Genomic DNA, 57671 nt, shown 5'->3' with positions numbered 1-57671 from the left:
CAGCCGGCAGTGCCGAGCTCAGTCTCGCCAACCTGTTGTTAGCCGCGCGCTTCACCAATGGTGCAGCCGGCGGGCAGGCGCTCTCCACAGGACGGGTTGGCATCGATGCGCAGGGGTTGCTGGTCAGTGCGCCGTTTGCCGATGTGGATATCGGCTTCGACCTGGCGTTCAAGGCCAACCCCGCAGACTTTGATCAGACCGGGCGTAATAACCTGCTGCGTTTTGGCTGGCAGGGCGGACTGGTCAATCCGGTCTGGCGACTGCAAGCCGGTGGATTTGGCTACGGTATCTACATGAATGGCGCCGACAGCTACCAGGACTTTGATGGCAGCCAGAGCGGCCAACGCTCCCAGGGCATCAGCCTCTATACCGAATGGGATTTTGACAGCGACTTTTCCCTCTCGCTGGGCGAGGCTGGCGGCAATGGCACCATTGCCCGCTTCAGCAACTGGCAGCGACTGGGGGCCGCCCCGGGCCCCATGTTCAGGCTACCCATCATCTTTGATGTATTTCAGGGCGGCGTGGGGCCAGCGGGACTCTGTGCCGGCAGCGCTACCTCAGGGGTGGTAGATCAGACCGCCTGCACTGCAGCCGGCGGCGAGTGGTACGGCAACACCCTGCCCGGCGCGAATGAAGCGGCATTTGGCGTGCTCATGCGTGATGGCCGCCTGCTGGCCTACAACACTCTGGTCGAGGTGGAGGATCCGCTGGCCGGCGGCACCGTCACGCCGGTGGACTGGGGTGCGGCCTTCACTTTCGGCAAGCTGGATGCGGATATTTTTCTTTACCCCTATGGCCGCGCAGATGGCACCACCGTTGCCACCACCGACACCGGCATCCGTGCTGACATCAACCTGATCGCCCAATCCCCGGATGCCTGGCGACGGGCCAACAGCAGCAGTGCCGCCGTGCGCGCCACCTCCGGCAATGGCTGGCAGACCAACACCCATTTCATGATGGTAGATAGCGCGGCCAACGCCGGTGTCGGCTTTATCAATGGCGACATCATTTACCAGGCACGAGACCTGTTCATCCGCGTCACCGATGGTGATACCCGCTATCCGGATTTGCCCGGTGGCCTGTGGCTACAAACGGACAACAAAGCCCAGTATCACTTCCGCTCCATTTTCGGCGGCGGCTATATGGACAACCTCAGCTATGACGCCCTGACCAAGGTGTCGCTGATTGATGTGAACCTGAACACCAGCCAGTTCCTGTTTGTACTCAATCCGCTGCCTGTGGATAGCAGTACCGGTGCCGCGCCGATCGGCTTTAACGGCCTTCTGGATCTGGATAACAGCTATATCACCGTAGGCGAGATCTCCAGCCCGCAATCCCAGTTTTACGTAAAGGATATTTCCGGGCGGGTGGCATGGCGCAACGGCAGTCTTTCCATGGTGTCCGGACAGAATACCAGTGATGGCTTGCCGCAACTGGCCATCAGCAACGACCTGGATATCGGTACGTCCGCCCATTTTGGCGGCACACCCGGCGCCCCTTTAGTCGGCACCCTCGGCTTCGGTTCAGAAGATTTCGGGCGCATGGCCATTCCGGCCGGCACCTGGCATAGCGATGTGATTCTGAAAATTCCCTGAGCTTTTTACCCGTAACGGATAACAACAATGAAAACGGTTTCTCCATTACTGCGTTGTTCACTGATCCTGCTGGCCATGATGGTCCTGCAGGGCTGTGCCATGTTCTCGCTCAACCCAGCGCAGAACCCGCCTCCCGACCAGTATGTTGCCGCAGAAGGCGCTACCCCGGTGGTGCTGGAAAGCGCAGATCAGCTCTCCCTGTTTGGCCAATGGTGGCTTCCCGAGGGCCCGAATGAACCCCGTGGCGTGGTGCTGTTATTGCACGGCACTATTGCCCACTCCGGATTCTATTCGCCCATGGCCACTTTTTTTTCTTCCCGGGGCTTTGCCGTGTTCGGCATCGACCTGCGCGGCTGGGGTCAGTCCCAGGGCTTCGGCCGCAACGGCGTCATCGGTAACTATGACGAGTATCTGCTGGACTTGCGCAGTGCCTATCAGGAGGTAGAAGCCCGCTATCCGGACTTGCCGCTTTATCTGCAGGGCGAATCCATGGGCGGGGCCATTGCCCTGCTTTCGCAGATAGAAGATACGGTGGAAGTGGATGGCCTGATCCTTAATGCACCCGCAGTCCGCCCGGGACTCAGCTTCGGTCCGGTCAGCTCACCGCACTGGCTCTCGAATATGGGGCTATGGACACTGTCACAACCAGGCAAGGTGTTCCCCAACATGCCAGCCCTGTATCACGGCAAGCTCATGGAACACATCGGCATCGGCCTGTTGTTGAAGGAAGAGGAATACCAGCAAGCCTTTCACAACGACCCTTTCGCCACCCACAAGGCACTGCCCTTCAGTTACTTTACCGGACTGCAGAATGCTACCAGCCGGATAGAAGACGGACTGAGTCTGGTCACGGTGCCGGTACTGATACAGCAAGGTACCCGGGATGTACTGGTACCGGTCAAATCCAGCGAATACACCCTTGAACATATCGGCAGCGAAGACAAAACCCTGAAGGTGTATGAAAAGATCACCCATGCCACCCTGCATGACCGGCGCCGGGAAGAGATCTGGGGCGACATCATCAGCTGGCTGGAAGCCCGTCTGCCAGAAGACGACGCAGCAGCGCCGGCGCTGACCCTGCATCAGGATCCATCCGCGAGCCAAACCACTCCCTAGAAAACATTCCGGAAGTGCATGCACCTACTGTAGGAGCTCCCTTCCAGGGGACGAACCGAACGCAGCGAGGCGACCGAAGGGAGGTCATTTTTCTGGCGTTTCTGGAATCCTTACCTCGCTTGGGCTCGGATCGCTTGCAGGCAAGCTCCTACGGGTTATAACAAGGCCCCGTGCCAACTGCATCTCAGTTCCTCGCTGTCGCTCGGTTCGCACCTCAAGTGGTGCTCCTACAGCGACTTCGTAGAAATGCAGAAGCTCGGGAACTTATCCAGGGTTTGCTATCGAATCGAGCGTAGCTTGTAGCTTGTAGCTTGTAGCTTGTAGCTTGTAGCTGTGAGCTGTCAGTAATGCGGCGGTGGGGCGTCTTCGATCTGGGCGGATTCAAAGGCCTCGGAGAGATCCACCAGACGATCCACCATCTTGCGGCAGGCCTTTTCCAGTTCATCAATCTTCTGCTGCTGATCGGCAACCACCTTGTTGAGGGCCTCGATCAGATCTTCCTGATAGGCCAGCTTGGTTTCGATATCAATCAGACGGTCATCGCTCATGGCATATCTCTCTATTCACCTCACGCAGGAGCGTTGCTGGCCGCGCGATTCAAACCCGGGATCAAAAGCATTATCACCACAGAGGGCACAGAGATCACTGAGGAACAGGAGATTATACCTCTGTGTGCTCTGTGCCCTCTGTGGTAAATCTGCCTCTAATGACGCCGCCTCCGAGCGCCGCGAAGGAACGCGGGCACGACCTCTGAAATCGGTAGGCCGTGACCGCGCCTTGTAGCTTGTAGCTCGTGGCTTGTAGCTGCTCTTCCCCATTGTACTGGCCTGAACCGCAGATTTCCGCTATGGTTTCATCCGTCTTGGGGGAGTAGTCGCTCGACCCGCTTTCTGACAAGCCTCAAGGTGGCCGTCAACATAGTTGCGCCTCATGCGCATGGCGTCCACATCCGCTCTGCCCTCTATGGGTTGCCCGGATTGACGAGACCTGAGACACGACTTGCATTCCGCTGGGGCGGGATTGGCAGGTAGTGTCTCTGTGTCGAAGTAATCCCGCCCCTCTGGAAATCAATATGGAAGCCACCCTCAGTTCCTTCTTGCTGGTCGCCCTGGGCGAAATCGGTGACAAGACCCAACTGTTGTCCCTGGCCCTGATTCTCAAATTCCGCAAGCCCTGGCCTATCCTGGCCGGCGTGGTGATTGCCACCCTGCTCAATCATGGCGTGTCAGTGTGGTTCGGTGACTGGCTGGCCGATGCCGTACCCATGGACTGGATGCGCTGGATTCTGGGCATCAGCTTTATCGCCCTGGGCCTGTGGATGCTGATTCCCGATGGCGACGAAGAGATCAGCAACGAGCCCAAATACGGCCCCTTCCTGACCGCCCTGGTGCTGTTTTTCATCGCCGAGATCGGCGACAAGACCCAGCTGGCCACCATTGCCCTAGCAGTGCAGTTCAAGGACCAGTTCTGGCCGGTACTGAGCGGCTCCACCCTGGGCATGATCGCCGCCAACCTGCCGGTGATCTGGCTCGGCCACCAGTTCGCCAGCGAAAAGCTGGAAACCTGGGCCCACCGCATCAGCGCCCTGCTGTTTGTGGGCTTTGGGGTTTGGGCATTGGTTTAATACCGCTTCACGCATCAGGCACCACGCTACACGCACAAAGCCTGCTACAATCTGGCTAATTTTTTGCGTGCATGCGTGTTGCGTGCTGCCTGTTGCGAGTCCTGTTATGGCCCTCACCGCCACCATTTTCAAAGCCGAGCTGACCATCTCCGATATGGATCGGGATTACTACGCCACCCACAACCTGACCGTGGCGCTGCATCCCTCCGAGACCGAATCGCGCATGATGCTTCGCTTGCTGGCTTTTGCCCTCAATGCCCACGAGGATCTGGCCTTTTCCAAGGGCATTTCCAATCCGGAGGAACCGGATCTGTGGCAGCACAATCCCAACGGCACCGTGGCGCACTGGATCGAGTTGGGCATGCCGGACGAGAAGCGCCTGCGCAAGGCCTGCGGCATGGCAGAAAAGGTGACGGTATACTGCTATGGCCCCCGTGCGCCCCAGGTCTGGTGGGACGGTATCAAAAACAAGGTGCAGCGTTTTGATAATCTGTCCGTCATACATATTGATCACGACAGCGAAGTGGCGCTGGAGGGATGTGTGAACCGGACCATGCAGCTGCAGGCCATGATTCAGGATGGCCAGACCTGGTTTGGCACCACTGACAACAATATCGAGATTGGGCTGGACCGCTGGTATCCGGCAGGGAAGTAACCGGCGGCGACATCACGTTTCGGGGGAAACATGAAAAACGCCATTATCCTGATCACTTTCACTGCTCTTGTTTTCCTGGCTGGCTGGTGGATAAGTGATGAGCCTCTGGATCCCGCAGCACAGCTCTGGCTGGAAACTGATGATCAAGAGAATGCCGCCTACCAACATCTAGTTGATCTGATTGGGATAGATCCCCCCTTTGACCCTGACACTGCCCAGCAGAAACTTGATCGGCCTGCGTCATTCCCCCCTTCTAACGCTGACTTGCTCGAAGAGCTCCTTCAGCAAGATCTGCTATGCGAGCACTACACCGCTGCCTGCCTGCTAAATCAGCAGCAATATCACGCCCAGGCTAACGAATTGCTGTCCCGCTTTTCGCCTTATTTGGCACGATATAAAAGCTTTCTTGATTTTGAAGAATTCAGGGACAAAACTCCCTCCGGAATCGACACGCCATTTCCACACTATCGCCGACTAATTGCACTGGCCAGGTTGCAATCCCTGCAATGGGCAATGAACAAAGACGGCCAGGGGCTGGCGTCCGAAATCGAACGCCTGCGCCATCTTCTCGCCCAGCGTCACAGCATTCTCAGCAAGGTGATCGTTACCAGGATACTGTCAGAAAAAATACAGTTGGCTGCGCTTTTAATGCAGCAGGGTCAGCCTGTTTCTCTGAGCCAGTATCGCCTTTCCACAGCGGAAAAAAGTTTCCGCTCCGCGCTGGCCTACGAGTTCCGCTTTTCCACCAGTGTCCTTCAGCAGGATTGGCGGAGTAATGAATTCTTTGGCGAACACTGGCTGGAAAATCTTTACTACATTATCGGACTGAGAGAGAACATCACCACCAACCGGGCTTTCCTTTTCTATCAGCACTATGCCGACCTGTCGGAAAACCCGCCTTTTGTCATCGCCAACGATGTTTATCAGCTTCCCGCACCATCCCTGTCGCAAGCCATCCGCAATCCTGCCGGCAACCAGCTTCTGGAAAGCTCGCTTCCCCATTATACCGAATACCTGAACCGGCTTTCCCATCTCGACGCGCAAATGCAGCTGTTGAGCTGGTTCCGTCACCACGATCCGTCTCTGCCAAACCCGTGGTCACCGGAAGGCGGGATGATGCTGGAGAAGAGCAGCGATGAGATATGCTTCCCTTCGGATTTCAACAGCGAAAACATGCGATCCTGTCTGCCATTGCTGGATGCGGATCAGCACCTTGAAAAACAGGGCTAGTGCCTCCATCACTCCATCAGTTTCTACTGGAGCCTGACCATGGCCATTGAGCTGACCTGCCCCTCCTGCGGGGCCATCAATCGCGTACCTGAAGAGCGGCTGGACAGCCGCCCGGTTTGCGGCAAGTGCAAAACCCTGCTGTTGAATGGCCAGCCGCTGGCCGCCAGCGACGCCTCGTTCCAGCGGCTTGTAGACCGCAACGGCCTGCCTTTGGTGTTGGACTTCTGGGCCAGCTGGTGCGGCCCCTGTCAGCAATTTTCGCCGACCTTTCAGGCCACCGCCGCCGACTTCTCCACCCGCGCCAGGTTCATCAAGGTGGATACCGAGGCCTGCCCGCAAACCGCAGGGCGCTTTCAGATCCGGTCGATTCCTACGTTGATGATTGTGAAAAATGGCAAGGAAGTCGTACGTTTATCGGGAGCGTTACCGAAAGCACAATTTGTTCAATGGCTTGAGCAGCATCTGGGCAACTAATCCTGCCCCTTGACCCTGACGCCGGCCATGCAGGGTCTGCTGCCTTGTCAATTCGGCCGTGGTTATCGAAGATGCACGCTCAACTGATTGTCGCGAGCGTGCCAACCCCATGTCAGAACTGATCCTTCATCATTACCTTTTTTCCCCCTTCTCCGAGAAAGTCCGTGCCATGCTCGGCTATGCGGGTCTCAGCTGGCAGTCTGTGGAAGTCAGGGAAATGCCACCCCGCCCGCTGCTGGCACCACTGGCGGGAGGTTACCGCAAGATTCCGGTTGCCCAGATCGGTGCCGATATCTTTTGCGACACCCGCGCAATCGGTCGCGAGATTGCCCGCCTCAGTAACAAACCTGAACTGGCCATGGAGAATTGCCCGGAAGAGGTACAGGAATTTATCCGCGAAGTGGATCTGGATATCTTCCTGGCCTGCATCATTACGGCAGGCAACCTGACACTGCTTCGCAAGGTGCTGAAAGAATCCGGCGCGGTTGAGCTTGGCAAGTTGCTGTGGGACCGTGTGCGCATGGGCAGCAAGGCCAAAGTAAAAGCCAATAGCCCCGGGCAAATGAAGCGTATGGTACGCGCGCATCTGGACCGCCTGGAAAGCATGCTGGCCAACCAGCCTTTCCTTTTCGGTGACACCCCCAACGCCGGGGATTTTTCCGCTTACCACAGCCTCTGGTTCCAGCGCGACCTGGCAGAGCAGCGTGTCGTCAAAGGCTACCCGAAGGTGAATGCATGGCTGGATCGACTGCAGGCTTTTGGTCAGGGCAACCGAACAGAGATAAGCCCGGAGCAGGCGCTGGAGATTGCCCGCAGCCACACCCCCCGCGCTGTTCCGGAAAGTGACAACGATGCCGAACTGATCGGGCAGTCCGTCAGTATTGCTCCGACCGACTACGGACGCGAACCCGTCTCAGGCACTCTGGTGGCCAGCAACGCACAGGAACGGATCATCGTTCGCGATGATGCCACGGTTGGCGAGGTTGCCAACCACTTTCCCAGCGAAGGTTTCTCGGTCAGGCAGTAACCGCCGTCACATGTCTCTCTGGTTGACCCGTTTCATCAGCGCTTCTGCACTCTCCTTGCGCTCGGAGTAACGGTCAACCAGATAGTCACTGCGATCACGGGTGAGGTAGGTGAATTTCACCAACTCTTCCATGACATCCACGATACGGTCATAAAAACCGGAAGGCTTCATGCGATCGTTGTCATCGAATTCCAGAAATGCCTTGGCAACGGAAGACTGGTTGGGGATGGTCACCATGCGCATCCACCGCCCCAGCACCCGCAGCTGATTCACCGCATTGAATGATTGGGATCCGCCGCAAACCTGCATCACCGCAAGGGTCTTACCCTGGGTGGGCCGCACCGCACCCAGTGACAAAGGAATCCAGTCGATCTGGGCTTTCATGATGCCGGTCATGGCACCGTGGCGTTCAGGAGAACACCACACCATCCCTTCACTCCAGGTCACCAGATCACGCAATTCCTGCACCTTGGGATGACTGGCATCTTCACTGTCCGGCAGCGGCAAACCATCAGCGTGAAAGATCTTTGCCTCTGCCCCCATGGCCTCCAACAATCGCGCCGCCTCCATCACCACCAAACGACTGAAGGAACGGGTCCGCAGCGATCCATACAACAACAGGATGCGCGGCTTGTGACTGGACTGCTTGTCACGAAACACCTCATCCGGCGTCGGAACCCGGAAACAGTTCTGATCAAGGTTAGGAATATCACTCATTGTATTTTCAATTCTCTACACACAATGGTGGAGATTGCCGAGACAATTTCCACCCTACGACACCGTAGGGCCGAAATGGGCATCAGCCCATCTCCGCCGTTCTGGTTTTCGCTGTTAACTGTTAACTATTCGCTGTTAACTGCTTTGTTCGAACCACTGCGGCGTACGATTAACAATAGCCACCAAAGACAACATCACCGGCACCTCCACCAGCACCCCCACCACTGTGGCCAGCGCCGCACCGGAATTGAGTCCAAACAGGCTAATGGCCACCGCCACCGCCAGTTCAAAGAAGTTGCTGGTACCAATCAGGCAGGCGGGGCCGGCCACATTGTGCTTCAGACGAAGCTGTCTGGCCGCCCAGTAGGCGATAGCAAAAATACCGTAGGTTTGAATCATCAGCGGAATGGCGATCAATACAATCGCCATGGGCTTGGCGATAATGGTTTCTGCCTGAAAGCCAAACAGCAGCACCACGGTGGCCAGCAATCCCATCACACTGACCGGCTTGAGATGATGAACGAAGCCAGCCACCCGCTCTTCACTGCCCAACAACTGGCGAGTGATAAAGCCGGCGATCAACGGCAGCACCACATACAACACCACCGACAACACCAGGGTATCCCAGGGCACCGTGATGTCGCTGACGCCGAGCAACAAGGCAGCAATCGGCGCAAACGCGAACACCATGATGATGTCGTTAACGGACACCTGCACCAGAGTGTAGTTGGCATCCCCTTTGGTAAGCTGACTCCACACGAATACCATGGCAGTACAAGGGGCCACGCCCAGCAGGATCATCCCGGCGATATATTCAGTGGCGGTTTCCGGTTCCACCCAACCGGCAAAAAACACCTTGAAGAACAACCAGCCCAGTGCCGCCATGGTGAACGGTTTGATCAGCCAGTTGATCACCAGAGTCAGCAGCAATCCGCGGGGATTCTGGCCAACCTGTTTGATGGCATGGAAATCGATCTGGATCATCATCGGGTAGACCATGACCCAGATAAACACCGCCACCGCCAGATTCACGTGGGCGTACTCGAAAGCGGCTACCGCATGAAAAAGATCGGGCATCCACAAGCCAAGGCCAACGCCAGCAGCAATGGCCAACCCGACCCAGACACTCAGGTAACGCTCAAACAGACCCATCAGAGATCACCCATCCGTTGGTGGATTTCTTCACCACACTTCACCAGCCCTTTCTGATTCAACTCATCCAGCGAGGTGGCAAACAACGCCCGCAGACGCCCCTCCAGCTGCTGATAGGTCGCCTCGAATGCGGCGGCGATTTCGTCGTCCGTTCCAGTGGCATGGGCTGGGTCCGGCAGACCCCAGTGCAGTTTCGGGGTATCACCCAGCCACACCGGGCAGGCCTCCCCTGCCGCGCTGTCGCAGACGGTAATGATCAGATCGATCTCTTCCCCTTCCAGATCATCCATGGATTTGGAGCCTGGATTCTCAGGCACGATACCGTGCCGGGCCAGCACGGCCAGCGCACCCGGGTTGACCTGCCCGGTGGGATGACTGCCGGCACTCAGGCCACGAAAGCGACCCACTCCCAGATGATTGATCAGCGCTTCACCGATAATGGAGCGGCAGGAATTACCGGTGCACAGCACCAGGATGGTCAGCGGTTGCAATTGCATGTCAGTTCTCACAGCAGGAAGCAGCAGATTCATTCAGTGCCAGCGCTTCGCGAGCCGCTGGCACCAGCTGGGTCAGGGTCTTCTTCGCCCAGCCAGGCAGGTCGGGGCTGATACGGTAATGCATCCAGGTGCCCTGCCGACGGGCGACCACCAGGCCGCACTGACGCAGCTGGGCCAGATGTCTTGAGATGGTGGACTGAGGCGCCTGCAGGCTCTCCACCAGATCACAGACACATACCTCCCCCTGGCCGTGAAGCAGGGAAATCAGGCTCAGGCGGGTGTCATCGCCAAGGCATTTGCACAGTTGAGTCGGGGTCAGCATGATGTCCTGAATTCGTATATTCGGAAATACGGATATTACAGCTGTAAGCCTCCAGCAACAAGCCATGGCGCGGGAAGGTTTTGTGACAGAAAGCGTTTCGAGTTACGAGAAGCGAGTTTCGAGTTTCGAGTTTCGAGTTTCGAGTTTCGAAGATCAAAACTGGTTTTTGCTTTTCGCAACTCGAAACCCGTTACTCGAGAATTTCCCTCGCCAAGGCTCGGTTCGCGTCTCAAGCGACGCTCCTACAGCAGCTGCGGCGCCCCAAACAAAAAACCCGGCCTTTGTCGGGCCGGGTTTTTGCGTGCTGCGTGAAGCATGTTGCGTGCAGCGTCTACTTCTTCAGCTTCGCTTCGATCTCGTCCACGCTGATGTGGCGCACGTCCTTGCCTTCCACCAGGTAGATCACCTGCTCGCCGATATTGCGGGCGTGGTCACCGATGCGCTCCAGGGCGCGCAGGGACCAGATGATGTTGAGTACCCGGGAAATCGCCCGCGGGTCTTCCATCATGAAGGTTACCAGCGAACGCATGGCGCTGCGGTATTCCAGATCCACCTCTTTGTCTTCCGCGGCCACTTCCAGTGCCTTCTTGGCATCGAAGCGGGCAAAGGCATCCAGAGTATCGCGCAGCATGTTGCGAACGTGGTTACCGATATGACGGACCTCCACGTAACCGCGCGGCGACTCACCCTCTTCGGCCAGCTGCAGACCCATGCGGGCAATCTTGGCGGACTCGTCACCAATGCGCTCCAAATCGGAAACCGCCTTGGTCACCGCGATGATCAGTCGCAGATCGGAAGCTGCCGGCTGACGCAGAGCCAGCACCTTGGTGCACTCCTCGTCGATCAGCATTTCCAGCTTGTCGACCTTGTCTTCAGTTTCCAGCACCTTTTCCGCCAGTGCCGAATCCGCCTGCAGCAAAGCCTGCAGGGCATCTACCACCTGCTTCTCTACCAGGCCACCCATTTCCATCAGGTTGTTACGGATGGATTCCAGCGCTTCGTTGAACTGGGATGAGCTGTGCTCACCAAAATGCATACGATCCATGAATTGTCTCCTTGTCCTTAACCGAAGCGGCCGGTGATATAAGCTTCTGTCAGATCGTGCTCGGGTTTGGTGAACACGGTCTCAGTGTCATTCATTTCCACCAGACGCCCCAGATGGAAGTAGGCAGTACGGTTGGAGACACGGGCTGCCTGCTGCATGGAGTGAGTCACGATAGCAATGGTGTAGGACTCACTCAGCTCGGCAATCAGTTCCTCGATCTTGGCGGTGGCGATGGGATCCAGTGCAGAGCAGGGCTCATCCATCAGCACCACTTCCGGGCTGACCGCGATGGTGCGGGCAATACACAGACGCTGCTGCTGACCACCGGACAGACCGGTACCCGGCGAATGCAGACGATCCTTTACTTCATTCCACAGGCCAGCCTTCTGCAGGCTGGTTTCCACGATTTCGTCCAGGTCATATTTCTTGTTGGCCAGACCGTGAATACGCGGGCCATAGGCCACGTTGTCGTAGATGGACTTGGGGAACGGGTTGGGCTTCTGGAACACCATGCCTACCCGGGCACGCAGCTCTACCACATCCAGCTTGGGATCGTAGAGGTCCTGGTCTTCCAGGTGCAGGCTGCCTTTCACCTGACAGATATCGATGGTGTCATTCATGCGGTTGAGGCAACGCAGGAAGGTGGATTTACCACAACCGGATGGACCGATCAGAGCCACCACTTCATTCTTGCCGATATCCAGGCTGACCCCATGGATGGCCTGCTTGTCGCCGTAGAACACATCCACGTCGCGCATGCTCATCTTGGCATTGTCCACATAGGGACTACCAATGGTCTGTTCCGGGTAGCGGGTTGAGTTTTCCATTGCCTGTTCACCTTCACTCTGGCTTGCCGGCGTATCGCTGCGCGGCGTCTTGTCGTCAAACTTTTCTGCAGTATCCATGTTTAGAGCCCCTTTAGCACTCATTGTTACCAGCGCCGCTCAAGACGCTTGCGCAGGAACACCGCCAGTGTATTCATGGCGATCAGGAAAGTGAGCAGCACCATGATGGCCGCTGAGGTCAGCGCCACGAACGACTGCTCCGGGCTGTCCGCCCACAGGTAAATCTGTACCGGCAACACCGTGGAAGGATCCAGCGGCCCGCCGGGCACATCCACGATAAAGGCCACCATGCCAATCATCAGCAGCGGTGCGGTCTCACCCAGTGCCTGGGCCATACCGATGATCGCACCAGTGAGCATGCCCGGCAGGGCCAGCGGCAGTACATGGTGCAGCACCACCTGCATGTTGGACGCACCCAGCCCCATGGCCGCCTGACGAATACTCGGCGGCACCGCCTTGATGGCCGCGCGGCTGGAAATGATGATGGTCGGCAATGTCATCAGAGTAAGAACGATACCGCCCACCAGCGGTACCGAACGGGGCATGCCGAACAGGCCGATGATGACCGCCAGACCAAGCAGACCGAAGATGATGGAAGGCACCGCCGCCAGGTTGTTGATGTTCACTTCGATGAAATCAGTGAAGCGATTCTTCGGTGCAAACTCTTCCAGATAGATTGCCGCGGCCACACCGATCGGGAAGCTCAACAGCAGCGTTACGATCATGGTGAACAGTGAGCCCATCACCGCGCCCCAGATGCCCGCCAGCTCCGGCTCACGGGAATCACCGTGGGTAAACAGGGACTTGTTCCACTGCAGTTCCAGCTTGTCTTCCGCTTCGAAGGTCTGGATCCAGGTTTTCTGGTTTTCGCTGAGGCGCGATTCGAGACGATCATCACTGCTGGATTTCACATAGACATCCACATCATCGTCCGCCAGCAGCCACAGGGTGCGGGTCTGACCCAGCAGCTTGCGATCCGCTCTCAGCATGTCACGCAGCTCATAACCAGCGCCGGTACTGACCAGACCGTACAACTCACGCTTTTCCTGACGCCCGTCGACACCGGGAAACTTTTCCCGCAGGGCATCGCGGATCAAGCCATCGTAGTTGGCAAAGTTCAGTTCTTCATCGTCGTTTACATCCATGATGTCCAGGGTGTATTCGTCGAAGGTCACATCCATCTGCACGTAGGTTTCGAAGAAGGCACTGTGACCCTTGCCGATGATGTCGGTGAACAGCAGCACCAGCGCCAGCAGACCGAATCCGATGGCGGCCATACCGTAAGCCTTGAACATCTTCTCGGCGCGGTAGCGCTTGGCCAGTGACTTGCGAACCTGTTCGGTAGTTTTACTCATCTCGCTCTCCTCCAGGCCCTAGTCGTATTGCTCGCGGTACTTCTTCACGATGTGAAGCGCAACCACGTTAAGCAGCAGGGTAGTAATGAACAGCATCAGGCCCAGCGCAAACGCCGCCAGGGTCTTGGCACTATCGAATTCCTGGTCACCGGTGAGCAGAGTCACGATCTGCACGGTTACCGTAGTCACCGCTTCCAGCGGATTCACCGTCAGGTTGGCGGCAAGGCCGGCGGCCATTACCACGATCATGGTCTCACCGATGGCCCGGGAAGCCGCCAGCAGGATACCGCCCATGATGCCCGGCAGTGCGGCAGGGAAAATGACTTTCTTGATGGTTTCGGAGCGCGTGGCCCCCAGACCAAGAGACGCATCACGCAGCGCCTGCGGCACCGCGGTGATCACGTCATCTGCCAGCGAAGATACAAACGGAATGATCATCACCCCCATCACCAGGCCAGCGGCCAGGGCAGACTCGGACGCCACATCCAGGCCGATGGACTCACCCAGCTGGCGAATCACCGGTGCCACCGTCAGCGCGGCGAAGAAGCCGTACACCACGGTAGGCACACCGGCCAGCACTTCCAGCGCCGGCTTGGCAAAGGAGCGCACCTTGGGCGGCGCATACTCGGCCAGGTAGATGGCGGACATCAGCCCCACCGGTACCGCCACCAACAGGGCGATGGCAGAAATCAGCAGAGTGCCCATGAACAACGGAATGGCGCCGAAGGCTCCCTCGGATGCCACCTGGTCTGCACGCAGTGCCGTTTGCGGACTCCATTGCAGGCCAAACAGGAAATCCGTGGCCGGCACCTTGCCGAAGAAACGCACGGACTCGAACATCACCGACATCAGAATCCCCACCGTGGTGAGAATGGCGATAGTGGCGCTGAGCATGAACAGGGTCTGCAGGACTTTTTCTACCTGCTGGCGCGCGCGCATCTGCGGGGAAATCTTCAGCCAGCCCCAGGCGGCACCCAGCATCGCCACCACGATCACCACGACCGCCAGCGCCATGCGATTCAGCGAGCGCAGACTGTTGAGTTTCTCGGCCGCAGCGGCCACCGCGGGGGACACTTCGCTGGCAGCAATGGCACCGCTGGCCACGTTGCCAATCTGGTTAAGCAACAGATTGGCAGACGAGGCATCCACTGGCTGACTGTCCGCGGGCAGACTGTCCATCACCGTGACACGGATCAGGGTGTCATCGAAGATCAGCCACGCACCCAGCACGACCAGCGCCGGAATCGCACACCAGATAGCGGTGCGCATGGCGTAGTAGAACGGCAATGAATGCAGGTGGCGGATGCCGCCCAGTGGCCGGGCCAGGGCAAACGAACGCCGGTGACCCATGTAATAGGCCCCGGCGATCATTACCACCAGCAGCAACAGCAGATTACCGGTTTGCATGGTGTTCTCCGTTTGGTTTTTTCTCCAGTAAGCGGGGCGATGTTACTGCGTCGCTTACTGCAAAAAAAATGTCATAAATTCAATTGTTGGTTAAAAAGCCCGGGGGCGAAATCGCCACCGGGCTAGGGGGCCTCTGACCAACCCCTTGCATACTCAGCGTGGCCAGAAACGTGCAGCTGTTGTGTCTTGCCTCGACGGTCAGGGTGGCTCCCTTTCCTAGAGGCAAGGCGCAGCAGATGTGCGTTTCTGGCCGCGCCCTCCGGGGCCTCAAGGCTGATCCGCACTCGTTGTTGCAATTCCTTGATGGGTGGACACACACCTTCGAAATTGCGCCCTCTTTACCTTTGCCGAGGGGGCGAACCAGCCTTGAGGCCTGAGCATGCAAGGGGTTGATCAGAGGCCCCCAAAGCATCCTTGCTTTTTCTTCTTCCAGATCAGCGCTTAGTGCAGATCTTCTTCGCCGGTCATGGATTTCAGGCTGCGAGCCTGCTTCATCATGTCCTTGCGCAGATCGTCGCCCAGCGGAATCATGCCTTTCTCGGCCAGGTAACCTTCCGGGCCCCAGGCTTTCTCGCTGGAGAATTCTTTCACGTAGCCCTTGATGCCCGGTACCACACCCACGTGGGCTTTCTTCACGTAGAAGTACAGGGAACGGGATACCGGGTAGTCGCCAGCAGCGATGCTGTCAAAGGTCGGGGCAACACCACCTACGTTGGCGCCCTGCACCTTGCCACGGTTCTGATCCAGGAAGGAGAAACCGAACACGCCGAAGGCTTCCGGGTTCTTTTCCAGCTTCTGAACGATCAGGTTGTCGTTCTCACCGGCTTCAACATAGGCACCGTCTTCACGGATGCTGCGGCAGATCGCCTTGTACTTGGACTTGTCCTGCTTCTTCATGTCTTTCAGCCAGGAGAAAGTCTTACAACCGCCTTCGATGGCCAGCTCGTTGAAGGCATCACGGGTACCGGAAGTGGGCGGCGGACCGAGAACCTCGATCTTGGTGTTCGGCAGGGCCGGGTTCACTTCTTTCCAGGTCTTGTAGGGGTTGGCTACCAGCTTCTCGCCGCCCTTCGGATCCGGAACTTCCTTGGCCAGGGCCAGGAACAGGTCACGCAGGGTAACATCCATGTGCTTGCCCTTGGCAGAGTTGGCGAACACGATGCCGTCATAACCGATCACGACTTCGGTGATGTCCTTCACGCCATTTTCCTGACACTGGACGAACTCGGACTTCTTCATGCGACGGGAAGCGTTGGTGATGTCCGGGTGCTGGGTGCCCACGCCGGCGCAGAACAGCTTCATGCCGCCACCGGAACCGGTGGATTCGATTTTCGGAGTCGGGTTGTTGGAACCACGACCAAAACGCTCGGCAACGGTGGTTGCGAACGGGTATACCGTGGAAGAGCCAACGATAGAGATGTAATCACGGGTGTCGGCAGTGGCCGGAGCGCTGGCAAAGGCCAGGGCGGCAGCTGCGCCAGCAAGGGTTGCTTTGATCTTGAAGTTCACAATAAGCCTCCAGGTTACGCATGGCACCGGTGATGATGTTGTTTTGTTCCACCCCGGTTCTATCAACAACTGTTGCAAGCCAGTTCTTGTTTCAGCACGACGCATCCTAGAGAGGCATTGTGACAGCCACATTACAGGGTTGTCGCAATTCAACTTTTTTCGCTTATGGTCCGCCTAACGCCCCGGAGAACAGGCCAAAACCGCCCCAGACCCTCAGGAATGGGCTGAAATAGGCCTGCAGCGCCCGTATAATGCGGCCCACACGCTCCGGGGGAGCGAACCAACAATAACAAGGTGTCATGAAACAACCTCTTCTGCGCTGGCAGCAACGGCTGACCGGCTTCACCCTCGCACTGGGCCGCTCCACGGCCTGGCTGGCACTGCTGCTGGTGCTGGGCATGATGCTGGTGGTGACTCTGCGCTACGGGTTCGGCATCGGCAACATTGCCCTGCAGGAATCCCTGACCTACCTGCATGGCGCCCTGTTTATGCTCGCCATCGCCTATACCCTGGCCGAAGATGAGCACGTACGCGTGGATGTGCTGTACCAGCGCTTCTCGCCCCGCCAGCGTGCCTGGGTAAATCTGCTTGGCACCCTGTTCCTGTTATTGCCGGTGTGTGGCGCCCTGTTCTGGCTGTCACTGGACTATGTATTAAGTAGCTGGAAAGAACAGGAAGCCTCCGCCAATGGCGGCCTGCCTTTCGTGTATCTGCTCAAGTCACTGCTACTGATACTGCCCGCCTTGCTGACCATTCAGGGGCTGGCCGAACTGATGCGCCACAGCCTTACCCTGATGGGAGCCACCCTGCCCGCCCCTGAGCAGCATCCGGAGGACGGACTGTGATGGAATGGATCCCCCTGATCATGTTCGTGGCCGTGTGCCTGGTATTGCTCAGCGGTTACCCGGTGGCCTTTGCCCTGGGCGGCACCGCCCTGCTGTTTGCCGCTGGCGGCATGGTAGCCGGGGTATTCAGCCCCGCGGACCTGACCTTCGTGCCCAACCGCCTGTTCGGCATCATCGAAAACACCACCCTGATGGCGGTCCCCCTGTTCGTGTTCATGGGGGTGATGCTGGAAAAGTCCCGGGTGGCGGAAAATCTGCTGTCCAGCATGGGCCGCCTGTTTGGCCCCCTGCCGGGGGGAATGGGGCTGGCCATTATTCTGGTAGGCGCCCTGCTGGCCGCCAGCACCGGTATCGTCGGCGCCACCGTGGTGACCATGGGGCTGCTGTCCCTGCCCACCATGCTGCGCCAGGGTTACCAGCCACAGCTGTCCACCGGCCTGATCTGCGCCACCGGCACCCTGGGCCAGATCATCCCGCCCTCCATTGCCCTGGTGCTGCTGGGTGATGTGCTCTCCAATGCCTATCAGGAAGCCCAGCTCAAGCAGGGCCTGTGGTCACTGGACACGGTGTCGGTGGGCGATCTGTTTGTCGGCGCCCTGATTCCCGGGCTGATCCTGGTGGGGCTGTATCTGTTGTATGTGCTGGCGATCAGCCTGTGGAAGTCCCATCTGGCGCCGGCCATGGCCCGCGATGAAGACACGGCAAACAGCTGGACCGACCTTCTGCGCGGCCTGCTTCCGCCTCTTCTGCTGATTGGTGCCGTACTGGGCTCCATCCTCACCGGCACCGCCACCCCCACGGAGGCCGCCGGGGTCGGGGCCTTCGGCGCCCTGCTGCTGGCCGCCTTCAACCGCCATCTGAACCTGACGATTCTCGGTGAAGTGGTGCGCAGCACCAGCCGGGTCACCGCCATGGTGTTCATGATCCTTATCGGCGCCAGCCTGTTTTCCCTGGTTTTTCGGGGTTTTGGCGGTGAAGAGGCGGTCCATGGCCTGTTCGAATCCATGCCCGGCGGCGTGATTGGCGCTACCCTGCTGGTGATGCTGCTGATTTTCCTGCTCGGCTTTATTCTCGACTTTATCGAGATCACCTTCGTGGTAGTGCCGATTGTCGGACCAGTGTTGCTGGCCATGGGGCTCGACCCGGTATGGTTGGGGGTAATGCTCGCCCTGAACTTGCAAACCTCGTTTCTGACCCCACCCTTCGGGTTTGCCCTGTTCTATTTACGCGGCGTGGCACCGGCACAGATACAAACCGCCCAGATTTATCAGGGTGTGGTGCCGTTTATCGTGATACAACTGCTAATGCTGGCCATTCTGGCTATGTTCCCGGCACTGGCAACCTGGCTACCTGAACAACTGTACGGCTGACGTCAGCCTGACCATTACGGATAACAAGAGATGACGACGCACACTGACGACTCCCCGCAACCGATTGGCGAACTGGCCATCCAGACCATCGCCATGCCCCAGGACTCCAATTGGCATGGAGATATCTTTGGCGGCTGGCTGGTTTCCCAGATGGATCTGGCCGGCGCCGTGACCGCGCGCAAGAAAGCCCGCGGCCGCGTGGCCACAGTGGCCATTGATTCCATGGCCTTCCTGCGTCCGGTACCCATCGGTGCGGTAGTGAGCTGCTACACCCAGCTGCAGGACATCGGCCGCAGCTCCATGCAGATTCTGGTGGAAGTGTGGATTCGTGAAGACACCGGCACCCTGTCCAAGGTAACCGAGGGGCACTTCACTTTCGTGGCCATCGATGACACCGGGCGCACCCGGGTGGTGCCGCAGGACTAGTTTCAAGCCTCAAGCTACAAGCTGCAACGCGGGCAGGACCTGGAGCCACACGGCACCGGTCCTGCCCGCGTTTTTTTGTGGGTGGGAAAACAGAAAAATGCGGCCCTACACGACACGAGAGAAGCCGCCAATTCTACCGACGTCAGCCAAAGCTGTAGTAGCACCACTTGAGGTGCGAACCTGCGGTGATTGTGGCACTTGCCTGGCTGGCTAATGCTGGCCTGCAGTTTCATCGCACCGATAAAGGTGTTTGTCCTCGCCGGACAGGCCCAAAGGGGTGTAACGCGACACCCCTCTGGACTCCCCCGCGCCCCGACTCCGTTCGGCCTGCTCCGCAGGCACACTCCGGTACTCAGGATCTGGCGGACGCAAAAAAGACTCGCTCCGCTCAGACAGGTTTTTTGCTCTACGCCGCCAGATCCTTCCGTTCCTCGACTCACTCTAACGGGAAGATGCCGTGCTGATGGCATTGGCGTTCTTTTCTTACGCAAACGCTGAGGGTTGCTGTAGGAGCATCTCTTGAGGTGCGAACCGAGCGCAGCGAGGCGACCGAAGGGAGATTCTTCTTCAGGGAGTTGCCGAGTCCCGGGGGATCTGATCGCCCCGGGGTTGATTAGGCGCTTTAAACAGCGTTTCTGGAATCCTTACCTCGCTTGGGCTCGGATCGCTTGCAGGCTCGTTATTCGCTCCGCTCACCCTGCGGGCCGCACTGCGTGCGTTACTTCGCTACGCTACGCTCCTACAGCAGCTTCGTAGAAATGCAGAACCCCGGGAACTTTTTTCGGTTTTCCCATCCAATCAAGCGTAGCTTGTAGCTTGTAGCTTGTAGCTTGTAGCTTGTAGCTTGTAGCTTGTAGCTTGTAGCTTGTAGCTTGTAGCTTGTAGCTTGTAGCTTGTAGCTATCAGCCTTCCAGCTCGCTGCGGATGTTCAGGTATGGCTGCTCGGCGATGGCCATGGTTTGCAGCGACTCATCGCGGAACTTGCGGTAGGAGTCGTACACCTTGCGGGCGTCCTTGTTGTCCGCCACCAGCGCCTCGACCACTTCATCACTGGCCTCTTTCAGCGCTTTCAGCACATCGTCCGGCAAGCGGCGCAGCTTGGTGCCGTGCTTGTTGACCAGCTCGTTGAGCGCCGCATTGTTGCGGGCGGTGTACTCGTCGAGCATGTCCTGGTTTTCTGACTGGGCCGCGTAGCGGATGATCGCCTGCAGGTCCGCCGGCAGGCTGTCCCACACCTGCTTGTTGATGGTCAGTTCCAGGGTCGGGCCCGGCTCCTGCCAGCCCGGATAGTAGTAGTACTCGGCCACCCGGTGCAGGCCAAAGGTCAGGTCGTTGTACGGCCCCACCCAGTCGGCGGCATCGATAGCACCTGTCTGCAGGGAGGTGAACACTTCCGCGCCGGGCAGCTGCACCGGGGTCGCCCCCACCTTGGCAATCACCTCGCCAGCCAGGCCAGGCATCCGCATCTTGAGGCCTTTCATGTCCTCGATGCTGTTGATTTCCTTGTTGAACCAGCCGGCCATCTGGGTACCGGTATTGCCGCAGGCAAACGGCTTCAGGTTGAACTGGGCATACAGCTCATCCCACAGCTCCTGACCACCGCCATGGTGCAGCCAGCCATTCATTTCCTGGGCAGTCAGACCAAACGGTACCGCGGTGAAGAACGGCGTAGCCGGGTGCTTGCCCTTCCAGTAATAGGCGGCACCATGGCCCATTTCCGCGCTACCCTGGCGCACCGCATCGAACACCTCAAAGGCTGGCACCAGTTCCTTGGCCCCATATACCTTGATCTTGATCCGCCCCGCAGACATTTCTTCCACCCGCTTGGCGAAGCGATTGGCGCCCGCTCCCAGGCCGGGATAGTTCTTCGGCCAGGTGGTAACCATCTTCCATTCGTAGGTTTGCGGCTGGGGCTTCTTTTTGTCCGGCTCACCGGCAGCAGTCTGCCCGTCTGCCGGCGGGCAGTCCTTCTGCTCACACCCTGCCAACGCCATGCCACCCAGCCCCAATCCCAGGGCAGAAACGAATTTACGACGGTCCAATTTTTCTTCCTCCGATGAAGGGCGGCAGTGCTCTGCCGCTTTCGGGTTATCTGTTGTCGCCTGACGCTGGACGCCGGATGCCTGACGCTATCTACAGGCAGCGTCCCGCATCCGGCAGTCTCTCCAAGCGCTTCAGGTTTTGTAGGGCGGAAATTGCCGAAGGCAATCTCCGCCATCAACGCCACCGGCAATGCCATGTCGGAGATGGGCTCACACCCATTTCCAACCTACGCCGCGCTTTTGCCGTCCGGCATCCAGCGTCCGGCCTCAGGCGGGCCGAAGGCCCTATATCACTTCCAGGCGCGCGTACTGGCTGACCAGCCATTTGGTGCCCGCGTCATCAAAATTGATCTGCAGCCGCGCATTGGGGCCCTGGCCCTCGAAATGCAGCACGGTGCCCTCCCCGAACTTGGGATGCAGCACCCGGGCGCCCAGCACGATGCCGTTGGATTCGGTTTCCCGGATCGGCTTGCTGCCCCCGCCCATGGGGCGGCTAAACCCGGCCCGGGCACGGATCTCTTCCATGGCGTCCGCAGGGATCTCGCGCAGGAAGCGGCTGGGCGGGTTGTAGTTTTCATTGCCATAGAGGCGACGGCTTTCCGCGTGGGTGAGGTACAGCTCGCGCATGGCGCGAGTCAGGCCCACGTAACAAAGACGGCGCTCTTCGGCCAGACCATTGGGGTCCTCGCTGGAGCGCTGGTGGGGGAACAGCCCCTCTTCCATGCCACAGATAAACACCACCGGAAATTCCAGCCCCTTGGCGGAGTGCAGGGTCATCATCTGCACCGCATCCTCATGGGCATCCGCCTGACCTTCGCCGGATTCCAGCGCCGCATGATCCAGGAAGGCGGTGAGCGAGTCCATTTCGGAATCCTCGTCTTCCTCGCCAAACTCGCGGGTAGCAGACACCAGTTCGCGCAAGTTTTCCTGCCGCTGCTGGCCCTTCTCGCCCTTTTCCTTGCCATGGAAGGCCACCAGGCCACTGGCCTCAATGACGTGCTCGGCGGTTTCACCCAGATTCAGGCCATCACATTGCTGGCTCAGCTGTTCCACCAGATTGAGGAACACCGCCAGCGCGTTGATGGCCCGAGCGGTAAGCAACTGCTCACTGACAATGGCCTGGCCCGCATCCCACAGGGAGCAACCGCGGGACTGAGCCACCTCGCGCAGGGTTTCCAGGGTCTTGTTACCGATCCCCCGGGTGGGGGTATTCACGGCCCGCTCAAAGGCGGCATCCGCATGGCGGTTACTGATCAGGCGCAGATAGGCAAGGGCATTCTTGATCTCAAGACGCTCAAAGAAGCGCTGACCGCCATAGATGCGGTAGGGGATCCCGGCTTGCAGGAAAGCTTCTTCCAGCACCCGGGACTGGGCATTGGAGCGGTACAGAACTGCCATTTCCCGGCGCGCGGTCCCTTCCTGGAACAGCTTGTCCACCCGCCCGGCAATAAAGCGGGCCTCATCCACCTCATTGAAGCCGGCATACAGGCGAATCGGGTCGCCATCACCGCCCTCGGTCCACAGCTCCTTGCCGAGACGATCGCTGTTGTTGTCGATCACCGCATTGGCGGCCTTGAGGATAGTACCGGTGGAGCGGTAGTTCTGCTCCAGACGAATGGTGCGGGTATCCGGGAAGTCGCGGCTAAACTTGTGGATGTTCTCGATCTTCGCGCCACGCCAGCCATAAATGGACTGGTCGTCATCACCAACGATGGTCACCGCATTGTTCTCATCCGCCAGCAACCGCAGCCAGGCATACTGAATGCTGTTGGTGTCCTGGAACTCGTCCACCAGAATATGGCGGAAGCGACGCTGATAGTGGCCACGCAGGCTGTCATTGTCGCGGAACAGCTCCAGCACCCGCAGCAGCATCTCGTTGAAGTCCACCAGCCCGCCGCGCTCGCAGGCTTCTTCGTAGCCGTAATAGATCTTCTGCATGGTCTGCACAAACAGGTCGCCATTGGCGTCCATATGTCTGGCGCGCAGCCCTTCATCCTTCTGGCTGTTGATAAACCAGGTGGCCTGACGGGCCGGCCAGCGCTGTTCATCCAGCCCCAGCTCCTTGATCACCCGTTTCACCAGCCGCTGCTGGTCATCGGCATCGATGATCTCAAAGCCCTGGGGCAGCCCGGCTTCCTGCCAGTGGGAGCGCAGCAGACGGTGGGCGATGCTGTGGAAGGTACCCACCCACATGCCCTCGGCAGACATATCCAGCAGCTGCTCGATACGGCCGCGCATCTCGGCGGCCGCCTTGTTGGTGAAGGTCACCGCCAGAATGCCAAACGGCGAGGCCTGCTCGGTGGCGATCTGCCAGGCAATGCGGTGCACCAGCACCCGGGTCTTGCCGGAGCCGGCCCCGGCCAACACCAGCAAATGGCGATCATCGGCCGCCACCGCATCGCGCTGGGCCGGATTCAAACCATCAATAAGGGAAGTCACGTCATCCATGGCGCGGGAGTTTAGCAGAAACTGGCCAAGGGAGACGCCGCTAGCGTGTTATTCAGCCGCCGGGTGACATAGTTGCTACATACTGGCAGATAATGGCTGTTCCCCTTGCTGGCCCCTGTGGGTACACTGAGAAACAAAAACACTCGGCCAAAAGGCCAGAGGATAATAATCAAGGTGTCTTTGCAGTCTCCGAATAACCGCGCCTCCGCCCCCTTCAAGGGCATCCTGACTGAGCAGTGCCAGCTACTGTTCAGCGGCATTCTTGTGCTTTTTGTTCTGGAAACCGCCAGCGCTGCGGTAATGACCTATTTCTACTGGGACAGCCCCGCCTCGCAGAGCATGCTGATTGGCTGGGCCGCCCTGTTCACGCTGGTTCAGCTGGTTCGTATACCGCTACTTTTCATGGCCCGACAAAAGCTGCTCCACGATGAAATCAATGCCAGCTGCCGAACTGCCCTGTCCGCGCTGGCCCTGACGACACCGCTGCTGATCGGCATGGCCGGTTACCTGTTCAATCCCGTGGAACTGCTGTTCCGCCCGGACATGCTCTCCATGCAGCTGCTGTGTGCCAGCATTGGCCTGGGCTTGGGCACGCTGGCGCTGGCCGCCTACAGCAGCCACTTCCCCACCGTGTTCCTGTACCTGCTCATGCTGCTGGCGCCGATCATGGTGCGCCTGTCACAGACCCAGGCCGAAAGCGAGCTGTCGCTGCTGGTAATGATGATGGTGCTGGGCCTGTTTTTCCTGCTAGCTGCCCGCCGCATCCACAACACCGGCCACCAGGCCATGATGCTGCAGGCCAGCAACCGTTCCCTGATCGATTACCTGAACCGGGCGCGCAGCGATGCCGAATCCCTGAACGAGAAGCTGGCCCAGGAAATCTACGAGCGAAAGGAAGCCCGTCAGCGCCTGCAGGAAACCAATGAGCGGCTGGAAACCATGGTGGCCGAGCGCACCCAGGCCCTGGAAGAATCCAACAAGGCCCTGGGCGCCACTGGCGAACGGCTGGAGCTGGCTCTGGAAGCCAGCAATATCGGCCTGTGGGACTGGATGCTGGATACCGGCCGCAACTACCACACCAATTTCGACCGCCTGCTCGGCTATGACAGCGCCTACTTCAAAAACTTCTTTGGCGATCTGGAAACCCTGGTGCATCCGGATGATCTGACCCGGGTACGCCGCGCCATGGTCTCCCACTTCAAGGGCGAGAGCGATCGCTACCATGCGGTCTACCGTCTGCGTCATGCCGACGGCGACTGGCGCTGGATCGAGGATGATGGCCGTGTGGTGCGCTGGTCGGAGAAAGGCCGCGCCACCCGCATGATCGGTACCCGCCGCGATATCACTGAAGACCGCCAGGCCCAGGAACAGCAGCGACTGGCCGCCACCGTGTTCGAAAATGCCCCGGAAGGCATCTTCATTCTCGACCACAAGTTCCGCTTCCTGGCCGTCAACGCCCGTTTCGAACAGATCACCGGTTACAGCGAATCCATGGTCCTGGGCAAGCAGGTGCTGGATCACCAGAGCACCCAGGCCAACCGTGACACCTATGTGGAAATCACCAACGCCCTGAAAGAAGCCGGTTTCTGGGAAGGGGAGATCAACGAGACCCGTCGCAACGGCGAATCCTTCCCTGAATGGCTGCAGGTCAGTGCGGTGCGCGATGAGCAACGTCGGGTAATCCGCTACGTGGGCATGATCTCGGATCTGACCACCCGCAAGGAAACCGAGCAGCAGCTGCAGTTCCTGTCCAACTACGATCGTCTCACCGGCCTGGCCAACCGTTCCCAGTTCCGTGAGCACCTGCACAAGTCACTGACCCTGGCTCGCCTGAACCGGGAGAAGGTGGCGCTGCTGATGATCGATCTGGACCGCTTCAAGCCGATCAACGAATCCCTTGGCCATGAAATCGGTGACCGCCTGCTCAAGCTCGCCGCCGAGCGCCTCAGCCAGTTTGCCGGCGAAGAAGAGCACCTTGCCCGGGTCGGCGGGGACGAATTCACCCTGCTGGTAGAGAAATACAGCAGTGAAGCGGCCATCAGCCAGCTGTGCCAGAAACTAATCAACGCCATGAAGAAGCCGTTCCATATCGACGGCCATGAACTGCTGCTGGGCGCCAGTATCGGCATCAGCGTGTTCCCGGACAGCGCCAAGGAAGCGCAGAGCATGATCAACCAGTCCGACATGGCGGTGTATCAGGCCAAGCGCAGCGGCGGCAACAACTTCCAGTTCTACCGCGGCAACATGCGCGTGGCCTCGGTGGAGCAACTGGCGCTGGAAACCAGCCTGCGCAAGGCCATCTTCAAGAACGAATTCGTGGTCTACTACCAGCCCAAGATGGAGCTGGCCAACAACCGCATCACCTCGGTGGAAGCCCTGGTACGCTGGCAGCACCCCACCATGGGCCTGATCCCGCCGTCCGAGTTCATTCCGCTGGCCGAAGAAACCGGCCTGATCTCCGCCATCGGTGAGCTGGTTCTGGAACGCTCCTGTCGCCATGCCCACAAGTGGTTCAAGCAGGGCCTGGGTGACATTACCGTGTCCGTGAACCTGTCTGCCCACCAGTTCCGCAAGGGCAACGTGGCCGAGATCGTCGACCGGGTACTATCCAGCACCGAGCTGCCACCGCAGCTGCTGGAGCTGGAACTCACCGAAAGCCTGATCATGGAAGACATGGAGCAGAACATCGAAATGCTCCAGCAGCTGCGCAAGCGGGGCATTGAGCTGGCACTGGATGACTTCGGCACCGGCTATTCCTCACTGAGCTACCTGAAGCGTTTCCCGGTAGACACCCTGAAGATCGACCGCTCCTTCATCATGGACCTGGACAAGAGCCCCGACGATGCCGCCATCACCCGCGCCATCATCGACATGGCCCACAGCCTGCAGATGAACGTCGTCGCCGAAGGCGTGGAAACCGAAGAGCACCTGTCCATCCTCCGCGACATGGCCTGCGACACCATCCAGGGCTTCCTGATCAGCAAGCCGGTGCCGGAAGAAGAGCTGGTGGAGTTGTTGCATACGCAGGCGTATAGACAGGCAATTGATAGTTAATAATTAATAGTTAATAACTCGCGGGGCGCCCATGCAGGCCCTGGAATGCAAGAGGCCGCGCCCATAGTCTGGACGCGGCCTCTTGCTTTTCAATTACAAACAACGCGCGTTCGCGCCGTTATTAATTATTCACTATTAATTATTAATTAAGCAGTTCCAACGTCCCCTCCGCCTCAAAAAACCCCGAAAGGTGCCTGCGAAGCCACTCTTCCAGCAGCCCTTCGTTGCGCAGTTTTTCGAGGATTGGCGGGGCGAAGCGGCGGGCGTCGTCGAGCATCATGGCGCGGGTCACGCCAAGCTCTTCCAGCAGATCCACCAGACCGGTGTCGCCATACTTGTCGAAGAAGGCCAGCACACCGGTTTCCAGCAGGCCGTTGAAGGCATCGGTGTGGCGCAGGTCGCGCCAGTACTCGAAGCCAATCACGAACAGCTCCTGAATATCCTCGCTGCTCAGCAGCTCGCGCAGATCGCCCACCGGCCGCTGGGCAAAGTCCTGCCAGCCCACCAGTACCAGCTCACGCAGCTCGTCCAGATTCTCGTCGCGGTACAGCCAGGGGTCACTGAGCAATTGCTCGGTGCGGCGCAGCAGCCATTCCTGCATGCGCGTATCGACACTGTTTACCCAACGGCTGGGCAGCCGCTTGGCCAGCTGGTCGCGCAGGGCCGCCGGCATGCCCTGATGCAGCAGGGTCTTGATACCCATCTGGGCACCACCGGCCAGCAGCGCCAGCAACACCGGGTTACGGCCCAGCCAGGCCATGCTCTGACGGGACAGGGGGATCTCCAGCACCTTGTCCAGCAGGGCCATGATCACGTCTTCATCCACCACATCGGCGATCAGCCGTTCACTGTCCACCGCCTGCTGATAGAACTCTTCCACCATGTCGCCCACCAGTTCCGGGATGGCGCCACTGATATCCATCTCGATGGCGTACTTGCGGGCAGTCTGATGGATCTGCTGTGGGGTCACCCAGGCATTCAGCGGGTACTCCGCCGCCTTCTCCAACAGGAAGTCCAGCTCGGCCTCAATAAAGCCATCCAGCTGCGCTGGTGCCAGCCGGTCCAGCAGATACGCCACCAGACCATCAAGCAGGCGGTTTGCTGTGTCGCGGGGGGTTGTCGTCATTTGTGTCAGTCCTGAAAGAAAAAGTCCTTGATGCAGATATTAGCCATTGTATCATTCAATGATGTAACAGTTAGGGAGGTACGCAACTATGAACGTATCCATTTTGCCTATTCGTCGTAATCTCAAGTTCAACCTGAACCCGGCCAAGGCCCTCACCTGGCACAAGGACGGCCTCAACGTCAGCCAGTTCCTGAATACCATGAGCCTGTTTTTCCCGGTGGGTGAACGCTTCTTTATCGACAGCGTACGCAAATACCGTGATCAGATCACGGATCCCGACCTGCAAAAGGCCGTTACCGCCTTTATCGGCCAGGAAGCCATGCATGGCCGCGAGCACGACGAGTACAACGGTTTCGTCGCTGACGCCGGCATTCCCCTGCACGCCCAGGAAGCGGCGGTGGGCAAGCTGCTCCAGGCCGTACAGGACTATACCCCGGACGCCTTCCAGCTGGCAGCCACTGTGGCTCTGGAGCACCTGACCGCCATCCTCGGCGGCGGCCTGCTGGACCTGCCGGAAATCATGGAAGGCTCCGACGAAGGCTACAAGGCCATCTGGAACTGGCATGCGCTGGAAGAAACCGAGCACAAGGCGGTGGCGTTTGACGTCTACACCACCGTGATCGGCGATGACAGCAATGTGGGCGCCTATGCCCTGCGCACCAGCACCCTGGTGGCAGCCACCGGCATCTTCTTTGCCCTGATGATCCCCTTCTACGTGCACAACGTCCGCATCAAGGGCGGTCTGTTCGACCTGAAAGGCTGGGCAGCGGTAGCCAAACACACCTGGGGCCGCAAGGGCATCTTCCTGAACATCACCAAACCCTGGCTCGACTGGTTCAAGCCCGGCTTCCACCCCTGGGACCACGACAACCGCGAGCAGCTGGAGAACTTCGAAAAGCTGCTCGGCGACATCCTGCGGGATGCTGCCTAAGCGTTTTTAACATCACCTAGCTCTCCCTTTTCTACGGTGATTCCTGGGCCGGCACTTTGTGCCGGCCCTTTTTTTGGCCGCTCCGCGGCCCGCATCACGCTGCACGCACCACGCAACAACACGACTCCCCACTTGGTGCCAACTTGAGAACCCCGGAGCCGTGCCTCAACCGTGGATGCAAACCCACAACAACAGCGCGAAGTTAAGGCCTTGCAGGCTGGCTGGGCATGCCCTCCTGTTGTTGCGTGGTGCGTGATGCGTAGAAGCCATTGACTGTTACATTGACCGATGTAATGATCAGGCAACTCAAATAACAACCCGGAGGCGATATGACCGCATTCTGGACCCCGGACCAGCAGGCGCTGGCGCCGTACCTTGAGGCAAAAGGCCTCGCCGAGAAATGCTTGCAGATCATCGCCGCCGCTCTGCAGCCCGGCATGACTGAAACCGATTGCCAGTTGCTGATTCGTGACTGGCTGCGTGCCCATCAGCTGTTCGATCCCGCCCGGCCGCCGCGGGTGCGCTTTTCCGGCCGTCCGGCCCGCCGTCGCTTTGGCCTGAACAGACCCGGAAGGCGCCGTTATCGCCCCGGCATGAGCTATATACTGCAGTGCGATGCGGTGCTGAATGGCTATGCCGCCAAGGCCGCCCTGTGCGGTCCCGAAGGGCATACCCAGCTGGCCCCCCTGCAACAGCAGGTGGACGCCTGGCGTCAGGCATTGCCAGAGGCGCTGGCCCGGGGGGAAACGCCGCAGCAGGTCGCCGAGCAGTTCCCGGCCATCCGCCAGCACTATCGTCTGGCACCGATCACCGGCAACCTGCCAGAAGGCAACCGCATTGGTGAAGGCGCGCTGATCCAGGGCCTGTGGCAATGGCAATACAGCCTCAGCGAGGCCGGCCATGGCATGGCAGGCAGCGCCTTCCTGATTGTCGATGACCTCGGCGCTCGCTGGCTCAATGAGCCCGCCGACGCGCTGGGTATCAACAGCACAAACCTTACACAGTAAAAGAACAACGAGGCCCGGCATGGTGCAATGGCGTGACAGCAAGGTAACCCGCAACGGCGTGGAGCTGACAGTACGAACCTGGAGCGAAGACAAGAGCCCCAGCGTGGTACTGATTCATGGCTATCCCGATGCCAACCATGTCTGGGAAAAGGTTGCCGAGCGGCTCAGCCAGGACTTCAAGGTGGTGGCCTATGATGTGCGCGGTGCCGGCCAGTCTTCGGTCCCCAAAGGGCGCGCCGCCTACAAGCTGCGCGAACTGCGTAACGACCTGCACGCCGTGCTGGACGCCACCTGTCCCGGCGAAAAGGTCCATCTTGTGGCCCACGACTGGGGCTCTATCCAGACCTGGGAATCAGTCACCGATCCCGGGGCCGAAGAACGCATTGCCTCTTACACTACCCTGTCCGGCCCCTGCCTGGATCACGTAGGCCAGTGGATGAAGGGCAATCTGAAACAGAACCCGGTCGCGGTACTCAACCAGCTGGCCCACTCCTGGTACATCATGGCCTTCCAACTGCCATTGCTGGCCCCGACCCTGTGGAAAGCGGGTCTCGCCAAAGCCTGGCCCAGGGTGCTCGAGCGCACCGAGAATCTCCATACCGAAGCCAGCCCCAGCCAGCTGAAAGACGGCGTGCATGGCATCGAGCTGTATCGTGCCAACATGCTGCCGCGCCTGATGATGCCCCGTGAGCGCTTTACCAAGGTGCCAGTTCAGCTGCTGGTGGCGCAGCAAGACAACTACGTGCGCCCGAACATGCTCGAAGATCTGCCCAGGTGGACCGATCGCCTGTGGCGACGGGAGCTGGATACCGGCCACTGGGGCCCCCTGCTGCAGCATCCGGACACCACCGCTGGCTGGGTACGCGAATTCATCCAGCACATCGAAGGCGCCCCCGCCAGCGCATCGCTCAAACGCGCCGAGGTCAATACCGACCGGCAGTCCGCGACGGATAGCAGCCAACCGGGCACCGGCAGCTACGCCTCGACGAAGCACCCGTAGGCGGGACACCGGCGGAGATCGGCTCACGCCGATTTCCGCCCTACGCAGGGCGTTTCCAACAACGCGGCTGTAGGAGCCTGCCTGCAGGCGATCCGAGCCCTGGCGAGGTAAGGATTCCAGAAGCGAGTGACGAGTCACGAGTTTCGAAAATCAAAAAACAGCAGCCAGATGCGGGGGTTGAGGTTTTGCCTTTCGAAACTCGCTTCTCGTAACTCGACACTCTTACCTCGCTTAGGCTCGGATCGCTTGCAGGCAAGCTCCTACAGCGCGAGCCCCTGATGAGCAGCCCTCCACCCACCCCCATGTGCGCGGCCAACACCCAGACACCCCACTCAAGACTGTCCCGCGTTGTTGCGTGATGCGTGTTGCATGGTGCGTGCTCCGTTCTAGCGCCTGTGCAAAAACCGGGCTATCATCGCAGCCATGACAACCAGTGACCGTAACCCCGCAGCCATCCTGCGCAGCCTGAAGAAATACACCCAGACTGACGCAGAGGACGCCCCGGCAGAAGCCGGCAAACACAAGGAATACACCATTGACGAGCTGGCTCGCGAGGGCGGCTCGACAGTGCGTAACGTGCGCGCCTACCAGGATCGCGGCATTCTGCCGTCCCCGGAAAAACGCGGCCGCACTGGCATCTATACCGACGTGCATCTGGCGCGCCTGAAAATCATCGGCGCCCTGCTGGAACGAGGCTACACCCTCAATAATATCCGCGACCTGCTCAGCGCCTGGGAACAGGGCCGCGAACTCAACGACATTCTTGGTCTGGAAGTGGCGGTTACCACCTGGCAAAACCCGGTGGTGCCTTCCTACCTGGATTACCAGAACCTGCTCGACGACTTCGGTGAAGACATCACCCCGGAAGTGATGACCAAGGCGGTGAAGCTGGGCTACATCATCCCCGAAGGCATGCGCCTGCGTATCCCCTACCCGCGCGTCTACAACGCCGGCAAGGAACTCAGCGAAGCGGGCGTGCCGCTGGATGCGGTGCTCACCCACGTGACCCTGGTCCGCGAGGAAGTGGATAAACTGGCCGAGCGCTTCATCGGCATGATCATCCATCACCTGGTAGACGAAAAGTACGGTGACGACGCCCTCCCGGAAGGCGAAGACGTACCCAAGCTGGCCGACTTCATCACTCGCATCCGCCCCCTGGCCGATGCCGTGGTTAGCGACGAACTGGGCCGGGTACTGGAAAAGAGCATCAACAAGATCCTCGTCGACCGCCTCGCCAACGTACTGGCGCATATCGAGAAGAACGGCTGAAAAGCAGCTGCAAGCCACAAGCTACAAGGCGCGAGACCGGTTTTCCTGTTCTGCGCCTCAGTGCCCGCGCCATTACCAGGGAACGCGGGCACGGCCACTCAAAACCTGCCGACCTGATCCGCGTTGCAGCTTGAGGCTTGTAGCTTGCCCCTCATAGCTCGTAGCTCGTAGCTCGTAGCTCGTAGCTCGTAGCTCGTAGCTATTATTCCCCTTCATCCTCCCCCATCCATCCCCTGCATTTGTCTATTCCCTCCATCAGCGTTAGCGTTCCCTTTCTATAAAAACGATTTCCGGGAGAGCGACGCATGCGTGCGATTTTGTGCAAGGAACTGGGACCGGCGGACAAGCTGGTAATTGAAGACATTGCTTCCCCCGAACCGGGCAAGGGCCAGGTGAAGATCAAGGTGAAAGCCGCGGGGCTGAATTTTCCGGACACCCTGATCATCGAGGGCAAGTACCAGATCAAACCGGAGCTGCCGTTTTCACCGGGTGGGGAAATGGCCGGTGAAGTGATCGCCGTTGGTGAAGGCGTGACCCGCTACCAACCTGGTCAGCGCGTCATGGGCCTGACCGGCTATGGCGCCTTTGCAGAAGAAATTCTGGCCCCGGAAAGCAATCTGATCCCGGTGCCTGACGGCATGGACGATCACACTGCCGCCGCCTTCTCCATGGTCTACGGCACCAGCTACCACGCCCTCAAGCAGCGCGCCAATATCCAGCCCGGAGAAACCCTGCTGGTGCTGGGCGCCAGTGGCGGCGTGGGCCTCGCTGCTGTGGAACTGGGTAAGGCCATGGGCGCCACCGTGATTGCCGCCGCCAGCAGTGCCGACAAGCTGGCCGTGGCCAAAGAAGCCGGTGCCGACGATCTGATCAACTATGCCGAAGAAGACCTCAAGGACGCCCTCAAGCAGCGTTACCCGAAAGGCGTGGACGTGATCTACGATCCAGTGGGAGACAAGTTTACCGAAGCGGCGCTACGTAACATGGCCTGGAACGGCCGACTGCTGATCGTCGGTTTCGCTGCCGGCGACATCCCGAAAATCCCCGCCAACCTGGCGCTGCTCAAAGGTTGCTCCATCGTCGGCGTATTCTGGGGCGCCTTCACCCAGCAGGAACCGCAGGCCAACATCCAGAACATCATGGAACTGTTACAGCTGTTCGGCCAGGGCAAGATCAAGCCGCGCATCAGCCAGGTGTTCAAGTTCGAGGAATATGAGCAGGCCCTGGCGGCGCTGACCTCTCGGACGGCCAAGGGCAAGGTGGTGCTGGAAGTAACCGCCGACTGAGTTTGAAAATCGCAAGCTGCAAGCCTCAAGCTACAGCGCGACGGATGATGGGTTGTTGCTTTTATGCTTCACCCGCGCTTAATGGCTGGACGCGGGTGCGGAATTTAAAAACGCAAAAAACCTGACCGCACCTTGTAGCTTGTGCCTTGCAGCGGTTTCTATCGCCCACTCTGATCAATAATCTGCCCCGGGGCGCCGGCCTGCAGCTTCTCGCGAAGCCAGTCCGGTACCGGGGTTTTTTCGAACGGTTCCGTGGTCATCATCACGTAGACAGCTTGCGAGGTTGCGATCGCTCTCGCTTCATCCGCATGGCGAATATCTGCCTTCAGGGCGAAGGAGGTATTGCCGATATGCTCGGCTGATACGAATACCTCAAGCACATCATCAAAACGCGCAGACGATTGCCATTCCGTGCTCAGCTTCACCACCTGGTTATCCAGTCCCTGCGCCAGAATACTGCTGTAGTCACAGCCCAATGCACGAAAAAATTCTGTCATGGCAATATCCACGTAATCACCATAGCGGGCATTGAAAACCACTTTCTGGGCATCGCACTCGTTGTAGCGAACGCGGAAACGAAAACAGAATGGGTTACTCATCATATCCTCTGGTTCAATTACCTGATCGGCCTTCGGGCGATACCGTTGAGCGAAACGAATAACTGGTGATCTTCTAAAAAAGAATGAAAACGCCTCTGGGATTCTTACCTCGCTTAGGCTCGGATCGCGAGCAGGCAAGTTATTCGCTGCGCTCACCCTTCGGGCCAGCCTTCGGCTGTTACCTCCGTTGCACTCCGGTTCCTACAGCGGCTTCGTAGAATCTCGGGAACTTTCCGTCCTTCCCTAATCCAACCAAGCGTAGCTTGTAGCTTGTAGCTTGTAGCTTGTAGCTTGTAGCTTGTAGCTTGTAGCTTGTAGCGAATCCTCTTAAAAAAATCGCGCGATAGGCAGTCGTGACAGAATCGCCGCCAACACCCTTCGGGCAAGACTGGCACGAGGTTCGTGACTTAACAGCACCGGTGTTCCCGCTTCATCCACACCGCCCCAACGTAATCGATTGCCATCCATTTCCAGTCGATAACTATTGATTGGCGATAGTCCTTCTTCAATAAATTCTGCCACCTGTTTGCCGAGCGTCTCCGACACCACGTAGTACCCCATCTCCGTATTCAGATGCAGGGAGCGAGGATCCATATTAAACGAACCAATAAAAATTTCCCGTCGGTCCAGTACCATGGCCTTGGTATGCAGACTGGCCAGTGAGCGGCCGCGAAACAAGCGGATCTGCCGTCTCATGGCATGGGCATGAGGCTGAAGCTCATGCAATTCCACTCCGCTCTCAATCAGGGCTTGCCGGTAGGGGGCATAACCGGCGTGGGCAGGAATAATGTCATTGGTCGCCAGGCTGTTAGTGAGCACCGCGGCACGGCCTCCCCGCTGTTTGAGACGTGCCAGTGCGGAGACAAAATCATCACCGGGAATAAAGTAGCTCGCCTCCAGCAGCAGCTCATGGTGATCCTCGCGATCCAGCAGACGAGCCAGCTGCTCCCCCATCATCGACTGTTTCGCGCCGGAGGCTTTTTCCGGGCTATCGAACAACAGTACCGCCGGCGCTTTTTCACACAGGGCTTCCTGTTTTGCCAGATAATCGCGAAAGAATGCTTCGTGCCGGGGAAACAGGTAGGGGTAGTTTTTCAGCGAGCTTCGCCACCGCGACAACCACTGCCAGATTTGTTCAGCTCGTCGGGGACGATAACGGCGCAGGGTTTTCAGCGGCATCGCCAGGTCACTGTGCCAGTAGTTTTCAAAGGCATCCCGTGTATCCGCCACGATGGGCCCGCTGGCAAACCAGTCCAGATCGCGGAAGTTGCTGGCCGGGTTTACCCCGAAGTAGTGGTCGGAAATATTGCGGCCACCCACCAGGCAACGTTCGCCATCGGCAATCCAGGCCTTGTTGTGCATGCGATGATTGAGCAGCGGTGCATGGTACAACCACTGGTGAAAATGCTTGAAGCGGCCATGGAAGGGATTGAACAAGCGCACTTCGATATTGGGGTGGGCATCCAGCGCCGCCCATTTCACATCGCGGCCGAGCTGGTTGGCATGGTCCAGCAGCATGCGCACCTTCACTCCTCGCCGCGCCGCTTCCAGCACCCGGTAGATCAGCAATTTGCCAGTGGTGTCGTCATCCCAGATGTAATACTGCACATCCAGGGTACGGGTGGCGAGGCGCGCCAGAGTGACACGCAAGGTAAAGGCCTGATCACTGTCCGCAACCAGGGACAGGGAAGAAAGGGGGGCAGTCAGGGATTCCACAACCCCTCCAGAATTTCAGGCATCACTAACCGTTCACCTTTGCACACTTCAACGCCTCACCATGCAGCAAACCGCGGCCCGGCTCAAGCTGTGCGAATGGCATCAGGCAGGCGCCCGTAACCTGGGCCGATTGAAAAGAATGGCAACGATACCCGCCAGGGCCAGTAACCAGCAGTAGTGAATGCTGCCAATCAATGCCAGCGGCGAAATTGAGGCAATGGAGCAGGCCAGCAGCACCTGGGCACCATAAGGAATCAGCCCCTGTACCACACAGGAAAAGATATCCAGCACACTGGCTGAGCGGCGCAAGTCGACACCATGATCATCGGCAATGTCACGGGCCATCTCGCCGGTGAGCACAATGGCCACCGTGTTGTTGGCCACAAACACATTGGCAAACACCACCAGCAGGGCAATACCCACTTCGCCGGCTTTCTGCAGTGGCAACTTCAGCAGCCGTGTCAGGCCATGGATGCGTTCGATTACCCAGGCTGTGCCGCCCTGATCCGTCATCAGTTGCGACAAGCCACCGATCAGCATGGACAGCAGCATGATTTCAAACATGCCTTCATAACCTTTCCAGACCGCCCCGTTGATTTCCGCCAGCCCATACTCCGGTTGAACCACCATGCCGGTAATACCGGCCACAAGAATGCCGATGATCAACACCGCCAATACATTCAGGCCACTCAGGGCCAGCCCGAACACCAGCAGGTAAGGGACCACGCGAACAAACTCGAACGGCTTGTGCTCCACCGCATGTTCACTGCCACCGGCCATCACCAGTACCACCAGGGTCAGCAACGCTGCCGGCAGGGCAATCCAGATATTCACCCGGAACTTGTCTTTCAGGGATACCCCCTGACTGCGGGTGGCGGCGATGGTGGTGTCGGGAATCATCGACAGGTTGTCACCGAACATGGCCCCGCCCACCACTGCACCCAGCGCCATGGGCAGGGACAGACCGGTGGCGGCTGCAAAGCCCACCGCAATCGGTGCGGTCGCCGCGATGGTACCCATGGAGGTGCCCATGGCCGTGGCGATAAACGCTGAAATCAGGAACAGTGCCGGCAGCACCCATTCGGCGGGAATAATGCGCAGCCCCAGCTGCACCGTGGCCTCCACACTGCCAATACTGTCGCTGACACTGGCGAAAGCGCCCGCGAGCAGGAACACCAGACACATGAGGATGATGTTGGAATGGCCAATACCGGCAAGCAGCCGCTCCACGCTGCTATTGAGATGCTGCCCGGCCAGCCGCGCCAGAATCATGGCCAGCACAATCGCCGCCATGGCCACCACCGGCGCCTTGATCTGGTAAAAGGCGAACTCGGTACCCGTGGAGGTGTAGTACAGGCCACTGCCGAGGAACACGGCGAGAAAAAACAGCAAGGGAAGTAGCGGCCAGGCACGGGGCGTCGGAGCGGATGGAGTCATGCTGGGTCCTGATCAATCAGTGATCAGCCCAGTGTAGGGATTTCCTCACCATGGCGATAGCAGGGCCCCAACGCACCGTTGGAACGTAGCGCAGCGGAGTAACGCACGCAGTGCGGCCCCGAAGGGGTGAGCGCAGCGAATAACCAGCCTGCAGGCGATCAGGAAAAAGTTACGAGTTGCGAGAAGCGAGTTTCGAAAGGCAAAACCTTCAAAGCACTCCGATCAGGTTTTCGCTACTCGAAACTCGCTTCTCGTAACTATCCACCTCATTCGCCCAGATACTGCGCGTCGGTGACCGGCTCCAGCCAGTCCACGTTGCTGCCATTGAACATCTCTGTCACGGCGATATGGCTCATGGCGGTGTCACTGGTAGCGCCATGCCAGTGCTTGTGTCCCGGCGGGCACCAGATACTGTCACCGGCATTCACTTCCACGCGCTCGCCGTGCTCACACTGGGTCCAGCCTTTTCCCGCCGTCACGATCAACAGCTGACCAAGCGGATGGGTATGCCAGTTAGTGCGCGATCCCGGCTCAAACGTGACCAGCGCCGCCGTCAATCGTGACGGCTCCTGCGCCTGCATATGAATCGGATCGATACGCACGCGCCCGGTGAACCAGTCCGCGGGCCCTTGTACGGAAGGTAGTGAACCGTTCTTTTGATGAATCATGGCGACGCTCCTTGTTTGAAAAAATCAACGGGTAGATGACGACACGGTGGATGCGCCCGTGCTCGTCAGGGCATGCCTGAACGCGAGTCACTGAGAAGCGAGTTTCGAGTAGCGAAAACCTGATCGGAGTGCTTTGAAGGTTTTGCCTTTCGAAACTCGCTTCTCGCAACTCGTAACTGTTTTCGCTTGCAGGCAAGCTCCTACAAACCATTAAACTGCCGACTTACCAGGGCTGATTGGCCGGACCTACGGTGAATTCATTCACCGTAGTATCGTCGGGCAGATCCATGGCGAAGGCCACCACGTCAGCGATGCGCTCCGGCGCAATGCCATAGGTGTCATACAGGCCTTCCATCTGCTCACGGGATGCCTTGTCTGTCATGGTGGTAAGCAGTTCAGTATTGATGGCGGCCGGGTACAGGGTGGCGGTACGAATGTTGGTGCCTTCCAGTGCGGATTCCATGCGCAGTACTTCCATGAAGTCACGGACAAACCACTTGGTGCCGCCATACACCGCGCCACCGGGGTAGGCCTTCAAACCCGCCACCGAGGACACCGCCAGCACGTGGCCGGATTTCTGTTCCACAAAGGTGGGCAACACCGCCGCCACACCGTTGAGCACACCCTTGATATTCACATCCACCATACGATGCCATTCATCCGTCTTCATGGCAGACAGCGGCGAGCTGGGCATCAGGCCCGCGTTGAGAAAAATGGAATCCACGCCACCGAAGGTGTCCTTGGCCAGCTGCACGATGCGATCGTTATCGTCCTGCACGGTGACGTCCAGCACCTGATACACCGCCTGACCACCGGCTGCGGTAATGTCATCGGTGATCCGTTTCAGGTGGTCTTCACGACGGGCACCCAGTACCACCTTGGCACCCTTGCTGGCCAGCAGCTTGGCGGTGGCTTCACCGATACCGGCGGACGCGCCAGTGATGATGACAACATTATCTTTGATCATGATTGTCTCCTGTTAACAGAAACGCCCTTGGGTGTTTCTTTTCTAAAATTTAAAAAATTGACTGCTTGATGACAGCTTTCAGGCCAGATTCTTTTTGAAAAAATCTGTCAGCTTGTCGAAGGGAATCTTGTCCAGCTGGTCATACAGGTCCACATGATTGGCGCCTTCAACAATCACCAGCTCCTTCGGCTCGGCTGCCGCCTCATAGGCCGTTTCACTGAAGTAGCGGGAGTGTGCTTTTTCACCGTGAATCAGCAGCGTCGGCCGTGGCGAAATTTCATCGATATACGTCAGCAACGGCATGTTCATGAACGACAGCGGATTGGTCACCGTGAATGACGCATTGGAGTTGATCGCGCGCGGATGGAAGCCGCGCTCTTTGGATTTGTAGTAACCGGCATACTCCACCACAAACTGCGGCTCACCGCCCTGCAGTTCCAGCGATACCGGACCGACGGCCGGCTTGCCGTTTTCCGCATCCACCCAACGCTGCTGGCTCAGCTGCTCCAGCGCGGCGGCGCGGTCTTCCTTACTCATGCTGTCGTTATAGCCCTTGGCCATCACCCGGCTCATGTCGTACATGGTGCTGGTGGCTACCGCCTTGATGCGCTTGTCCACCGCGGCTGCATTCAGCGCCATGCCACCCCAGCCGCACACGCCGAGGATGCCGATGCGGTTGCGATCCACATTGTCCAGCAGACCCAGCGCATCCACCGCCGCGCTGAAGTCTTCGGTATTGATATCCGGGGACGCCACATGGCGTGGCTCGCCACCACTTTCACCCGTAAAGGACGGATCAAATGCCAGGGTAATAAAGCCGCGCTCGGCCAGGGTCTGGGCATACAGGCCGGACGCCTGTTCCTTCACTGCCCCGAACGGACCGCTGACGGCCAGTGCCGCCTGCTTGCCACTGATGCCTTTCGGCAGATAGAGATCGCCGGCCAGGGTGATGCCGTAACGATTGGTGAAGGTGATCTTGCGGTGATCTACCTTGTCGCTTTTCGGAAACGTCTTGTCCCACTCCTTGCTCAGCGACAAAGAAGTGTCGGCAGAGGCGTTGGCACTGATGGCTCCGATGCTCATGGCGGCGATTCCTGCTCCAGTCATTTTCAGAAGGTTACGGCGGCCGGCATCCGGCACGTCATTGTCTTGCATCTCGCGTTGTTCGTTCACAGTGTCTCTCCGGTCTTGTCCAATCTGTTCTGTTCAATCATTGAGGATGGCGGACAGCGCAGTGGCCGCACGCTCACCCTGTTCGCTACCCACCTGCTGTTTCAGCGCCTCCACCAGTTGCTGTAACTGGCTCGGGGTCAGCCCCGCATTCATGCCGATGCCCATATGCGCCTGCAGCTGCGGCTCGGCGCCGGGAATGGCAGACAGCATGGCAATGGTGGCGATTTCCCGGTCCTGCCAGCTGAGGTTGTCGCGGGCAAAGATGTCGCCGAACAAATGGGTTTTCAGGTATTCATCCGCCGCCGGCGCAAACTCGAACAGCGGCCCTTTCACCGGCCCACCGGCCAGTTTGGTCTGGTTGGCCGTGCCCTGTTTCAGCAGGGCATCGCCTGTGGGGATCGGCGCCTGCGGGGTGTCTCCCTCGGCATCTTCAATACCCTGTTCACGCCGTTCCGCCAGCACCCCCATGAAGGAACCCAAGGCATTGAGGCTGCGCGGGAAGCCGGCGTAGGCATACAGCTGCACCAGCACTTCCTTGCCATCGTTCACGGTCATGCCGGCATCCAGCGCCTGATTGAGGGCGCCTTTCAAGGCATCCAGATCACCGGCGGCGGCAAAGGCTGCCACCGGGACAAGGGCCTGCTGTCGTTGATCCAGTGTTTGCTGCTCGTCCATGTTCAATGTCTCCGTGGTCTCGGCGTGTCCCCACAGTGGGGCCAGAAGCAGTCCCACCATCATTAGCAAGGTGGAAAGCGTTTTGCTGTTCATGGCATCACCCTATTGGCTGTACTGCTCGTCACTGACCTTTTCCATCCAGGTCACGTTGTTGCCTTCCTCATCCTGGCCGGTGACCACCAGATGGGTCATGGCGGTGTTGGGGGCCGCACCGTGCCAATGTTTGACGCCCGGCGGGCACCACACCACATCACCCGGTTTGATCTGCTCAATGGGTTTTCCCCACTCCTGAGTCAGCCCGACACCGTGGGTGACGATGATGTGCTGACCTTTGGGATGGGTATGCCAGGCGGAGCGGGCACCAGGCTCGAAGGTCACATAGGCACCGGAGGCATTGATCTGGTCGGTACCGGGAAACAGCGGGTCGATACGGGCCGCACCACTGAACAGTTTTTCCGGCCCGGCAACGGACGCCTGGGAACCGGCGTGTCGAATCTGTTGTTGCGCCGGCTCGGCCGATACCGCCCCCGCCGCCATCAACATGACGGTGATCATTCCTGTTTTCAGACCTGCTGCTTTCATCACATGCTCCTTATGGTGCCGAGTACTTGCGCCAGGCCGCCTCAGCGGCTGGACACCTGTTCAATGGTGACGGTCTTCTTGCCGTGGAAATTCAACAGCTCCAGCCCGCCGGTGATACGACCGAGGGGCACCAGTCCACGGGCATAGCCGAAGTCCTTGTAGAAGATCGCCAGGTTGCCCCAGGGGGCGTAGTAGGTGATATCGCCCACGGAAGGATCGAAACCGGCCGGCGCCTCTGCGGTGGATAGCCTGGCCGGCAGGTCCGCCACTTTTTCCGTGGCCGCATGATCATCCAGCTCCAGGGTCAGCGGCAGCAGGGCCAGAAAGTCGCGGCTGGCCGCGCTGTCATCCAGTTCCGCGGTCAGCACACCGGTATCGAATGTGATGCTGAGAAAGTGCATGGGCTGTCCCTTCTGCTGTTGAGGTGCTTCGGCAAGGCCTTGCACGGCGACCAGCAGCAAGCCGATGAAACACATCCGGTTGAACCACTGAGCACGCATCGCTTTCCTCCCGGGCAGGCCACCGACCCTGTTGCCGATGGCGTTTGCCGTGTATCCAAGATAGGCCTCGGGCCGGCCCCCAACAACCGCCGTTCGCTCATCGCAATCATGAATCCTGTGCATCAATACGGACGTCAAAGTTGATGTAAGATAGAAAAAAGCCGATATCACCCGATTTTTTTGATTGATAAAGCCATGGGTGGGCCGTCAGGCGGATAAGGATGGAGGCGCCGATGCGCGAAGAACTGAATGACATGACCCTGTTCATGGCCGTGGCCGAACACAAGAGCTTTACCCGTGCGGCGGCGCAACTGGACCTGTCCCAGTCGGCGGTCAGCCATGCGGTGCGCCGGCTGGAGGCCAACGTGGGCATCAAGCTGCTCAACCGCACCTCACGGCGGGTCTCTACCACCGATGCCGGGGAGAAACTGCTGGCTGCCCTGCGCCCCGGCCTGGGCATGATCCAGTCACGTATCGAGGAACTGCGCTTGCTGGGCGATGTGCCACGGGGACTGGTGCGGCTGTCCACCAGCAAACCCGCCCTGCGTACCGTGCTGTGGCCGCGGCTGTCGGAACTGATCCGCGACTACCCGGAGATCCAGATCGAGCTGAATCTGGAAAGCCGTATTACTGATCTGGCAGAAGAAGGATTTGATGCCGGCGTGCGGCTCAAGGAGTTTGCCGGCCCCGACATGATCGCCGTCAGTATCGGCCCGCCCATTCGTCTGGCGGCAGTGGCATCACCGGAGTACTTCAAAACCCACGGCGTCCCTGAACATCCTGACGATCTGGATGATCATGCCTGTCTGGCGCTGCGCTTTCAGTCGCATACACCCGCCTATGACTGGGAGTTCGAAAAGGACGGCGAAGAGATCGTCAAGAAAGTGAACGGGCCCTTTATTTTCAGCGAAAGCGATATCGCCGTGGAAGCGGCCCGGGCCGGCCATGGCATTGCCTTCGTCACCGAACCGGAAGTGATAGACGACATCGACCGCGGCACCCTGCGCCGGGTACTCGCCGACTGGTGCCCGCCCTTCGAAGGCTACGCCCTGTGCTACTCCGGCCGCCGCAATATCAGCTCCGCGTTCCGCCTGGTCATCGACCGGTTACGCTACGACCCGGCAAGGGATTAACGCTCCCACCCCCCCCCAACGACCCAACGCCCATCGTAGGAACGTAGCGCAGCGGAGTAACGCACGCAGTGCGGCCCCGAAGGGGTGAGCGCAGCGAATAACCAGCCTGCTGGCGAATGAAAGTTTCGAGTCGCGAGAAGCGAGTTTCGAAAGGCAAAACCTTCAAAGCACTCCGATCAGGTTTTCGCAACTCGAAACTCGTCACTCGCTTCTGATTCTAGAACGTATCCACAAACGGTCGCCCGCCGTGCGTGCCGGGCTTGAACCCCGACGCATTCAACCCGCGCAGAATCCACTGCCGGCTTTCCAGCGGATCGATCACTGCATCGATTTCCAGGAAGCTGGCCATGTTCAGGGCCTTGCCCTGTTGATACGCCTTGGACACCAGCTTGTTGAACAGCCGCTCCTGCCGCTCCGGGGTCGGTTGGGCCGCCAGCTCCTTGGCGAAGCCAAGCCGCACGGCGCCTTCCAGTCCCATGGCACCAAACTCACCACTGGGCCATGAGGCAATGAACAGCGGCGAGTGGAAACTGCCTGCCGCCATGGCCTGGGCACCCAGTCCATAACCCTTGCGCAGCACGATGGTGAGGAACGGAATGGTAAGACTTGCCGCGACAACAAACATGCGTGACACATGACGTACCGTACCCTGCTTTTCCGCTTCCGGGCCGACCATGAATCCGGGGGTATCGCACAGTGACACCATCGGCAGGCCGAAGGCTTCGCACAGCTGCATGAAACGCGCGGCCTTGTCGCCGCCGACGGCATCGATGGCACCGCCCAGGTAAGTGGGATCATTGGCGATCAAACCGAACGGTTTGCCTTCGATACGAATCAGCGCCGTGATCATGCCCGGCGCAAAACCGCGGCGCAGCTCCAGCACCGAGCCGGTATCCGCCAAGGTCTCGATCACCTGGCGGATGTCATAGACGCGGGTGCGCTTTTCAGGAATCCGGTGGCGCAGTTCGCGCTGGTCCGCCGCCTGCCAGTCACTCACCATGCCCTGGAAATAGGACAGGTACTGTTTCGCCACGGCCACCGCGTCGGCCTCATCTTCCACCACGATATCCACCACGCCGGTGGCGGTGTGCACATCCACCGGGCCCACCTGCTCCGGGGTATAACGGCCCAGGCCACCGCCTTCGATCATGGCCGGGCCGGCCATGCCGATGGTGGAATCTTTGGTGGCAATGATCACATCGCAGCAACCCAGCAAGGCGGCATTGCCGGCAAAACAACGACCGGATCCAATACCCACCAGCGGCACCTCGCCGGACAGTTTTGCCATGGCCGCAAAGGTGGGGCAGTCCAGCCCGCCCACCCCGACAAAGTCGGTATCACCGGGGCGACCACCGCCGCCTTCGGCAAACAGCACCAGCGGCATCTTCCACTGCCCGGCCAATTGCAGCAGCCGGTCGGTCTTCTTGTGGTTCATCATTCCCTGGGTGCCGGCGAACACGGTGTAGTCATAGCTCATGGCCAAGACCCGCGCGGCGGATTCGCCAAACTGGTCCGCGTTCACCGTGCCGGTGCCACCAATCAGGCCATCCGCCGGACTCATCTCCTGCAGCTCGCTGGCACTGCGGCGACGACGCTGGGCGGCCAGTGCCATGGCGCCGTATTCCTGGAAGCTGTTGTCATCCAGCAGGTCGTCCATGTTTTCCCGCGCGGTACGCTTGCCTTTGCTGTGGCGCTTCTCCACCGCCTTCGGACGACCTTCGTCACTGATGGCATTGTGCCGGTCCAGCACCTCGGCCAGATCCTTGCGGATATGATCCAGATCCACGCTCTCTTCCGTGGCAATGGCATCGCCCGCCACCTCCCCCGGTTCCACAAACAACAGCGGCGTCGATTCGTTGAGGGCATCGCCTTCCTGGGCGGCCAGGCCATGCACCCTACCGGCCACCGTGGCGCGCACTTCGAATTCCATCTTCATGGCTTCCAGTACCGCCACCACCTGGCCCACCTGTACCGTCGCGCCGTCGTTCACCAGCAACGACACCAGCACCCCGGTGGTAGGGCTGACCAGTGCCTCGCAGCCGGCCGGCGTGGCCACACTCTCCACCGATGCAGACGCCGCCACAGGCAGATCGGTCAGGTCGCCTTCCGGCAGGGCCGCCAGCAACTGCTCGAGATGGGTTTCCACATAGCGGGTGGTTACCGCATTGGCCTGCACATCGTCACTGGCCAGCAACGCCTGCAGTAATGGCAGGTTACTGTTCACGCCTGCAATGCGCGTTTGCTTCAAGGCTCGGCGGGCGCGTTGCAACACGGCGGGGTAATCCGCGCCCGAGACAATCAGCTTGGCCAGCAACGAATCGTAGGCGGGACTCACGGCATAACCGGCGTAGCCGTAACCATCCACGCGAATGCCCGGTCCGCTGGCAGGCTCATAGGCGGTAAGCGAGCCCGCGGCAGGGGAGGTGCTGCCATCCGCCTTGAGGGTTTCCAGATTCAGGCGCAGCTGCACCGCCATGCCCTTACAGACGGGCGGCGTATCCAGTTTCAGCGCCACCAGATTGGCGCCCGCTGCCAGACGGATCTGACTCTGCACCAGATCCACCCCGGTGACCTGTTCGGTGACGGTATGCTCCACCTGCACCCGCGGGTTGGCTTCCATAAAGTAGAAGCGGTCCTGCTCCGGCTCCACCAGAAACTCGAAGGTACCGATGCCGAGATACTTCACCTCTGCAGCCAGGGTCAGGGCACTGTGGATGATGCGATCGCGCAGGGCCGGCTCCAGACCCGGCGCCGGGGCAAATTCCACCAGCTTCTGGTGACGGCGCTGCAGGGTACAGTCCCGCTCCCACAGATGACTCACCGCGCCGCTGCCATCACCCAGCACCTGCACTTCGATATGCCGGGCTGCCGTCACCAATTGCTCCACATAGACGGCGTCATCACCAAAAGCCGCCTTCGCTTCCGACTGACAGCGAGCATACGCGGCTTCCAGATCAGCCATGTCAGTGACCGCTCGCATACCCCGACCGCCGCCACCACTGAGGGCCTTGATCATCACGCCACTGCCATTCAGCGAGCCCATAAAGTCCCGCGCCTGCTCCAGCGTCACCGCCTGATCGGTGCCCTGCACCAGCGGCACCTTGCAACGGGCGGCCAGCGCCCGGGCTGCCGCCTTGTCGCCAAACAGCCGCAGGGTCTCCGCTCCCGGTCCGATCAGTGTCAGGCCCGCCGCCTCACACTGATCGGCAAAGTCCGCGTTCTCGGCGAGAAAACCATAACCGGGATGAATCGCCTCACAGCCCTGCTCTCTGGCGATGGCAATCAGCTGCCCGCCATCCAGATAGGCCGGCACACCCCGCCCTGGCAGCGCCACCGCCTCATCCACCTGGCAGGTATGCAGCGACGCCTGATCATCCTGCGCATACACCCCCACAGAACGAATACCCAGATCCGCACAGGCATTGGCAATACGAATGGCAATCTCGCCACGGTTGGCGATCAGGATGGCAGTAAAGGGGACGGGCACGGCGGACTCCAGTGTTCAGAAACGAAGCCACAGTGTAGCCAGCTGGTGGCCGGGATGACATTGATTGCCCTGCATGGGGAGCTATGCATTGGGTTAATGAAGAGTAAGAGTGACGAGTTTCGAAAATCTAAAACCGACGACCAGGCCCAGGGTTGGAGTTTTGCTTTTCGAAACTCGGTACTCGTCACTCGCTTATTTTTACCTCGCCTGGGCTCGGATCGCTTGCAGGCATACCCTGACGAGCACAGAGAGCTCCTACAGTCATTCTTCTGGCTTAACCGGCAAAAGACGTCGGGCTATAGCCACAGTGGAACCCGAACGGCACATGGTTCTGCAGCGGCACCACCGCCACTTCCTCCAACGTGCGGGCGTCGAAGATCACCACTTCGCTCAGGTGCGTGCGCGCGTCATAGACCATGCTCACCAGCCAGCCTTCCTGATTCTCATCGCCATCCTGTGGCGCCACATGCATGGCTTCGGAGGTGTACCGTCCCGGCCCCAGATCGTGGCTGATCACGTCACCGCTGTGCAGATCAATGCGCTCTATGCCATCAAAGAACGTGGACTCGCCGGACATCATGCAGGCGGCATACATGCGTGACGTTGGCTGGGTGGTACAGCGGTGATCCCACTGGGGAAATTCCCCGCACAGGGCTTGCCCGTATTGCCTGGCCTCCATTTCACCGCCGTGCATATCCAGCGTATAACGCCAGAAAGTCCCGGAGAAGGTATCCCCCTTGCTGTGGAACACATCGCGCAGCAGCTCATTCACGGAGAAGTCTTCAAACCGGGTCAGGTCGATTTCGATCTTGCCGTCACCGGTTTCCCAGGCGTTGGAAAAGTGAATCGCCACAAAGGGATCGTCCACGGTAAAGACTTTCTCCACTTTGAAATCCACCGTACGCACCACATAGATTTTCATGCCCAGTTCCGGCCGCCAGGCAATGGCCTGATCAAACGGAATCAGCCCCGCCAGCCACGGCACCGGTGACTTCATGGCGATAGGGGACTGGAAAAAGATCATGTAGTGCTCGGTGAGCGCAAAATCGTGGCAGAAGCTGAGGAAATCCACCTCGAAAGCGCCCTTCTCTACCAGCTCGCCACTGGGCGCTATCCGGTAGAGATCAATCGCCCCTTTTCCGGTCAGCGCTCCTCTGGGACTGAACGAAGGACGAATGCCGAAGTTGTAGTAGACCCCGGTGCGCGGGTTCACCTTGCCGTGGGCGCTGAACGCATTGAAGCGGCCCAGCTTGCCCTCGTAATCATATTCACCAAGAGTCTCGAGAGTCGCCGGATCCAGCCGCCAGGGCCGGCCACCTTCCCACAACGCCAGCAACTTGCCGGCGTGATAGACCAGATTGGTATTGGCACAGTTGGCCGGCAGCCGGCCGATGTTCTTGCGGATGCCGCCCGGGGCATTGTGGCCGAAGCTGCGCATCACGATCTTGTCGGCCCTGGTCTCAGCCAGATACTTTGGGGTGCGCACGTAGCGGTTACGGTAGGCCACGCCATCATCGTTGAACGACACCGAGTGAAGCATGCCGTCACCATCAAACCAGTGGCCGAACTCCTTGCCACCAATCTTGTTTCGGCCCGGGCCGATGCGGAAGAAGGTGCCACTCACCGCCTCGGGGATACTCCCTTTAATGGCCCGCAAAGGCACTGTGTACTCAAGCTCATCCTCCAGAGCCTCGAAGCCACCATGGTGACTGACGGTCTGGTCCCGGGAAGCACGTAAAGAGCGAACATCGGCGGTCATGGGGTCACCCCTGTATTGTTGTTATCCGTGCTTTCTTTCTATGCCTTCATGTACGGCGGTGCAATATAAGTAAACAGCTGGCGGCAGGACGTTTAATTCCTGGGGTTAAAAGGGCCCAAAGGCAACATTTTAGGCGACAGGCTGAGCGAAACTGGCTGGCAGCGCCCCGCCCGGCCTGATTAAATTTAACCTGCTGACAGTGTGAACCCGAGGGTTCTGCTGCGGACAGCATCCCGGATACGCAAACGACACGGACATTTCTTTCCCGGCCCGTCCATCACACTGTGCCCGTTGCGCAGGAATTCTCGAGGAGTGGGGCATGAATCAAGCAGTGCCAATGAACATGAACCTGAAAAGTCTGGACCACGCCATGAGCGAGGCCACCAGTTACAGCGACTGGTTCGAACTGGCCCGGCAACACGATGCCCTGTCCCAGGCGGATATCTGGCGCGAGACCAATCGCACCAATCTCTACGACTATGTGGAAATTCAGACCCGCCGCGACAAGCTGAAAAAATATCTCGACGAAGGCGCCAACCGGGAACTGCTCTACGCACTCAACGAAGGCGTGCACGGCAACATGGGCGGCATGGGCAAGCCGATTCTTTACAACCGCGCCAAGTGCGGCACCAAGCATCTGATTGATGATTACGTCTCGGTGATCTGCCAGTCCCTGCTGCGCATCAGCGAAGTACCCGAATCCGAAATCAGCTATCTGGAAAAACTCGATTTCTTCCGTCGTGCCAGCCACTGCTACGGCCGCTCTGCCCTGCTGCTGTCCGGCGGCGCCGGGCTGATTTATTTTCATCACGGCGTAGTGCAGGAACTGGTCAACCATGACCTGGTACCCAACGTGTTATCCGGTGCCAGTGCCGGTGCCGTGGTCTCCGGTCAGCTCGGTATTTACACCAACGACGAACTGAAAAATAACAATTATTTTTCCAGCAAACGCTACGAGCAGTATGCGGAAAACTCCTTGCTGGATTCCCTGCTTGGTCGCATCACCGAGAAGGAAGCCAAGCTGCACAAGGAACAGGCCCTGGATGAAATCGTCCCCATGGACCTGACCTTCCAGGAGGCCTACGAAAAGACCGGGCGTTATATCAACGTGTCCATTTCCCCGGCGGAAAAGCATCAGAATTCACGACTGATGAATGCCATCACCTCACCCAACGTGTATGTGCGTTCAGCCATCTCTGCTTCCTGCAGCATCCCCGGCATGATTCCCGCAGAACGACTCTACGCCAAAGGCTACGATGGCAAGCCCCGCCCCTACCTGGCCAGCCGTCGCTGGGTGGATGGCTCCGTGTCCGGCGATCTTCCAGCTCGTCGCCTGGCCCGGCTTTATGGCGTGAACCATTTCATCGTCAGCCTGATCAATCCGGTGGTGGTGCCGTTCATCGATGATGTGAAAAGTCGTCAGCGCAAGGGCTTCAAGAATGCGCTTTCCGCTTCCGGCCTGAACATGACCAGCGAAGTTCTCAGCTTTGCAGAAAAGATGCTGGAACGCTGGGGCCGCGTCGGTCAACTGGCAGGTGCGCAAGTCGCCTATATCAAGGAAATGCTGGACCAGAGTTACCTGGGAGACATCAACATCCTGCTGCAGAAGAAAGACTTCAAATGGCGACACACCCTGTTTGAATTCAACGAGGGCGAAGAAGAGAAACTGGTGCAGGCCGGTCGCCGTAATGTGTACCCCAAGATCGCCATGATCCAGAACGCCGCCATGATCTCCAAAACCCTGGACGGCATTCTTGAAGAGCTGGCCATGGAAGGCTTGCCGCAGACCACCGTGAAGCATCACGTTTACGCGTGATGCTTCACAGCCTTTGCCACCACTGATTCCACTCTTGCCCCTGCTCTCTGGTTCCTGTTTCATCCCTTGATGGCTGACAACATGACAAGAGAGCCCTGATGGATCTACAACTCAACGGCAAAACTGCCCTCGTCAGCGGCGCCCACCGCGGCACCGGCAATATCATCGCCACCACTCTGGCAGTGGAAGGCGCCACCGTGGCCCTGCATGCGTTCACCCAGCAACAGGCGGATGAGGCCATGGCAGACGTTGCGGATGCCGTGATGAACATCGTGCCGGTGGTGGGCGACATCCTCACCGATGAGGGCGCGCAGCAGGTGATGGATCAACTGGCTGGGCACGGCCTGCAGGTGGATATCCTGGTCAACAACTACGGCTCAGCACTGATGGGCAAGTGGGATTCGCTCTCCATCGAGCAATGGATCGAAGCCAGCAACGTGAACCTGTTCAGTGCCGTGCGCCTGATTCAGCATTGCACCCCGCACATGAAACAGGCGGGCTGGGGACGGGTCATCAATCTCAGCACCATGGGCGACCATCAGCCCAACGCCATCATGCCGCACTACTATGCCGCCAAGGGCGCACTCTCCAATGCCTCGGTGAGTCTGGCCAAGGAACTGAGCCATACCGGTATTACCGTCAACACGATCTCCCCCGGCCTGATCCACACCCCGGAAATCGAGCGCGCTTATCAAGTGCGGGCACAGAAGAAGGGCTGGCCCATGGATTGGGAAAGGCTGCAGGACAAGATCGTGGAGCATGATTTCCCCAATCCCACCGGCCGCCTGGCAACCCGCGAAGAAGTGGCTGATCTGGTGGTGTTTCTCGCCAGCCCGCGAGCGGGATTTATCAATGGGCAAAACATCCGGGTGGATGGCGGCGCGGTACGTTATGTTTGATAAGGGCATCTCGCCGAACATCCACAAGGAGCACAGGTGACACCCACCAAACGCCGTATCGGCATCAGCCTGGGGATTTATCTGGTCTGGATTGCCATCACCATGCTGGGCGCCAGATTCCTTGTGGGTGGAGAGTCATCACTGGATGAACTGGTGAGCCGCGGCATCGGCTGGCACTTTGTGGCGGCGGTTGCATTACTGTTCGCGGCCATTGTGATCTTCCGCTGGCATGACCTGAATTTCCGTCGCCCCCACTCCCTGCTCCGGGTCATGTGGTTTCCATCACTGTATCTACTCTTTTTTGCCGGCGTGATTGCCATATTTGGCCTGCCACCACTCAGTGTGGTGGTGTTTGTTGCCTTGAACACCTTGCTGGTGGGCATCTCGGAAGAAGTGATGTTTCGCGGGGTGCTGTTCCGTGCTTTCGACAAGGCCATGGCTATATGGCCCGCCATCCTGATCACGTCAGTGCTTTTTGGAGCGGTGCATATTCTCAATGTGTTTATCACCGGCGAACTGGTACCTGCCCTGATGCAAGCCGTGGCCGCCACCATGAGCGGCATTGTGTTCATGGCGATTCTGCTACGCACCGGCTCCATCTGTCCGGCTATCGTTTATCACTTCCTGTGGGATTGTCTGCTGTTTCTGGTGGGCAGTGCGGCCCATAACTCCGGAGAGGTCGCCGCCAGTGGTGACACCACGGCCATGTCACTGGCGCTACCCATCCTGCTGCCCCTACCCAACCTGATCTTTGCGCTGATTTTGCTTCGTCACGTTGGGCGTGACCGAAACAGCACTGCAAGCTAGAACATTGCAGCGATCAATCGCCTCGTGGTTAGGGAAGAAGCCCCCGTACACTGGCCTGGCACCCTCTCGCCTTGCCCCTTTGCATCTCAGCCGAGATGGGCCAATATAAATGCAGGCCCTGTACCAGCACCAGATTCTCAACCTACTGAATTTATTATAAAAACAATTTCTTACCGGGCTGTGTAACACACGTTCTTCCGCTGAAAGATGCACATAAACCATGTCGGAGACGGGAAGCTGTCGTGTTCGGGACTGTGTGATAACAGCAGGACCAACACTCTCCCATTAGCTCTCATGGTAAGGGGACACTGAAGCAATACGCAGAGCAGCAGAATAAAAGGATTTTTGTCTATCTCACCAGAGGGAAGGGACTCTTGAGATTGCAGAGCAGATTTCAGGGCGTTCAGTGGTTCCTGTTCAGCGCCACCATTACCGCAATGGCGTTGGCAGCAGCTGCCTATTTTGTCGAAAGGCAGGCCTTGCTGACGCAACAGGTGAACGCAGAAACCCATGTGCAGGAGCGCCTGTCCATCGTACAGGCACGCCTGGAAGGCCTGCTCAATGAAACCGTCCAGCTCACCTATGGGCTGGTCTCTGTCATTTCCTCCAACCCCGATCTCACCCAGGCCGAATTCGAGAGAGCCGCCCGCCCCCTTTTCCATGGCCGCTCCCTGCTGCGCAATATCGGCGCAGCCCCTGACATGGTCATCCGTTATGTGTACCCGGTGGAAGGCAACGAAAAAGCCATCGGGCTCAACTATCTCGAGTCCGATGCACAACGAAAAGCCGCCGTTCGCGCCAGAGACAATGAGGAACTGGTGCTTGCCGGCCCCCTGGACCTTGTCCAGGGAGGTCGGGGCCTGGTAGCACGCATACCGGTGTTCTCAGATGGTTCCCGGTTTTGGGGGCTGCTGTCAGTGGTGATCGACGCGGACCGCCTCTTTGAAGGCAGTGGCCTCATCGACAAGGAACTGCCGATCAATGTGGCATTACGGGGCCGGGATGGCACTGGCAGTGCAGGAGAGGTGTTTTTCGGCGACCCGACACTGTTCAACGAAAAGTCCGTCACCCTGCCGGTGACGTTACCCCACGGGGAATGGCAACTTGCTGCCGAGCCTGTCGGTGGCTGGGACGCCAACCATAATACCGTTATTGCTATCTGGTCGGGATTCGCCGTAGCGATACTACTTTGTGTGGGCCCCATGCTGCTGCTGGCCTACTATGCCTACCGGCGCAAGCAGTCGGAACGACAGGTCGCCGCCTATTACAGCGAGCTGGAATCCCAGGTACAGGCACGCACTGCCGAACTGTCCGCCGCCAAGGAAGAGGCGGAGGCGGCCAATGTGGCCAAGAGCGCGTTTCTCGGCAAGATGAGCCACGAACTGAGAACACCGTTACAGACCATCCTCAGCGTCGAACAATTACTTCGCACCGACCCACTCACCAGCGAACAGGAAAGCCTGCTCGATACCCAGCATATCGCCAGCGAGCACCTGTTCAGTGTCATTGCAGATTTGATCGACCTTTCCAAGATTGAAGCTGACAAGCTGGAGTTGGAACATGAGCGAGTTGACGTTGAAGAAATTCTGTCTGAAGTGATACGGCTTGTTGAACGTCAGGCAAAGGAAAAAGGCCTGACCATCCACGCCGAATCCGACCCCCTGCCTGACAATATCATGGGGGATGCCGGCCGCCTGCGACAGATCTTGCTCAACTATGCCGGTAATGCGGTGAAGTTCACCCAGAGCGGAGAAATTCATATTCGCACCCGGGTGGAACAACAGGACGACAAACGCATCATGCTGCGCTTCGAAGTCTCCGACACCGGCATCGGTATCCCTGCTGACGATTTGAAGCGGCTCTTCTCACCTTTTGAACAGGCGAATAATATTGCCAGCTTGGGGCATTCCAGTGCTGGCCTTGGTCTGGCCATCAACAAATCCCTGGCACAACTCATGGGCGGGGAAGCCGGTGCGCAGAGTGAACCAGGTAAAGGCAGCACCTTCTGGTTTACCGCCTGCCTGCCGCTGGATAACAACACGGGCGTGACCAACAAAGCAGCCAAACGCGAGGAAGCGCTCAAGAATCTTCGTGCTGCCCATGAAGGCAAGCGGGTACTGGTTGCCGAAGACACCGTGCAAATCCAGATGATCCTGCGCAAGATTCTCGGTCAGGCCGGCCTTGACGTGACCCTAGTGGATGACGGCCGCAAAGCCATTGAACAATTCGCACTGCAACCCTTCGACATCGTGCTCATGGATCTGCAAATGCCCAACGTGGATGGCCTGACTGCCACACGGGAAATCCGCGCCATGCCATCGGGTAAACGGGTGCCAATCCTGGCCATCACCGGCAACGCCTTCGACGGCGACCGCACCCGCTGTATCACTGCCGGCATGAGTGATGTGCTGGTCAAGCCGATTCGGCTGGAAAGACTGTGCGAGTCGGTGACGTTCTGGCTGAACACATCGACCTGCTGAACACACCATTTAAAACCTGCTCCATGCCCATCCAGTTCATGCGTGTCCCCGATTACATCCGATTACAGCCTTAGCTCGCTCTCTGCCGCAATGCCTCGGCTTCCTTGGCGAGCTTTTCGGTGAGTTCATCCAGGGATTTGAGTCGATTGGCACGCTCCTGATGTTCCGCGGCTTTAAAATTGGCATCAAACTTTTTCTGATAGGTCGCAGCCATGACTTTGGCTTGCTGTAGCTCTGCGGCACTCATATCCGGCTGGAGCATTTCCATACGTCGTTTGGAAGAGCTGTCCCCATTGAGGGAAAGGTAGGCATAGCCTTTTACCCGGTCACACAGATCACCCAGAGCCTTCTGGCTGCGAGCATCCATACAGCTCATAAAAATCCCCAAAAATTTGGCTGCGCGTAGGGCGTTTTCTTGACTGTTCACGGCATCGTAGTTGTCTGTGGCAACAAAATTGCGCACCGAATCTTCCAGCATGGTCAGGCCGAGCTTCGGGTCGTGTGGGTAACCATAGCGAGCGTGTGTCAGGTTGATACCAACAGAGACTTTCGCCTGGATATCGTATTCGGCCAGCATGATATTGTAATGCCGTTGCTGGTCGGTACTGTCCCCAGCCAATTCCTTTATCGCGCCGGTAAAACCATTTTCGGCAGAGAGCCGCAGGTATTGGTTGGCCTTGGAGTCATTGCTGTCCTTATACAGATGATAAAGCACCCAGCCTGCGGTGCTACTGCCATCATGTGCCCGGTCTTTTAGATAAGCAATCAATTCCTTTGAATCGGCAAACGCTTCCAAATAATAGACAGAGGTGCGCTCGGTAAAATTATTACCGGAGGTGCCCATTAATCCAGGCTTCTGGTGGTATTCCGATTTATTTCTGTCGCCAACTAACAGTACGTAGTAAGCGGCCTTCAATAGCTCTTCACTGCTACCGGTTTGCTTGGCACTTTGTGAATAATACTGTGCCAGCAGTTTTTCCTGTTCTTCGTTGCCCTCCACCACCTTGAGCAGGTCTTCGGCTCTTTCCCATACTCCTTGATCGCGGTAGTAATTAAGCGTGATCTGCAGCGCTGTCGTGTGGCCGTTCCGGGCAGCAATCTCATACCACTGATAACCCTTGTCTCTATCCTGGTCCGGGTTTTGTGGGCAGCGCGGCCTGTTGGGATCCATCAACGAACCACTGAGGCCGTGATAGTAACGCTCGGCCACAAACCAGGCAGACTGGGGATAACCTTCATGGCCAAGCTGCTCCAGCTCTGCAAGTGCGCGCGACCGGTCGCGCTTCATCCGCTTCTCCACACCGAAATAACGCATTACCGCGTTGCGATGTCGGGTGGCATAGTCGTTTTTCGCGGGGCTTTCATCGCAATGACCGGTCAGACAGTAGAAGCCTGCTTCTTTAATGTCAGGCATTCCGCAATCACTGGATGGGGGACCCGCATGCGCCGTGAAGCTAGCCAACAATAAGGCAGAAAACAGAAAGCTGGATTTAAAAGACATATCACTCCCGGCCTGAGCCCCCGGGCGCCCAAGCATGAACCTTTTCAGAAATAGCCACTATACATCCACGATCCTGAAGGATTGATCAGACAAGCGCATCCCCTAAATTAGGGATTTTCAATCTGGAAGCCGCGTTGCTCAATTACCCGCAGTTCAGACGTGTACACGGCTGCTCGATCCTTTACCCCTGATCCCTTTACCAGCTACCACCCTACGAGGCGTTGCCCAGAGATCCATTTTCGACCCGTGAGCTGCGCATACTGCTGCAACTGCTTCAACGAACCCAGTGCCACTGGTTGCCGCTGCTGTCGAGGCTTCATATGCGCGAGCCATGCCCCTTCATCAATTCCCAACCGATCCAGCACCCTCGCTGCACACGCCGAAATGGCGCCGCGTTTGTCGTCTCGGACCGCTCGGCCAGTACTATCCACAAGCTCCAGATAATCCATTAATCGAAATCGGCATACCGTATCGTCATCCTCTGCTTCCGCTGTATTTGCAGCGACCATCGGCAGAAGTCTGGGCTTTAGGTTGTCTTCAGACTCTGACATAACGGCTTCTGAGCGTTGCTGAATCGAAGTGTAATCGGACTCCTCAGGCGTTTCTGCCATAGCCGCGCGCACCGGGTTGAGATCCACATAGGCCATACACTGCAGCACCGCCTTCTCATCCAGCAAGGCCTGGCATTTGTAGCGGCTTTCCCAGAACCGGCCCTTACAACAATCTTCCTCATTGGCCTTACGGGCCAGATACTCATTCAGACACTTCATGAACCAGCCAAGGTCATACAGGCGCTCACGCCAGGTTTGCACGATCTCCAATGCCTTAAGCGTTTCCGCGGACACCGTCTCTCCCTTGAGCCAACGCGTGACGATCAATGGCCCGCTGAATAACTGCATCCACCGCTCTGCCACTTCCTGATCAGACCAGCTCAAGGCTTTCTTCTGGTTAATACGCAGAACAACATGGTAGTGATTGGACATCACCGCATAGGCACAAAGATCAATGGCAAACACCCCACTCAACACAGCAAGACGATCCACCACCCACTGGCGACGGTGTTCATAATCCTGACCAGAATAGTGATCCTGGCCACACAGAAAGGCCCGCCGCACACAGCGGCAGATACAGTGATAGTAAGACGTGGAATCCAGCGACACCTGGCTATAACGCGCTCGGGTCATGACAAGCCTCCTTGCTTATCCATCACCCAACACTACTGACTACTCAAACCAACCTACATCAGAGAACAACCACAAACCCCGTAAGACATCCCCCAATTCATGCGTGTCCCCGATTACTGCCGTTATAGTTCGACTAACGCACATAGCAACATAATTAATGTGTGTCCCCGATTAATACGTCTCAGGATCAAGCTTCGGTACACCTAACCTTTACCGATACGGTTCTCGAGGTCGCGGCAGGGTTCAGAGAGTAGTTTTTATTCACCTGGCCCTCTCCGTCATCTACATATTCAAAGCCCTCGCCATCACATACTTTGGCGGCCTTGTCGTCGATGTTCTTTCTTACTGTTTCTTCACTCTTAAGAACACTGGCATGCCCAGATATAAGATAAGTATTTTCATCAATGGCATTCACATTGAAGTAAGTGCAACCTGACAGAAAAAATGGAACAAGAAGAATCTTTTTCATAACAACCCTAATTTTCAAACAATAAATTTATCGATGACGCAAACATTGGGGGTCAGGTCTTAAACCGTGCATCCAAGCGCACGATGCAAGACCTGACCCCGGTTCCCGGTTCGGAATCTCCAATTCATTACTACCCATCCTGACAAGCTTCATTCATCGAGATATCATATTCAAAACCCGAATAATACTGCTTACTCACATAAACAGCTTGCTCCTGTGAACAGCTTCCATGGCTTACGTTACGTATAAATTTGGCTTCTGAATGATCGCTGCAATCAACACACTCAAAGCCATGCAACAAAAGCTCCGCTGCACCTCCTACCCCTCCTTTCCCAGTTGTGTCATTAACAGAGCTGATAAATTCCTTAAACTCCGTCAATGACTCGAAGCGTGGTTCATAGTTCGGGTTTACATAGGTGATATATGGGCCCCATCCCCCATCAGA

General features: G+C 58.4%; 49 protein-coding genes (2 of these 49 cut by a window edge). 21 read left to right on the top strand and 28 right to left on the bottom strand.

Annotated features, from left to right (window positions below; all coding sequences use genetic code 11):
• Together MWU49_RS14170 and MWU49_RS14165 are read left to right on the top strand one after the other, a co-directional pair.
• On the top strand, positions 1–1595 hold the 3' portion of the coding sequence (locus MWU49_RS14170) for a DUF6160 family protein (protein ID WP_246973601.1). It extends 547 nt beyond the left edge of the window; only the last 1595 of its 2142 coding nucleotides appear in the window; its start codon lies beyond the left edge, outside the window; the stop codon is at positions 1593–1595.
• 27 nt (positions 1596–1622) lie between these two features.
• A complete protein-coding gene (locus tag MWU49_RS14165) occupies positions 1623–2711 on the top strand; it encodes an alpha/beta hydrolase (RefSeq protein ID WP_246973598.1) in 1089 nt (362 codons plus the stop codon).
• 341 nt (positions 2712–3052) lie between these two features.
• On the opposite strand, the gene MWU49_RS14160 is transcribed toward MWU49_RS14165, so the two are convergent.
• The gene (locus MWU49_RS14160) at positions 3053–3259 is read right to left on the bottom strand and encodes a SlyX family protein (RefSeq protein WP_246973596.1); all 207 of its coding nucleotides are present in this window, start codon (positions 3257–3259) and stop codon (positions 3053–3055) included.
• 524 nt (positions 3260–3783) lie between these two features.
• On the opposite strand from MWU49_RS14160, the gene MWU49_RS14155 reads away from it, so the two are divergent.
• The 5 genes from MWU49_RS14155 to MWU49_RS14135 all read left to right on the top strand — a co-directional run bounded on the left by MWU49_RS14155 (position 3784) and on the right by MWU49_RS14135 (position 7721).
• Entirely contained in the window at positions 3784–4335 is a 552-nt protein-coding gene (locus MWU49_RS14155) for a TMEM165/GDT1 family protein (protein ID WP_246973619.1), read from the top strand.
• Positions 4336–4441: 106 nt separating this feature from the next.
• On the top strand, positions 4442–4990 hold the full coding sequence (locus MWU49_RS14150; RefSeq protein ID WP_246973594.1) for a YaeQ family protein: 549 nt from the start codon (positions 4442–4444) through the stop codon (positions 4988–4990).
• A gap of 30 nt (positions 4991–5020) precedes the next feature.
• Entirely contained in the window at positions 5021–6220 is a 1200-nt protein-coding gene (locus MWU49_RS14145) for a hypothetical protein (RefSeq protein ID WP_246973592.1), read from the top strand.
• Positions 6221–6259: 39 nt separating this feature from the next.
• Entirely contained in the window at positions 6260–6694 is a 435-nt protein-coding gene (gene trxC / locus MWU49_RS14140; protein ID WP_246973590.1) for a thioredoxin TrxC, read from the top strand.
• A gap of 109 nt (positions 6695–6803) precedes the next feature.
• Positions 6804–7721 carry a glutathione S-transferase family protein gene (locus MWU49_RS14135; RefSeq protein ID WP_246973589.1) on the top strand — a complete coding sequence of 306 codons (918 nt, stop codon included), beginning with the start codon at positions 6804–6806 and terminating at the stop codon, positions 7719–7721.
• A gap of 6 nt (positions 7722–7727) precedes the next feature.
• On the opposite strand, the gene arsH is transcribed toward MWU49_RS14135, so the two are convergent.
• The 9 genes from arsH to MWU49_RS14090 all read right to left on the bottom strand — a co-directional run bounded on the left by arsH (position 7728) and on the right by MWU49_RS14090 (position 16570).
• Entirely contained in the window at positions 7728–8438 is a 711-nt protein-coding gene (gene arsH, locus MWU49_RS14130) for an arsenical resistance protein ArsH (RefSeq protein WP_246973587.1), read from the bottom strand.
• A 135-nt stretch (positions 8439–8573) separates the two neighbouring features.
• Positions 8574–9590 carry an ACR3 family arsenite efflux transporter gene (gene arsB / locus MWU49_RS14125; protein WP_246973585.1) on the bottom strand — a complete coding sequence of 339 codons (1017 nt, stop codon included), beginning with the start codon at positions 9588–9590 and terminating at the stop codon, positions 8574–8576.
• Positions 9590–10087 carry an arsenate reductase ArsC gene (locus tag MWU49_RS14120; protein ID WP_246973583.1) on the bottom strand — a complete coding sequence of 166 codons (498 nt, stop codon included), beginning with the start codon at positions 10085–10087 and terminating at the stop codon, positions 9590–9592. Before MWU49_RS14120 ends, arsB begins: the two co-directional genes overlap by 1 nt.
• 1 nt (position 10088) lies before the next feature.
• The gene (locus MWU49_RS14115) at positions 10089–10409 is read right to left on the bottom strand and encodes a metalloregulator ArsR/SmtB family transcription factor (protein ID WP_246973581.1); all 321 of its coding nucleotides are present in this window, start codon (positions 10407–10409) and stop codon (positions 10089–10091) included.
• 331 nt (positions 10410–10740) lie between these two features.
• The gene (gene phoU / locus MWU49_RS14110; protein WP_246973579.1) at positions 10741–11454 is read right to left on the bottom strand and encodes a phosphate signaling complex protein PhoU; all 714 of its coding nucleotides are present in this window, start codon (positions 11452–11454) and stop codon (positions 10741–10743) included.
• Positions 11455–11471: 17 nt separating this feature from the next.
• Entirely contained in the window at positions 11472–12281 is an 810-nt protein-coding gene (gene pstB / locus MWU49_RS14105) for a phosphate ABC transporter ATP-binding protein PstB (protein WP_246973618.1), read from the bottom strand.
• A gap of 104 nt (positions 12282–12385) precedes the next feature.
• On the bottom strand, positions 12386–13654 hold the full coding sequence (pstA, locus tag MWU49_RS14100; RefSeq protein WP_246973576.1) for a phosphate ABC transporter permease PstA: 1269 nt from the start codon (positions 13652–13654) through the stop codon (positions 12386–12388).
• 18 nt (positions 13655–13672) lie between these two features.
• On the bottom strand, positions 13673–15061 hold the full coding sequence (gene pstC / locus MWU49_RS14095; RefSeq protein WP_246973574.1) for a phosphate ABC transporter permease subunit PstC: 1389 nt from the start codon (positions 15059–15061) through the stop codon (positions 13673–13675).
• A gap of 441 nt (positions 15062–15502) precedes the next feature.
• Positions 15503–16570: a substrate-binding domain-containing protein gene (locus MWU49_RS14090; protein WP_246973572.1), complete on the bottom strand. Its 1068-nt coding sequence runs from the start codon at positions 16568–16570 to the stop codon at positions 15503–15505.
• Positions 16571–16869: 299 nt separating this feature from the next.
• On the opposite strand from MWU49_RS14090, the gene MWU49_RS14085 reads away from it, so the two are divergent.
• From MWU49_RS14085 to MWU49_RS14075, 3 genes are read left to right on the top strand one after another with little or no spacing between them, the layout of a single operon-like run.
• Positions 16870–17415: a TRAP transporter small permease subunit gene (locus MWU49_RS14085; RefSeq protein ID WP_246973571.1), complete on the top strand. Its 546-nt coding sequence runs from the start codon at positions 16870–16872 to the stop codon at positions 17413–17415.
• Complete coding sequence (locus MWU49_RS14080; protein ID WP_246973569.1) at positions 17415–18785, top strand: TRAP transporter large permease subunit; 1371 nt, start codon at positions 17415–17417, stop codon at positions 18783–18785. The genes MWU49_RS14085 and MWU49_RS14080 overlap by 1 nt, the downstream gene beginning before the upstream one ends.
• A gap of 30 nt (positions 18786–18815) precedes the next feature.
• A complete protein-coding gene (locus tag MWU49_RS14075; RefSeq protein WP_246973567.1) occupies positions 18816–19211 on the top strand; it encodes an acyl-CoA thioesterase in 396 nt (131 codons plus the stop codon).
• Positions 19212–20113: 902 nt separating this feature from the next.
• Here MWU49_RS14075 and MWU49_RS14070 read toward each other — a convergent pair.
• Positions 20114–21253 carry a TRAP transporter substrate-binding protein gene (locus tag MWU49_RS14070; protein ID WP_246973565.1) on the bottom strand — a complete coding sequence of 380 codons (1140 nt, stop codon included), beginning with the start codon at positions 21251–21253 and terminating at the stop codon, positions 20114–20116.
• A gap of 285 nt (positions 21254–21538) precedes the next feature.
• Positions 21539–23701 carry a DNA helicase II gene (uvrD, locus tag MWU49_RS14065; protein ID WP_246973564.1) on the bottom strand — a complete coding sequence of 721 codons (2163 nt, stop codon included), beginning with the start codon at positions 23699–23701 and terminating at the stop codon, positions 21539–21541.
• Positions 23702–23875: 174 nt separating this feature from the next.
• Here uvrD and MWU49_RS14060 point away from each other — a divergent pair, with 174 nt between their 5' ends.
• On the top strand, positions 23876–26755 hold the full coding sequence (locus tag MWU49_RS14060) for an EAL domain-containing protein (protein ID WP_246973563.1): 2880 nt from the start codon (positions 23876–23878) through the stop codon (positions 26753–26755).
• A gap of 142 nt (positions 26756–26897) precedes the next feature.
• Here MWU49_RS14060 and MWU49_RS14055 read toward each other — a convergent pair whose 3' ends face one another.
• A complete protein-coding gene (locus MWU49_RS14055; RefSeq protein ID WP_246973561.1) occupies positions 26898–27881 on the bottom strand; it encodes a hypothetical protein in 984 nt (327 codons plus the stop codon).
• A gap of 88 nt (positions 27882–27969) precedes the next feature.
• Between MWU49_RS14055 and MWU49_RS14050 the strand changes: the two genes are divergently transcribed.
• From MWU49_RS14050 to MWU49_RS14030, 5 genes are all read left to right on the top strand, one after another.
• A complete protein-coding gene (locus tag MWU49_RS14050; RefSeq protein ID WP_246973559.1) occupies positions 27970–28812 on the top strand; it encodes a metal-dependent hydrolase in 843 nt (280 codons plus the stop codon).
• 329 nt (positions 28813–29141) lie between these two features.
• Positions 29142–29819 carry a M24 family metallopeptidase gene (locus MWU49_RS14045; RefSeq protein WP_246973557.1) on the top strand — a complete coding sequence of 226 codons (678 nt, stop codon included), beginning with the start codon at positions 29142–29144 and terminating at the stop codon, positions 29817–29819.
• Between the two features lie 19 nt (positions 29820–29838).
• Positions 29839–30819, top strand: coding sequence for an alpha/beta fold hydrolase (locus tag MWU49_RS14040; protein WP_246973555.1), 981 nt, complete (start codon positions 29839–29841; stop codon positions 30817–30819).
• Between the two features lie 423 nt (positions 30820–31242).
• Positions 31243–32088: a MerR family transcriptional regulator gene (locus MWU49_RS14035; protein ID WP_246973553.1), complete on the top strand. Its 846-nt coding sequence runs from the start codon at positions 31243–31245 to the stop codon at positions 32086–32088.
• Positions 32089–32393: 305 nt separating this feature from the next.
• Complete coding sequence (locus MWU49_RS14030) at positions 32394–33374, top strand: NADPH:quinone oxidoreductase family protein (RefSeq protein ID WP_246973550.1); 981 nt, start codon at positions 32394–32396, stop codon at positions 33372–33374.
• Positions 33375–33532: 158 nt separating this feature from the next.
• On the opposite strand, the gene MWU49_RS14025 is transcribed toward MWU49_RS14030, so the two are convergent.
• The 9 genes from MWU49_RS14025 to MWU49_RS13985 form a co-directional block, all read right to left on the bottom strand.
• On the bottom strand, positions 33533–33973 hold the full coding sequence (locus MWU49_RS14025; protein ID WP_246973547.1) for a thioesterase family protein: 441 nt from the start codon (positions 33971–33973) through the stop codon (positions 33533–33535).
• Between the two features lie 327 nt (positions 33974–34300).
• On the bottom strand, positions 34301–35689 hold the full coding sequence (locus tag MWU49_RS14020) for a phospholipase D family protein (RefSeq protein ID WP_246973544.1): 1389 nt from the start codon (positions 35687–35689) through the stop codon (positions 34301–34303).
• A 102-nt stretch (positions 35690–35791) separates the two neighbouring features.
• A complete protein-coding gene (locus MWU49_RS14015) occupies positions 35792–37126 on the bottom strand; it encodes a Na+/H+ antiporter NhaC family protein (protein WP_246973542.1) in 1335 nt (444 codons plus the stop codon).
• 266 nt (positions 37127–37392) lie between these two features.
• A complete protein-coding gene (locus tag MWU49_RS14010) occupies positions 37393–37794 on the bottom strand; it encodes a cupin domain-containing protein (RefSeq protein ID WP_246973540.1) in 402 nt (133 codons plus the stop codon).
• Between the two features lie 223 nt (positions 37795–38017).
• Positions 38018–38761: an SDR family oxidoreductase gene (locus tag MWU49_RS14005; protein ID WP_246973538.1), complete on the bottom strand. Its 744-nt coding sequence runs from the start codon at positions 38759–38761 to the stop codon at positions 38018–38020.
• A gap of 78 nt (positions 38762–38839) precedes the next feature.
• Entirely contained in the window at positions 38840–39934 is a 1095-nt protein-coding gene (locus tag MWU49_RS14000) for an alpha/beta hydrolase (RefSeq protein WP_246973536.1), read from the bottom strand.
• A 33-nt stretch (positions 39935–39967) separates the two neighbouring features.
• Positions 39968–40702 carry a carboxymuconolactone decarboxylase family protein gene (locus tag MWU49_RS13995; RefSeq protein ID WP_246973534.1) on the bottom strand — a complete coding sequence of 245 codons (735 nt, stop codon included), beginning with the start codon at positions 40700–40702 and terminating at the stop codon, positions 39968–39970.
• Positions 40703–40711: 9 nt separating this feature from the next.
• Entirely contained in the window at positions 40712–41191 is a 480-nt protein-coding gene (locus tag MWU49_RS13990) for a cupin domain-containing protein (RefSeq protein ID WP_246973532.1), read from the bottom strand.
• A 41-nt stretch (positions 41192–41232) separates the two neighbouring features.
• The gene (locus tag MWU49_RS13985; protein ID WP_246973531.1) at positions 41233–41691 is read right to left on the bottom strand and encodes a cyclophilin-like fold protein; all 459 of its coding nucleotides are present in this window, start codon (positions 41689–41691) and stop codon (positions 41233–41235) included.
• Positions 41692–41924: 233 nt separating this feature from the next.
• On the opposite strand from MWU49_RS13985, the gene MWU49_RS13980 reads away from it, so the two are divergent.
• The gene (locus tag MWU49_RS13980) at positions 41925–42824 is read left to right on the top strand and encodes a LysR family transcriptional regulator (RefSeq protein ID WP_246973529.1); all 900 of its coding nucleotides are present in this window, start codon (positions 41925–41927) and stop codon (positions 42822–42824) included.
• A 217-nt stretch (positions 42825–43041) separates the two neighbouring features.
• Here the strand turns inward: MWU49_RS13980 and MWU49_RS13975 are convergent, their stop codons facing one another.
• Both MWU49_RS13975 and MWU49_RS13970 read right to left on the bottom strand, forming a co-directional pair.
• Positions 43042–46311 carry a carboxyl transferase domain-containing protein gene (locus tag MWU49_RS13975; protein ID WP_246973528.1) on the bottom strand — a complete coding sequence of 1090 codons (3270 nt, stop codon included), beginning with the start codon at positions 46309–46311 and terminating at the stop codon, positions 43042–43044.
• Between the two features lie 274 nt (positions 46312–46585).
• The gene (locus MWU49_RS13970; RefSeq protein WP_246973527.1) at positions 46586–48070 is read right to left on the bottom strand and encodes a carotenoid oxygenase family protein; all 1485 of its coding nucleotides are present in this window, start codon (positions 48068–48070) and stop codon (positions 46586–46588) included.
• Between the two features lie 319 nt (positions 48071–48389).
• Here MWU49_RS13970 and MWU49_RS13965 point away from each other — a divergent pair, with 319 nt between their 5' ends.
• The 4 genes from MWU49_RS13965 to MWU49_RS13950 all read left to right on the top strand — a co-directional run bounded on the left by MWU49_RS13965 (position 48390) and on the right by MWU49_RS13950 (position 54072).
• Positions 48390–49886 (top strand): patatin-like phospholipase family protein, encoded by a 1497-nt coding sequence (locus MWU49_RS13965; protein WP_246973526.1) that lies wholly within the window; start codon positions 48390–48392, stop codon positions 49884–49886.
• A 98-nt stretch (positions 49887–49984) separates the two neighbouring features.
• Positions 49985–50785 carry an SDR family oxidoreductase gene (locus MWU49_RS13960; protein ID WP_246973525.1) on the top strand — a complete coding sequence of 267 codons (801 nt, stop codon included), beginning with the start codon at positions 49985–49987 and terminating at the stop codon, positions 50783–50785.
• A gap of 36 nt (positions 50786–50821) precedes the next feature.
• A complete protein-coding gene (locus MWU49_RS13955) occupies positions 50822–51592 on the top strand; it encodes a CPBP family intramembrane glutamic endopeptidase (protein WP_246973524.1) in 771 nt (256 codons plus the stop codon).
• 380 nt (positions 51593–51972) lie between these two features.
• The gene (locus MWU49_RS13950) at positions 51973–54072 is read left to right on the top strand and encodes a response regulator (protein ID WP_246973523.1); all 2100 of its coding nucleotides are present in this window, start codon (positions 51973–51975) and stop codon (positions 54070–54072) included.
• 70 nt (positions 54073–54142) lie between these two features.
• Here MWU49_RS13950 and MWU49_RS13945 read toward each other — a convergent pair whose 3' ends face one another.
• The 4 genes from MWU49_RS13945 to MWU49_RS13930 all read right to left on the bottom strand — a co-directional run.
• Positions 54143–55573: a hypothetical protein gene (locus MWU49_RS13945; protein ID WP_246973521.1), complete on the bottom strand. Its 1431-nt coding sequence runs from the start codon at positions 55571–55573 to the stop codon at positions 54143–54145.
• A 203-nt stretch (positions 55574–55776) separates the two neighbouring features.
• Positions 55777–56757 carry a transposase gene (locus tag MWU49_RS13940; protein WP_246973519.1) on the bottom strand — a complete coding sequence of 327 codons (981 nt, stop codon included), beginning with the start codon at positions 56755–56757 and terminating at the stop codon, positions 55777–55779.
• A gap of 187 nt (positions 56758–56944) precedes the next feature.
• On the bottom strand, positions 56945–57226 hold the full coding sequence (locus MWU49_RS13935) for a hypothetical protein (RefSeq protein WP_246973515.1): 282 nt from the start codon (positions 57224–57226) through the stop codon (positions 56945–56947).
• Positions 57227–57356: 130 nt separating this feature from the next.
• On the bottom strand, positions 57357–57671 hold the 3' portion of the coding sequence (locus MWU49_RS13930; protein ID WP_246973513.1) for a hypothetical protein. Its footprint extends 315 nt past the window's final position; the window shows 315 of its 630 coding nt (coding positions 316–630); its start codon lies off the right edge, out of view — the gene reads right to left on this strand; its stop codon occupies positions 57357–57359.

This window comes from Alcanivorax sp. S6407 (assembly GCF_023016115.1).
In the GTDB taxonomy this organism is placed as follows: Bacteria; Pseudomonadota; Gammaproteobacteria; order Pseudomonadales; family Alcanivoracaceae; genus Alcanivorax.
The sequence above is the reverse complement of the archived record's forward strand: the minus strand, read 5'-3'. Positions and strand labels throughout refer to the sequence as shown.

Bases quoted from the DNA above. Each gene is read 5' to 3' on its own strand.
- MWU49_RS13970 (WP_246973527.1), bottom strand. From the start codon at position 48,070: ATGACCGCCGATGTTCGCTCTTTACGTGCTTCCCGGGACCAGACCGTC.
- arsH (WP_246973587.1), bottom strand. From the start codon at position 8,438: ATGAGTGATATTCCTAACCTTGATCAGAACTGTTTCCGGGTTCCGACG.
- MWU49_RS13945 (WP_246973521.1), bottom strand. From the start codon at position 55,573: ATGTCTTTTAAATCCAGCTTTCTGTTTTCTGCCTTATTGTTGGCTAGC.
- MWU49_RS14160 (WP_246973596.1), bottom strand. From the start codon at position 3,259: ATGAGCGATGACCGTCTGATTGATATCGAAACCAAGCTGGCCTATCAG.
- uvrD (WP_246973564.1), bottom strand. From the start codon at position 23,701: ATGGATGACGTGACTTCCCTTATTGATGGTTTGAATCCGGCCCAGCGC.
- pstB (WP_246973618.1), bottom strand. From the start codon at position 12,281: ATGGAAAACTCAACCCGCTACCCGGAACAGACCATTGGTAGTCCCTAT.
- MWU49_RS13990 (WP_246973532.1), bottom strand. From the start codon at position 41,191: ATGAAAGCAGCAGGTCTGAAAACAGGAATGATCACCGTCATGTTGATG.
- MWU49_RS13960 (WP_246973525.1), top strand. From the start codon at position 49,985: ATGGATCTACAACTCAACGGCAAAACTGCCCTCGTCAGCGGCGCCCAC.
- MWU49_RS14035 (WP_246973553.1), top strand. From the start codon at position 31,243: ATGACAACCAGTGACCGTAACCCCGCAGCCATCCTGCGCAGCCTGAAG.
- MWU49_RS14050 (WP_246973559.1), top strand. From the start codon at position 27,970: ATGAACGTATCCATTTTGCCTATTCGTCGTAATCTCAAGTTCAACCTG.
- arsB (WP_246973585.1), bottom strand. From the start codon at position 9,590: ATGGGTCTGTTTGAGCGTTACCTGAGTGTCTGGGTCGGGTTGGCCATT.
- MWU49_RS14165 (WP_246973598.1), top strand. From the start codon at position 1,623: ATGAAAACGGTTTCTCCATTACTGCGTTGTTCACTGATCCTGCTGGCC.
- MWU49_RS13985 (WP_246973531.1), bottom strand. From the start codon at position 41,691: ATGCGTGCTCAGTGGTTCAACCGGATGTGTTTCATCGGCTTGCTGCTG.
- MWU49_RS13980 (WP_246973529.1), top strand. From the start codon at position 41,925: ATGCGCGAAGAACTGAATGACATGACCCTGTTCATGGCCGTGGCCGAA.
- MWU49_RS13965 (WP_246973526.1), top strand. From the start codon at position 48,390: ATGAATCAAGCAGTGCCAATGAACATGAACCTGAAAAGTCTGGACCAC.
- MWU49_RS14015 (WP_246973542.1), bottom strand. From the start codon at position 37,126: ATGACTCCATCCGCTCCGACGCCCCGTGCCTGGCCGCTACTTCCCTTG.
- MWU49_RS14030 (WP_246973550.1), top strand. From the start codon at position 32,394: ATGCGTGCGATTTTGTGCAAGGAACTGGGACCGGCGGACAAGCTGGTA.
- MWU49_RS14080 (WP_246973569.1), top strand. From the start codon at position 17,415: ATGGAATGGATCCCCCTGATCATGTTCGTGGCCGTGTGCCTGGTATTG.
- MWU49_RS14115 (WP_246973581.1), bottom strand. From the start codon at position 10,409: ATGCTGACCCCGACTCAACTGTGCAAATGCCTTGGCGATGACACCCGC.
- pstA (WP_246973576.1), bottom strand. From the start codon at position 13,654: ATGAGTAAAACTACCGAACAGGTTCGCAAGTCACTGGCCAAGCGCTAC.
- MWU49_RS14150 (WP_246973594.1), top strand. From the start codon at position 4,442: ATGGCCCTCACCGCCACCATTTTCAAAGCCGAGCTGACCATCTCCGAT.
- MWU49_RS13940 (WP_246973519.1), bottom strand. From the start codon at position 56,757: ATGACCCGAGCGCGTTATAGCCAGGTGTCGCTGGATTCCACGTCTTAC.
- MWU49_RS14075 (WP_246973567.1), top strand. From the start codon at position 18,816: ATGACGACGCACACTGACGACTCCCCGCAACCGATTGGCGAACTGGCC.
- MWU49_RS13995 (WP_246973534.1), bottom strand. From the start codon at position 40,702: ATGAACAGCAAAACGCTTTCCACCTTGCTAATGATGGTGGGACTGCTT.
- MWU49_RS14155 (WP_246973619.1), top strand. From the start codon at position 3,784: ATGGAAGCCACCCTCAGTTCCTTCTTGCTGGTCGCCCTGGGCGAAATC.
- MWU49_RS14005 (WP_246973538.1), bottom strand. From the start codon at position 38,761: ATGATCAAAGATAATGTTGTCATCATCACTGGCGCGTCCGCCGGTATC.
- MWU49_RS14040 (WP_246973555.1), top strand. From the start codon at position 29,839: ATGGTGCAATGGCGTGACAGCAAGGTAACCCGCAACGGCGTGGAGCTG.
- phoU (WP_246973579.1), bottom strand. From the start codon at position 11,454: ATGGATCGTATGCATTTTGGTGAGCACAGCTCATCCCAGTTCAACGAA.
- MWU49_RS13935 (WP_246973515.1), bottom strand. From the start codon at position 57,226: ATGAAAAAGATTCTTCTTGTTCCATTTTTTCTGTCAGGTTGCACTTAC.
- pstC (WP_246973574.1), bottom strand. From the start codon at position 15,061: ATGCAAACCGGTAATCTGCTGTTGCTGCTGGTGGTAATGATCGCCGGG.
- MWU49_RS14055 (WP_246973561.1), bottom strand. From the start codon at position 27,881: ATGACGACAACCCCCCGCGACACAGCAAACCGCCTGCTTGATGGTCTG.
- trxC (WP_246973590.1), top strand. From the start codon at position 6,260: ATGGCCATTGAGCTGACCTGCCCCTCCTGCGGGGCCATCAATCGCGTA.
- MWU49_RS14045 (WP_246973557.1), top strand. From the start codon at position 29,142: ATGACCGCATTCTGGACCCCGGACCAGCAGGCGCTGGCGCCGTACCTT.
- MWU49_RS14135 (WP_246973589.1), top strand. From the start codon at position 6,804: ATGTCAGAACTGATCCTTCATCATTACCTTTTTTCCCCCTTCTCCGAG.
- MWU49_RS14010 (WP_246973540.1), bottom strand. From the start codon at position 37,794: ATGATTCATCAAAAGAACGGTTCACTACCTTCCGTACAAGGGCCCGCG.
- MWU49_RS14085 (WP_246973571.1), top strand. From the start codon at position 16,870: ATGAAACAACCTCTTCTGCGCTGGCAGCAACGGCTGACCGGCTTCACC.
- MWU49_RS14025 (WP_246973547.1), bottom strand. From the start codon at position 33,973: ATGAGTAACCCATTCTGTTTTCGTTTCCGCGTTCGCTACAACGAGTGC.
- MWU49_RS14145 (WP_246973592.1), top strand. From the start codon at position 5,021: ATGAAAAACGCCATTATCCTGATCACTTTCACTGCTCTTGTTTTCCTG.
- MWU49_RS14120 (WP_246973583.1), bottom strand. From the start codon at position 10,087: ATGCAATTGCAACCGCTGACCATCCTGGTGCTGTGCACCGGTAATTCC.